The 57,671-nt window shown below is 52.2% G+C and carries 37 protein-coding genes, 1 tRNA gene and 2 pseudogenes; 31 read left to right on the top strand and 9 right to left on the bottom strand.

Features of this window, described 5'->3' with window-relative positions:
- Positions 1-2: 2 nt before the first annotated feature.
- Positions 3-1,463, bottom strand: a complete 1,461-nt coding sequence (pepD, locus tag ACIPUG_RS18885; protein ID WP_039511993.1) for a beta-Ala-His dipeptidase — start codon at positions 1,461-1,463, stop codon at positions 3-5.
- A gap of 330 nt (positions 1,464-1,793) precedes the next feature.
- On the opposite strand from pepD, the gene gpt reads away from it, so the two are divergent.
- The gene (gene gpt / locus ACIPUG_RS18880) at positions 1,794-2,252 is read left to right on the top strand and encodes a xanthine phosphoribosyltransferase (RefSeq protein WP_010282559.1); all 459 of its coding nucleotides are present in this window, start codon (positions 1,794-1,796) and stop codon (positions 2,250-2,252) included.
- Positions 2,253-2,515: 263 nt separating this feature from the next.
- Positions 2,516-3,763, top strand: coding sequence for an esterase FrsA (frsA, locus tag ACIPUG_RS18875; protein WP_039558596.1), 1,248 nt, complete (start codon positions 2,516-2,518; stop codon positions 3,761-3,763).
- 80 nt (positions 3,764-3,843) lie between these two features.
- On the opposite strand, the gene ACIPUG_RS18870 is transcribed toward frsA, so the two are convergent.
- The gene (locus tag ACIPUG_RS18870; RefSeq protein WP_014916398.1) at positions 3,844-4,179 is read right to left on the bottom strand and encodes a 5-carboxymethyl-2-hydroxymuconate Delta-isomerase; all 336 of its coding nucleotides are present in this window, start codon (positions 4,177-4,179) and stop codon (positions 3,844-3,846) included.
- Positions 4,180-4,302: 123 nt separating this feature from the next.
- On the opposite strand from ACIPUG_RS18870, the gene ACIPUG_RS18865 reads away from it, so the two are divergent.
- The 5 genes from ACIPUG_RS18865 (at position 4,303) to proA (ending at position 11,481) form a co-directional block, all read left to right on the top strand.
- On the top strand, positions 4,303-6,384 hold the full coding sequence (locus tag ACIPUG_RS18865) for an ankyrin repeat domain-containing protein (RefSeq protein WP_400339699.1): 2,082 nt from the start codon (positions 4,303-4,305) through the stop codon (positions 6,382-6,384).
- Positions 6,385-6,395: 11 nt separating this feature from the next.
- Complete coding sequence (locus ACIPUG_RS18860) at positions 6,396-8,501, top strand: ankyrin repeat domain-containing protein (RefSeq protein ID WP_400339697.1); 2,106 nt, start codon at positions 6,396-6,398, stop codon at positions 8,499-8,501.
- A gap of 114 nt (positions 8,502-8,615) precedes the next feature.
- Positions 8,616-8,990, top strand: coding sequence for a sigma factor-binding protein Crl (gene crl / locus ACIPUG_RS18855; RefSeq protein ID WP_014916395.1), 375 nt, complete (start codon positions 8,616-8,618; stop codon positions 8,988-8,990).
- Between the two features lie 123 nt (positions 8,991-9,113).
- Positions 9,114-10,217 (top strand): glutamate 5-kinase, encoded by a 1,104-nt coding sequence (gene proB, locus ACIPUG_RS18850; protein WP_014916394.1) that lies wholly within the window; start codon positions 9,114-9,116, stop codon positions 10,215-10,217.
- A 10-nt stretch (positions 10,218-10,227) separates the two neighbouring features.
- Positions 10,228-11,481, top strand: coding sequence for a glutamate-5-semialdehyde dehydrogenase (gene proA / locus ACIPUG_RS18845; protein ID WP_400339694.1), 1,254 nt, complete (start codon positions 10,228-10,230; stop codon positions 11,479-11,481).
- Positions 11,482-11,788: 307 nt separating this feature from the next.
- Here the strand turns inward: proA and ACIPUG_RS18840 are convergent, their stop codons facing one another.
- Entirely contained in the window at positions 11,789-12,208 is a 420-nt protein-coding gene (locus ACIPUG_RS18840) for a hypothetical protein (protein WP_039467479.1), read from the bottom strand.
- A gap of 525 nt (positions 12,209-12,733) precedes the next feature.
- Between ACIPUG_RS18840 and ACIPUG_RS18835 the strand changes: the two genes are divergently transcribed.
- Positions 12,734-12,809: transfer RNA gene (locus tag ACIPUG_RS18835), tRNA-Thr, on the top strand.
- An 18-nt stretch (positions 12,810-12,827) separates the two neighbouring features.
- Here ACIPUG_RS18835 and ACIPUG_RS18830 read toward each other — a convergent pair.
- The 6 genes and pseudogenes from ACIPUG_RS18830 to zorA1 all read right to left on the bottom strand — a co-directional run.
- Positions 12,828-13,077: pseudogene (locus tag ACIPUG_RS18830) on the bottom strand (tyrosine-type recombinase/integrase); the annotation flags it as partial.
- 74 nt (positions 13,078-13,151) lie between these two features.
- Positions 13,152-13,427 (bottom strand): YhfG family protein, encoded by a 276-nt coding sequence (locus ACIPUG_RS18825; RefSeq protein WP_400339690.1) that lies wholly within the window; start codon positions 13,425-13,427, stop codon positions 13,152-13,154.
- 340 nt (positions 13,428-13,767) lie between these two features.
- The gene (gene zorD / locus ACIPUG_RS18820) at positions 13,768-17,010 is read right to left on the bottom strand and encodes a type I Zorya anti-phage system protein ZorD (RefSeq protein WP_400339687.1); all 3,243 of its coding nucleotides are present in this window, start codon (positions 17,008-17,010) and stop codon (positions 13,768-13,770) included.
- On the bottom strand, positions 17,010-18,692 hold the full coding sequence (zorC, locus tag ACIPUG_RS18815; protein ID WP_014916368.1) for a type I Zorya anti-phage system protein ZorC: 1,683 nt from the start codon (positions 18,690-18,692) through the stop codon (positions 17,010-17,012). The genes zorD and zorC overlap by 1 nt, the downstream gene beginning before the upstream one ends.
- Positions 18,689-19,429: a type I Zorya anti-phage system protein ZorB1 gene (gene zorB1 / locus ACIPUG_RS18810; RefSeq protein WP_039523278.1), complete on the bottom strand. Its 741-nt coding sequence runs from the start codon at positions 19,427-19,429 to the stop codon at positions 18,689-18,691. Before zorB1 ends, zorC begins: the two co-directional genes overlap by 4 nt.
- Positions 19,430-19,442: 13 nt before the next feature.
- Positions 19,443-21,632: a type I Zorya anti-phage system protein ZorA1 gene (gene zorA1, locus ACIPUG_RS18805; protein ID WP_039523403.1), complete on the bottom strand. Its 2,190-nt coding sequence runs from the start codon at positions 21,630-21,632 to the stop codon at positions 19,443-19,445.
- Positions 21,633-21,992: 360 nt separating this feature from the next.
- On the opposite strand from zorA1, the gene ACIPUG_RS18800 reads away from it, so the two are divergent.
- The 23 genes and pseudogenes from ACIPUG_RS18800 (at position 21,993) to ACIPUG_RS18690 (ending at position 57,411) form a co-directional block, all read left to right on the top strand.
- On the top strand, positions 21,993-23,702 hold the full coding sequence (locus ACIPUG_RS18800; RefSeq protein ID WP_400339684.1) for a type I restriction-modification system subunit M: 1,710 nt from the start codon (positions 21,993-21,995) through the stop codon (positions 23,700-23,702).
- On the top strand, positions 23,692-25,140 hold the full coding sequence (locus tag ACIPUG_RS18795) for a restriction endonuclease subunit S (RefSeq protein ID WP_052238172.1): 1,449 nt from the start codon (positions 23,692-23,694) through the stop codon (positions 25,138-25,140). Before ACIPUG_RS18800 ends, ACIPUG_RS18795 begins: the two co-directional genes overlap by 11 nt.
- Positions 25,133-26,326 carry a DUF4268 domain-containing protein gene (locus tag ACIPUG_RS18790; protein ID WP_400339681.1) on the top strand — a complete coding sequence of 398 codons (1,194 nt, stop codon included), beginning with the start codon at positions 25,133-25,135 and terminating at the stop codon, positions 26,324-26,326. Before ACIPUG_RS18795 ends, ACIPUG_RS18790 begins: the two co-directional genes overlap by 8 nt.
- Positions 26,320-29,451, top strand: a complete 3,132-nt coding sequence (locus ACIPUG_RS18785; RefSeq protein ID WP_400339678.1) for a type I restriction endonuclease subunit R — start codon at positions 26,320-26,322, stop codon at positions 29,449-29,451. Before ACIPUG_RS18790 ends, ACIPUG_RS18785 begins: the two co-directional genes overlap by 7 nt.
- A 110-nt stretch (positions 29,452-29,561) precedes the next feature.
- Complete coding sequence (locus tag ACIPUG_RS18780; protein WP_400339676.1) at positions 29,562-32,594, top strand: UvrD-helicase domain-containing protein; 3,033 nt, start codon at positions 29,562-29,564, stop codon at positions 32,592-32,594.
- Positions 32,595-33,193: 599 nt separating this feature from the next.
- Positions 33,194-33,385 (top strand): annotated as a pseudogene (locus ACIPUG_RS18775) (MFS transporter); the annotation flags it as partial.
- A 1,288-nt stretch (positions 33,386-34,673) separates the two neighbouring features.
- Positions 34,674-35,177, top strand: a complete 504-nt coding sequence (tssB, locus tag ACIPUG_RS18770; RefSeq protein WP_010282535.1) for a type VI secretion system contractile sheath small subunit — start codon at positions 34,674-34,676, stop codon at positions 35,175-35,177.
- Positions 35,178-35,209: 32 nt separating this feature from the next.
- Positions 35,210-36,688, top strand: coding sequence for a type VI secretion system contractile sheath large subunit (tssC, locus tag ACIPUG_RS18765; protein ID WP_039276617.1), 1,479 nt, complete (start codon positions 35,210-35,212; stop codon positions 36,686-36,688).
- A gap of 5 nt (positions 36,689-36,693) precedes the next feature.
- Positions 36,694-37,125 carry a type VI secretion system baseplate subunit TssE gene (gene tssE, locus ACIPUG_RS18760; protein WP_005972060.1) on the top strand — a complete coding sequence of 144 codons (432 nt, stop codon included), beginning with the start codon at positions 36,694-36,696 and terminating at the stop codon, positions 37,123-37,125.
- 2 nt (positions 37,126-37,127) lie between these two features.
- The gene (gene tssF, locus ACIPUG_RS18755) at positions 37,128-38,894 is read left to right on the top strand and encodes a type VI secretion system baseplate subunit TssF (protein WP_039467471.1); all 1,767 of its coding nucleotides are present in this window, start codon (positions 37,128-37,130) and stop codon (positions 38,892-38,894) included.
- Positions 38,858-39,856 carry a type VI secretion system baseplate subunit TssG gene (tssG, locus tag ACIPUG_RS18750; RefSeq protein WP_014916355.1) on the top strand — a complete coding sequence of 333 codons (999 nt, stop codon included), beginning with the start codon at positions 38,858-38,860 and terminating at the stop codon, positions 39,854-39,856. Before tssF ends, tssG begins: the two co-directional genes overlap by 37 nt.
- A gap of 2 nt (positions 39,857-39,858) precedes the next feature.
- On the top strand, positions 39,859-41,079 hold the full coding sequence (gene tagH / locus ACIPUG_RS18745) for a type VI secretion system-associated FHA domain protein TagH (protein WP_039499940.1): 1,221 nt from the start codon (positions 39,859-39,861) through the stop codon (positions 41,077-41,079).
- A complete protein-coding gene (gene tssJ, locus ACIPUG_RS18740; protein WP_039499938.1) occupies positions 41,079-41,600 on the top strand; it encodes a type VI secretion system lipoprotein TssJ in 522 nt (173 codons plus the stop codon). The genes tagH and tssJ overlap by 1 nt, the downstream gene beginning before the upstream one ends.
- Positions 41,601-41,602: 2 nt before the next feature.
- Positions 41,603-42,940, top strand: a complete 1,338-nt coding sequence (gene tssK / locus ACIPUG_RS18735; RefSeq protein WP_010282513.1) for a type VI secretion system baseplate subunit TssK — start codon at positions 41,603-41,605, stop codon at positions 42,938-42,940.
- A 15-nt stretch (positions 42,941-42,955) separates the two neighbouring features.
- Complete coding sequence (icmH, locus tag ACIPUG_RS18730) at positions 42,956-43,732, top strand: type IVB secretion system protein IcmH/DotU (RefSeq protein WP_010282512.1); 777 nt, start codon at positions 42,956-42,958, stop codon at positions 43,730-43,732.
- 13 nt (positions 43,733-43,745) lie between these two features.
- Entirely contained in the window at positions 43,746-46,343 is a 2,598-nt protein-coding gene (tssH, locus tag ACIPUG_RS18725) for a type VI secretion system ATPase TssH (RefSeq protein WP_400339671.1), read from the top strand.
- A gap of 2 nt (positions 46,344-46,345) precedes the next feature.
- Complete coding sequence (locus ACIPUG_RS18720; protein ID WP_400339668.1) at positions 46,346-47,884, top strand: sigma-54 interaction domain-containing protein; 1,539 nt, start codon at positions 46,346-46,348, stop codon at positions 47,882-47,884.
- Positions 47,884-48,444, top strand: coding sequence for a type VI secretion system-associated protein VasI (gene vasI, locus ACIPUG_RS18715; RefSeq protein ID WP_039530140.1), 561 nt, complete (start codon positions 47,884-47,886; stop codon positions 48,442-48,444). The genes ACIPUG_RS18720 and vasI overlap by 1 nt, the downstream gene beginning before the upstream one ends.
- A gap of 11 nt (positions 48,445-48,455) precedes the next feature.
- Entirely contained in the window at positions 48,456-49,880 is a 1,425-nt protein-coding gene (tssA, locus tag ACIPUG_RS18710; RefSeq protein ID WP_400339665.1) for a type VI secretion system protein TssA, read from the top strand.
- A 24-nt stretch (positions 49,881-49,904) separates the two neighbouring features.
- The gene (tssM, locus tag ACIPUG_RS18705; protein WP_039288434.1) at positions 49,905-53,402 is read left to right on the top strand and encodes a type VI secretion system membrane subunit TssM; all 3,498 of its coding nucleotides are present in this window, start codon (positions 49,905-49,907) and stop codon (positions 53,400-53,402) included.
- 52 nt (positions 53,403-53,454) lie between these two features.
- Positions 53,455-54,891, top strand: coding sequence for a VasL domain-containing protein (locus tag ACIPUG_RS18700; protein WP_039467451.1), 1,437 nt, complete (start codon positions 53,455-53,457; stop codon positions 54,889-54,891).
- Positions 54,892-54,919: 28 nt separating this feature from the next.
- Complete coding sequence (locus tag ACIPUG_RS18695) at positions 54,920-56,275, top strand: tetratricopeptide repeat protein (protein ID WP_094369864.1); 1,356 nt, start codon at positions 54,920-54,922, stop codon at positions 56,273-56,275.
- Between the two features lie 617 nt (positions 56,276-56,892).
- Entirely contained in the window at positions 56,893-57,411 is a 519-nt protein-coding gene (locus ACIPUG_RS18690) for an Hcp family type VI secretion system effector (protein ID WP_014916345.1), read from the top strand.
- The last annotated feature ends 260 nt before the right edge of the window (positions 57,412-57,671 follow it).

Here is a 57,671-nt window from a genome sequence, read left to right as displayed (position 1 = left end):
GATTACGCGCGTGGCGGAATCGCTTTCAGCAGCGCTGTCAGCAATTTCCAGTACAGATCGACGCTACCGATATGCACCTGCTCATCCGGCGAGTGTGGCCCGGTGATAGTCGGCCCAATGGAAACCATATCCATGTCTGGGTAAGGTTTCTTGAACAGACCGCATTCCAGACCGGCGTGAATCACCATGATGTTCGGCGTTTTGTTGAACAGCTTCTGATACGTTTCGCGCACCAGTGCCATGACCGGGGAATGGGCATCTGGCTGCCAGCCTGGGTAGCCGCCTTTCGGTGACGTTTTCGCGCCAGCCAACTGACCCAGCGCTGTCAGCGTACCGACGACGGCGTCTTTACCGCTGTCGATCAGTGAACGAATCAGGCAGATAATTTCCGCGTGGTCGTCTTCCATCGTCACAACGCCGAGGTTCAGCGACGTTTCCACCACGCCTTTGACTTCGTCGCTCATGCGGATCACGCCGTTCGGCGTGGCGTTGAGCAGCGCCAGCAGGCGATCGCGGCTGTCTTGCGTCAGCGGATGCTCATTGCTGTCGCTGGCTTCCACCAGCACGGTCACGTTTTTCTCAACGGCGGACAATTCATTTTTCAGCACGGCCAGATAGTCCTGGCTCAGCGCTTTCAACTGCTCGACGTTAGCGGCAGGCAGTGACAGTGTGGCGAAAGCTTCACGCGGAATCGCGTTACGCAGCGTCCCGCCGTTCAGATCGAGAATGCGGAGATCCAGCGCTTTCGCCTGCTCGAACAGGAAACGTGCCAGCAGCTTGTTGGCGTTGCCCAGTCCCAGATGGATGTCGCAACCGGAATGGCCGCCTTTCAATCCTTTAATCGTCAGCTTCAGCGTGTGGTAACCGGCAGGTGGCAGTTCGCGCTCCAGCGGCAGGCGGGTAATGAAATCAATACCGCCGGCGCAACCCATGTAGATCTCGCCTTCTTCTTCTGAGTCGGTATTGATCAGGATTTCACCCTGAAGCCAGTTAGGTTGCAGACCAAACGCGCCATCCATACCAGCTTCTTCCGTCATGGTCAGCAGCACTTCCAGCGGGCCGTGTTCAACGTTCGGATCGGCCAGCACCGCCAGCGCAGAAGCCATACCGATGCCGTTATCCGCGCCCAGCGTGGTACCGCGTGCTTTCAGCCATTCGCCGTCAACATAAGGTTGGATCGGATCGGTAGTGAAATCGTGTACGGTGTCGTTGTTTTTCTGCGGCACCATGTCCAGATGCGCCTGCAACACGACAGGTTTGCGATTTTCCATACCTGCGGTTGCCGCTTTGCGCAGCAGAATGTTGCCGACCTGATCGCGCTCGGTATAGATGCCTTTCTCTTTAGCCCATTCCAGAATGTGCGCGGCCAAGGCTTCTTCATGATAAGACGGGTGCGGAATGGAACAGATCTTGGCGAAAATATCCCACAGCGGCTGGGGGGAAAGTTGAGACAATTCAGACACTATTTCAGTCTCCTTTTTAGCGGCCAGCCTTCGCGTTCTGGCGGGCAGGGCTATAGGTTAAAAGTTAATCGCTGTTAGCCATATAACATGGCGTGTCACAACAGAATATCATTTTCCATCAAAGCAGGGGAATTGCCGTCGGCTCTGCCTTATTTTTACTGCTGCAATATGAACCAATGGGCTTGTCAGGGCGCAGGTTGTCAGGAAAAACTCGATTCTCACGTTGAGAAAAACTGGTTTTTATGTTGTCGGCTATCTATAATCTCGCGCAACCTTTTTCCCCCCTCAGACTCAACTTAAGCCGTTTTTTATTCGGCTGGGATATATTTTATGAGCGAAAAGTACGTCGTAACCTGGGATATGTTGCAAATTCATGCCCGCAAACTGGCACAGCGTTTACTGCCTGCCGATCAATGGAAAGGCATCATTGCCGTTAGCCGCGGTGGTCTGGTGCCAAGCGCACTGCTGGCGCGTGAGCTGGGCATTCGTCACGTTGATACCGTTTGCATCTCCAGTTATGACCACGACAACCAGCGCGAAATGAAAGTGCTGAAACGTGCCGAGGGAGATGGCGAAGGGTTTATCGTGATTGACGATCTGGTTGACACGGGCGGTACGGCGAAAGCGATTCGTGATATGTACCCGAAAGCGCACTTTGTGACTATTTTCGCGAAACCTGCTGGTAAACCGCTGGTTGACGACTACGTGATCGATATCCCGCAGGACACCTGGATTGAACAGCCGTGGGATATGGGCGTGGTGTTTGTTCCGCCTTTGTCTGGCCGTTAATCGCCCGACCGATAAATATCGATTTCCAACAATGCCCGGTTTAGCCGGGCATTGTCGTTTTTGACGATGGGTATTTATGACGATTAGTGTTTATGGCGACGGTTGTTTCTGAACGGTCGTCATTTCTAGCGCAGGCTTTGATCCGATCGTGTGTTTCTGCCGTTGATATTTGTCTTCTCTGGCCTGAGTTCGTTACACTTTAGTGGGTGACGAAGAAGTCGTCTGATGTCCGCTAACAGCGGTTTACATTAACGGAGGCTGCTGTGGCGCAAGCTAATCTGTCTGAAACGCTATTCAAACCATCCTTTAAACATCCAGAAACCTCGACGTTGGTCAGACGTACGCGGAATAGTCAGGACGTGCAGGGGCTGCATTCTACGCTGGAAGGGGAGAAGACCCGCAGTTGGTATCGGATGATTAACCGACTGATGTGGATTTGGCGTGGCGTCGATCCGTGGGAAATCGAAGATGTGCTGTCGCGCATCGCTGCCAGCAAAGCTGACAGAAGCAACGAGCAACTGCTCGATACGGTGATCGGCTACCGAGGCGGCAACTGGATTTATGAATGGGCGAAGCAGGGAGCAGACTGGCAGCAGCGGGCGCTTGAGAGTAGCGATGAGTCGCAAACCGGGCAACTCTGGTTGAATGCCGCCAACCTCTACAGCATTGCTGCCTACCCGCATATTAAAGGCGATGAGCTGGCGGAGCAGGCGCAAACGCTGGCAAACCGCGCCTATGAAGAAGCGGCTAAATATCTGCCTTATGAACTCAAAGAATTAACCTTCCCGATTACGGGCGGCGGTACGCTGACTGGTTTTCTGCATATGCCATCGCAAGCGAAAGCGCCTTTCCCTACTGTTCTGATGTGTGGCAGTCTGGAAATGTTGCAGAGCGATTATCATCGCCTGTTTCAGGACTATTTTGCGCCAGCGGGCATGGCAATGCTGACAATTGATGTTCCCTCCGTTGGATTTTCTTCCCGCTGGAAGCTGACTCAGGATTCCAGCTTCCTGCATCAGCAGGTCTTGCGCGCATTACCGGATGTTCCGTGGGTCGATCATACTCGCGTTGCCGCGTTTGGTTTCCGTTTTGGTGCCAATATTGCCGTTCGGCTGGCGTATCTGGAGTCGCAGCGCTTACGTGGCGTGGCCTGTCTCGGCCCCGTGGTGCACCACCTGTTAAGCGATCCGACTCGCCAGCAGCAGGTGCCGGATATGTTTATGGATGTGCTGGCGAGCCGGCTGGGTATGCCGTTCTCGACGGATACTTCGCTGAAAACCGAACTGGGGCGCTATTCGCTGAAAACGCAAGGGCTGCTAGGACGCCGCTGCCCGACGCCGATGCTGGCAGGCTATTGGGATAACGATCCGCTCTGCCCGAAAGAAGAGGCCAGCCTGATTGTGAACTCATCCGCACAAGGGAAACTGCTGCCGGTTAATTTCTCGCCGGTGTACCAGAATTTCCACCGCGCACTACAGCAAATTAGCGGATGGTTGCAGGATAAAGTGTAGAAGAGCGGGCGCAACGCACGGTCTGTGCAGGCGACTCTTCGCTACACAGGCCGCTGTTCCTGCCAGACGATAACCGTCGATCACAGGATCTTTTTGGCATAGCAAAGCCTGTCCATATCAATCACTTCAACCGTCACTGACAGGTTCTTCAATCCCAGCGCTTCAATCTTCTGAAGTACCCGATTGGAGAGACTGCTTTTCTGCTCCTCCGTCCGCCCGGAAAGCACCTTGATTGCCACATGAATAAAGCTGGCTCGTTCGCCACCTGTCGTGTAGCTATCGTAAGCAAGAGATCTGACTTTGATGTCGCTGCCGTCGCTGGCAAACAAACCGGATTCAAGCGCACCGCGATAGATCGCAGGAAGTAGGGCATTTACATCAATGTCTGAGGAATGTTCGGCGATACAATGGGGCATGGGCGTCACTTCTCAATGAACGAAAACGAAGAGCGCTGAGTATTGAATACCCCGTGTCGAACGGCAATGCTTTTTCAGGAAAGTCTGTGCGGATAAGGGGAGAGATAGGGGCCGTCATGTCAGATGGTTCATAAACAATTTTTACCCGTTTTGGGATCGTTGAAGGATGCAATGATGTGGGGAATATTATCTCGTCAGCAGCAAAGCCTGCATGACATCTGCTGTTCAGACCTACCGCTGGAAAAGAAAAAACGACAAATCGACCGCTTTCTGGCACAGGGCGGCAGCATCAATGAAAGGCAACCTCATAATGCTAATGTACTCGGTTTGCTTACGGTAAGTACGGACGCACCGGATACGGAGCTGGTTCGTTACCTGCTGGATAAAGGGGCTTTTATTGAACAGCCAGGAGGATTCAGCGCATTGCATAATGCGATCGAGTTTTTCCATCTGGAGCTTGCCGAGCTTTATCTTCAGTACGGCGCTGATGTGCAATACCTCAATTTTTTCAGCAATTCGTGGCTGAACTACCTGTACTGTCCTCAGGATCGACATACCTACACCGACGATCAGCGTAAGCAAATGCTGGATCTGTTGTTACGCTACGGTTTGGATCTCAATCGTGAAACCATTTTCTGGACATCGCTGGAGACCAGCTTTCCGATTGAGATCGTGCTCTGTGAGAAAGATGTCAGTCTGCTGGAGCACATCTTTCAGCTCGATGTCCCGATTCATTTCGCCGAAACCGGCATTTTTGAGCGCATCTTTAACTATAAAAGCGAGTGGCTGCCGCTGCCGCTTTTTCAGCAGATCGTGAAACGGGCGGGGGGAGCGGCTTATCGTGAACCCGGCGTGATTCTTTCCGAAGACAAGAAGATTCGTACCGATGGTTCGCTATTGGAAATGGCCATTTTTTATTGTGCGGATGAGCGACTCTGTGAATGCTTGCTCGATACCTATCCTGATATCCGCTGTGATTTAAGCAATTACAGCTTCGTTCTGGACACGTTACTTAACCGCTATTCGCTTGAATTGGTGGAGCGAATTATTCAAAAAACGGCGGATATCGATCGTCCTTATTCCCTGTTCATTTCTTCTGGTCGGAAAAAACAGAGCGGGTGGGAAGCCGATGCTTACCCTGACGTCGGTAGCTCGGCCATGATGCAGTTTGTGGACAACCGTCTGATAAAGGCGCTGATCGAGCCTGACTATTACGCCTATTTTTACGATGCTATGGGCCTGTTGCTGCAATACGGCGCGTCGCCTCTGGTCGATAAAATGAGCGGAGGGCGTAGCTATGAAATGCGGAACTGGTCATTGCTTTACCTCGTCTGCGTTGAAATGGTGTCGCAGAATAACTTTCGCCCCGACCTGCTGGATTTACTGGTGGCACACGGTGCGAATTTCAACGTGAAGAAAAGTGCGGTCAGCGAACCACTCTGTATTACGCTGCTTCAGCGTGGCTACAGTTCGACACATGAAGATGTGCTGCTCCAGGTGATGAACTACCTGTACGAACACGGTATAGATTTGCAGGCGACCAATGCTTACCTGATCAACACGGCAGCGGCTGCGGGGATTGGCTCTCGACCACTGGTTTTACAGTGGCTTATTGCACATGGTGTGGATATTCACACCCTGAGCGGATTCGACAACTCCCCCGTTCTGCATAAAACCATCAGCTTGTATAGCGATGAAGCACTGACGCCGGAGCGGCGTGCTGAAACCGTCGCGGTACTGCTGGATAACGGCGCGAATATTGATGAGTTCTCGATTGATGAACAATTCACGCCGCTAATGTGCGCGGCGTACTATGGTGAAGCGAAGTGTGCCGAGGTGTTGTTGGCGCGGGGTGCCAACCCGCATGCCCGCAGTGCCAACGGCATGACGCCCCTGCGCTGTGCGTTACACCGCGCGGATGCGGCGGCGGCGCGAATTGTGACCCTGCTTCATCAGTATGGCGTGACGATAACGCGGGTGGACGAAGAGGGTAACGATCTGCTGGTCCGCTGTATTCGCAATAAACATGAAGCGGTGTTTAAAGCGCTACTGGAGATACTGTCCCCCACTCTGGATGATATGCATCGGCTGCTGGACTGGCTGGCGCAGGGCAACCGCTACTGCTATTTCTCCGATCAGCTACGCCAACAGATTGCGCGACTCAGCGCTGGCGAGCCGTCTTCCCATCATTCGTTGCCGCGATAAGGACGTCGTATATGTTTGGTTCATCTTCCAAAACGGATACGTTAGAGACGATTTGCTTCTCTGATATCCCTACCAGCAAGCAGCGGAAACTGATCGATCGCTATCTGGCGGCTCAGGGCGACATCAACGCGCTGAGCGACGGACAAACCGTTCTGCATCAGTTAAGTCAGGATCGCGACACGGAGATCGATCTTGTCCGCTATCTGCTGGAAAAAGGGGCGAGTATCGAAACGCCTGAGGGCGAAAGCGCGCTCTTCGCGGCTATCACGTCTTACTCTCCTGAGCTTGCTGCGCTGCTTTTACAGCACGGTACTCGGCTGGATTTTCATGATAATCAGGGGCGCGGCTGGCTACACTGTTTTTTTGATCTGCCCGAAAGCCCGGTCTATACCCATGCTCAGCGCAGTACGATGTTGGGGGTGTTGCTGGCAAACGGGCTGGATATCAATCAGCCCGTCCTGTTTCATCCCGAGGCTGAGAAACGCCATCCCGTCGATATTCTGCTGGAAAAGCAGGATCGCTTTTTGTTAATGCGGTTGTTCCAGGCGGATAGCCCGGTGCGCCTGACGGGGACGTCGATACTGGAAACGGTATTTCGGCACAGCGGAGCATGGATGACGCTGGAGGTGTTTCAGTCGATCGTTGCGCAGGCCGAGCGGGAAGGGATGCGGAAAGCGGGTTTTACGCTGTCATTGCATCATGATCCGAAACATCAGGAACAGAAAACCTCGGTGACCTGGCTGGAAATGGCGCTGCATTGCGGCCTGCCTGCGCCGTTGTGTGCGTTCTTGCTGGATACCTTCCCGGATATGCGCTGCGATGTGCCTGCGCACAGCATTCTGCTGGATGCGCTGGAAAGGTCGTTTCCTCCTGCGCTGGTACGGCGTATTGCGGAACGGACTACCGATCTCGATCGCCGTTATCCGCTGCGTTTTGAACAACATGAATCTGACGATGACGATGACGATGATGACGCAGAGTACGAACGCGATGCTGAGCGTGAAAATGATGTCAATCAGGGCACGGTGCTGGCGCAATATCTCATGTTGCGAGCCAAGGCCGCGGTAACGGATAGCCGCGTCCATCGCGTGTTTTCTTCCACCCTTCAGCATCTGCTGGAAGCGGGCGCTTCCCCCAATATCGGCTATACGATGTGGGAAGAGGAGGATGACACGCCGACGACGTGGCCAGCGCTTTATACGCTCTGTGAGGCGATGATCGCCACCGGACAATACCATGCTGATTTGATCGATCTGCTGATAGCGCACGGTGCGGATTTCAGTCAGCAGCAGATACTGCAAGAAAGCGGTGCGCTTCCGCTGGGGATGGCGCTGCTCCTGTATTCACCGTCCAGCCCGCATGAAAGCGTGCTGCTTGATATTTTCCGGCACCTGCATTCCTGCGGGATGAACCTGCATAGCACGGCACCGGACGGGATGAACATGGCTTATGCCGCTGCGGCAGGGTGTCGTCCGCAGGTGCTGAACTGGCTGATTCAACAAGGTGTTAGCCTTAATGCGGAAACCGCAAGCCACCTTGCTCCGCCGCTGCATCGCGTTATTTATAATGTAGTCGTGACGCCGGAAAGGCGTAAAGCGACGCTTGAGGCACTGCTGCAACAGGGGATAGAGAAAGACATCGCGTGGGGCGAACACGGGATGACGCCACTGATGCTGGCGGCGAAACAGGGTGCACAGCATTGTCTTGACGTGCTGCTGCACTATGGTGCGAACCCGAATGCGCGTGGCGCAGGTGGCGTGACGCCCGTGCTGTGTGCGATAACGAGCCGCCGCGCTATTGATTTCCCACCGCGCCCTGAGTCGGTGTCCGCCCGCATGCTGGCGATGCTGCATGCCTACGGTGCGGATCTCTGCCAAAGTAATGATGATGGAGTCACGCCACTGTCACTCAGCGTGCAGGAAGAGCGGAAAGAGATCTTCGAAGCGCTGCTCAGGCTGACGCCGTTTACGGAAGAACAGCTGCGAAGCGTGCTGGACGGCAAACGTCCGGTTCACGCTTATTTTGCTGAACGCCTGCAAACGCTGCTGGCATTGCCTGCGCCACACGCTGAAATGGGGCTTTCACGCTTTGCCGTGCAGCGTCAACCAACCGCATAGGAGCACGTCGGTGTAGAAGCAGAAAAGCCGGGCGTCGGGCAGTAACCTGACGCCAGGTGGTTGATAAATTGCCATTCTCTGCTAAAAAGAAGGTTCAACCAGAGGAGATCGTAAATGATGTTACCGAGTGGACACCCCAAAAGCCGACTCATGAAAAATTTTACGTCGTTGGGGCCTTATATCCGTGAAGCGCAGTGCGAGGATACCGCGTTCTTCTTTGATTGCCTGGCGGTTTGCGTCAACATCAAGCCTGCGCCAGAAAATCGTGAGTTCTGGGGCTGGTGGTTGAATTTGGAAGATACTGGCAAAGGCTTTACCTATGACTATCACTACGGTTTGTTCGATAAACAGGGCAACTGGCGTGAAGAAAAAATCAAGGACAAAGCCGTGATGGAACAGGTGGAAAATGCCAGAAAGGCTTTCCATGTCCGTCTGGAGAAACAGCTGCACTCGCTTGAACCCGTCTGTACCCTCGTCGCTCGACCGTGATACTTCCCTGACGATCCCCGATTTATTCGCAGGTTTTCGCGTTGTGCCTGTTGGCATAACGCGTCTGTCCTGCTACAACGTTTTCCTTATTCTTATTTTTTGACATTCAACGGCAGAGAAATTATGAGCGGCAGCCAGACTTTGGTTGTGAAACTGGGCACCAGCGTGCTAACCGGCGGTTCGCGCCGTCTTAACCGCGCCCACATTGTTGAACTGGTGCGCCAGTGTGCGCAGCAACATGCGGCAGGGCATCGGATTGTTATTGTCACCTCAGGGGCGATTGCCGCCGGGCGTGAACATTTGGGTTACCCCGAACTCCCCGCCACGATTGCGACCAAACAACTGCTGGCCGCCGTGGGCCAAAGCCGCCTGATTCAACTGTGGGAACAGCTGTTTTCCATTTATGGTATTCACGTCGGGCAGATGCTGCTGACGCGTGCGGATATGGAAGATCGCGAGCGTTTCCTCAACGCGCGCGACACCATGCGGGCGCTGCTGGACAACAATATCGTTCCGGTCATTAATGAAAACGACGCTGTTGCGACCGCCGAGATCAAGGTCGGTGACAACGACAACCTGTCTGCGCTGGCGGCGATTCTGGCCGATGCAGATAAGCTGCTGCTGCTGACCGATCAGGCTGGTCTGTTTACCGCCGATCCGCGCAATAATCCCGATGCGGAGCTGATCCGTGAAGTCACTGGCATCAACGATGCGCTGCGCAGCATTGCGGGTGATAGCGTGTCAGGCCTCGGAACGGGCGGTATGTCGACCAAATTACAGGCTGCCGATGTGGCCTGCCGTGCGGGTATCGACGTGGTGATTGCCGCTGGCAGCAAGCCGGGCGTGATTGGCGATGTGATTGCGGATATCTCCGTCGGAACACGTTTTCATGCGCTCGATGCGCCGCTGGAAAGCCGCAAACACTGGATTTTCGGCGCACCGCCGGCGGGAGAAATCACCGTCGACGACGGCGCGCTCTCGGCGATCCTCGAACGCGGCAGTTCGCTGCTGCCTAAAGGTATCCGCACCGTAGAAGGGAACTTCTCTCGTGGTGAAGTCATCCGCGTGCGTAGTCTGGCGGGCCGCGATGTGGCGCATGCCGTGACGCGCTATAATAGTGATGCACTGCGTATGATTGCCGGACACCATTCTCAACAGATTGCCGAGATTCTTGGCTACGAATATGGTCCGGTGGCTATCCATCGCGACGATATGATTATCAATTAAGGAGTTCGCGATGCTTGAACAAATGGGTAAAGCGGCAAAAGCGGCCTCTTATCAACTGGCGGTCTTGAGCACGGCGCAAAAAGATCGCGCGCTGCTGACGATTGCGGATTTGCTGGAAGCCGAGAGTGCGACGATTCTGGCGGCTAACGCGCTGGATTTAGCCGATGCGCGCCAAAATGGCATGAGTGACGCATTGCAGGATCGTTTGCTCTTAACGCAAGACAGGCTGAGCGCGATTGCCAGCGATGTGCGTCAGGTATGCCGCCTGACCGATCCTGTGGGGCAGGTGATTGACGGCAGCATGTTGGATAACGGGCTGAAGCTGGAGCGCCGCCGCGTGCCGCTGGGCGTGGTCGGTGTGATTTATGAAGCGCGCCCGAACGTCACCATTGATGTGGCGTCCCTGTGCCTGAAAACCGGTAACGCGGTGATTTTGCGCGGTGGAAAAGAGACGTACCGCACCAACGCGGCGACGGTTAAAGTGATTCAGCAGGCGCTGTCGCAGTGCGGTCTGCCAGCCGCTGCGGTGCAGGCGATTGAAAGCCCGGATCGTGAGCTGGTCAATCAACTGCTGAAGCTGGATCGCTACGTAGATATGCTGATTCCGCGCGGTGGCGCAGGCTTGCACAAGCTGTGTCGCGAACAATCGACGATCCCAGTCATCACTGGGGGTATCGGCGTTTGTCATATCTATGCTGACGACAGCATCGATTTCGACAAAGCGCTGACCGTCATTGAAAGCGCCAAAGTGCAGCGCCCTAGCGCCTGCAACAGCCTGGAAACGCTGCTGGTCAATCAACGTATTGCCGACCGTTTCCTGCCAGAGCTGAGCAAGAAAATGGCGGCGGCAGGTGTTACGCTCCACGCCAGCCCATCAGCGATGCCTTATCTGACCGGTGGCCCGGCAAGCGTCGTTGCGGTGGAAGAAGCCAACTATAACGATGAATGGCTCTCTAACGACCTGAACGTTACGCTGGTGGACGATTTGGATGCAGCGGTCGCCCATATTCGCGAACATGGTACACAGCACTCTGATGCGATTCTGACGCGCTCCTTGAGCAATGCGGAACGCTTCGTGCGTGAAGTGGATTCCTCTGCGGTGTATGTCAACGCCAGTACACGCTTCACCGACGGCGGTCAGTTTGGCTTGGGCGCGGAAGTGGCGGTCAGTACCCAGAAACTGCATGCGCGCGGCCCAATGGGGCTGGAAGCACTGACCACCTATAAGTGGATTGGTTATGGTGACGATTTGATTCGCGCTTAATCAATGCATAGCTGCGTATATCGAGAGATATGCGCAGCGTTATTTTCATTCTGTTTTATTACTTTTCTCTTTTGTCTAAATAAGACATCTCATTCCAACTGTGATTTTTTGCTGTGTTATATGTATTTAACGTAAAATGTAATACAGCAATAGAATTGCAATAAAATAACCGCATCAGAGAAATATCCTCCAATAGTAACAGGCTATGCTTTGTGCGGCGTATTCACAAATACATAACCTGTCTTGCTATCGGAGGATAAAGGGTAATAATGACTTATCCTCTATTACAATGATGCGTTATTTCATATTAACGCTGATGTTTCTCTGCGGCATTGTGGATGGAGTCGGCGGTTTCACGAGCATTCTTTTCCGCGCGGCTGTTAAAATTATCTGCTTTCGATTTGACGTCAGCCCAGCCTTTTTCGGCGTCTTTTCTGGCTTCGGATTCTCGGGATTTCACATCAGCTTTGACTTTGTCTGCCCGTTCTCTGGCTTCTGGCTCCCTTGATTTAAGATCAGCTTTGAAATCATTCGCTTTTTCCCGCGCCTGGACCTCATGCTCATGCACCTTAGTTCGTGCTTCTGACGCTTTTTCTCTCGCTTCAGTGCGATCGTGACTGAGGGCTGATTTTGCTGATGCCCGGGCGGAATCCAGATCATTTGCTGCCACCATGCCAATGTAACTGGTTCCCAGAATTAAGCCTAAAAACAGTGGTTTCATATTCATGGTCTATTTCCTCTTACAGCGCTCATGACTACGCTAACAATAACCTTGCCGTCGACAACGTATTATTGAAAGCTTCACGTTAAGACCGCCTCCTTGTCGTCTTGGTCATTTAAGTAGAGCAAAATAGAAAATAAAAAGAATAGGGAATTATCCTAAACAGTACACTTGGGTTTTGTTATGTATTGCATTTATATCGGAAAGGTAAAAAGATATTTTTATTGTAAATATCATGCTTTATAAAACAGGAATATGTATCTGCAAATAAAACGGTGTTTTCACATGATTAGGGACTGTCTTTCTGGTACTTCATCCGAAGAAGATGGTGACATAGGAAACATGCTCCGCATGCGCGTCCGTTAAGCCGAAAAGCTATAGCCTATAGCGTTATTAGCACGGAAAATTATCAGAACAGCGTGGATGCTGATAAAACCAGCAGACGATCGCCAAACGCTTGACTTGATGTACCATTATCACTAATTTGTCACCCCGTAGTTCACGTCTGGCTCTCGCCACGACGCTCCCAAAGCCGATATAGCTCAGTTGGTAGAGCAGCGCATTCGTAATGCGAAGGTCGTAGGTTCGACTCCTATTATCGGCACCATAAAAATCAATAAGTTATCTATATTTTGCGTAAACTACATTCTTCTTTTGTGCCATATTTGTGTCGTTTGCGTTCTAAAATTGCGTCGATTTTGCTCGCGTGTCCTGTTAGATGACCAGCGGATAAATGCGCATATCCCCGAACCATTTCGATGCTTTCCCAGCCTCCCATTTCTTGTAACACCGATATTGGCACTCTTCACCTGCACTAGCCAGCTTGCCTATGTATGTCTCAGGTCATGGAATCTAAAATCGTCTACCCAAGTGCGAAATAGCGAGGTAGATAGCAGAAACGACAAAACCGGCTCCGGCTAGTTTTTTACGTCAATGCCGAGCTTATTTATCAGGCATAACCACCCGCTTTATACATCGCAATTAGATTTTTTCTCAGTGCTTCCCTTTCCTGTTTGTCAGGGGGAAGCGGCGTATCCTCAACCTTGAATCCCTCAAGGCGCATACTGTCCCGATAGTTTTTGAGTTTCACCTGGTTGTAGTAATCACGCTTTTCTTCCAGCGTCACTATGAGTGAGGGGCGCGTGTTGTTTGGCAACGCTTTTGCGGTGATTTTACGATGTTGTTTAAATATCGACAGATCGATATTTTTCAGTTTCTCGATCAACCTTTCTCCGTTACCAAACACGCCCCATGACGAGATAGACAAGACTTGCCGTTTGCCATTTTTTACGCGTGTAATGCTGATATCCATCGTTGACTGGAGCGTGTTTAACACTTCCTGTACTTTTCTTTCAGAGACACCTGTAGCGGTGACGATAGATTGCGTTAATCTGAAGGCCTGATACGAACAGGCACTATCTTGCACCTCAATATATGAAGGTGAGTCAGGTGCTGAAAGAGAATGAAAACGATGGCATTGTTATCCATCCGCGTAAGAGGGATCACGATGTAACGGTATAAATATTAATGCGTTAGTGCCAAATGTAATAGCTGATATACCTTGTTCATGCTCCTTTGAACACACCTTCGAAATCTACCCCGCTTAAATCCGGGGAAGTGCAAAGCATATCTCTTGCAAGCGCACGCCTGCGGTTGAGCAACACATCTAAAGTTTCCTCAAATGTCGTAATATCGCCGTCCCTTACGGTCGGGTAATACACATACACATCTTTTGTCTGACCGATACGGTAGGCGCGATCAGTTGCCTGATCTTCTTTTGCCGGGTTCCAGCAGCGGGTGAAATGAATAACGTGGTTGGCTTTCTGAACGTTAACCCCAAAACCAACCGCTACCGTGGAAAGAATAATCACACCAAAGCTGGGTTGGTCCTGGAAATCATCAATCAATCGCTGACGGCTGTTCTGGCTCTGACTTTTAGTGCTGGTATCACCATTAATTATCACCGGGCGGAAGCCAAACCGCTGCTGAATCGCATGCTGTATCTCGCGCTGTAGATCACGCAGCTCAGTGAAGATAATCACCTTGTCTTTACTGCTGTGTTTAATTTCATCCAGCGTTTTCAGCATCCAGTTAAGTTTTGGCGAGCCTTCCCGATAGCGAGGCCCCGGGCTAACCACTGCCGGATGCGCGCAAATGAGTTTGAGTCGATGTAACAACCCTAACATCCCAACGCCCGACTGCTGCATTCCTTCGCTTAGCGCCTGTTGTTGTTGCCAGTTGGCAATAGAGGAAAGATACAGTTGCTTTTGAACTCCTGAAAACGACAGTTGCTTACAACTGGTGACTTCGATTTTTTGCGGCAGATCGCGCGCTACCTCTTCTTTAGTTCGGCGTAATGTTTGTGGTTCAATCAACGCTCGTAAACTTTCAAGTCGCCCCGTATCACGACCCGTTTCATTTTCTATAGGGCGAACATAGTGCTTGCCAAATTCATTGAGCGCCCCTAATAGACCCGGCTGAGCGAAATCAAATAGGCTCCAAAGGTCTACAAGCGTATTTTCCACCGGTGTGCCGGTGCAGGCTACTTTGAACCTGGCTTGTACGGCATTCGCTGCATGGGTGATTAATGCTGCTGGATTTTTTATTTTTTGAGCTTCGTCGCACACCATAATGGACCAATGCTGACGCGCCAGTGAGAACTCCTGATCGCGAAGGGTTTCGTAAGTTGTCAGAATAATTTTCGCCTCACTCTGCCAGCCGGGTTTGAGTAAATTCTTGATCCCTTGAGACTGTAGATGAGCTGGAATGGCTTGTTTCGGGTATTTCACCGCTTTAATGGTCTCACCATACAATTTCAATACCGGAATACCTGCGGTGTAGAAGAAATTATCCAGCTCACGTTCCCAGTTATCTAAAAGAGAGACCGGGGCGACAATGAGACTTGGTGGTTCGTCTGGGAATTTTTCAATGAACCAGACCAGAAAACTCAGAATTTGCAGCGTTTTCCCTAGTCCCATGTCATCCGCCAGCAGGCAGCCTGCCGTTTCCTGAGGTGAACGAAGGAAAAGTTGCTGAAGCCAGGCCACGCCTTCACGCTGATGGTCTTTGAGTCGGATATGCTCTTTCAGACTCAGAGGAATTTCAGGTTCAGCATGACGTGCATTGAGGAGTGAATCGCGGCGCTGTTTGATGTAGGCCACATCTTCAATGTTCTGTTCAATTTTGAGGACAGCCCGGACTGTTTTATCAACAGCATTGCCCTCAGATTCATTTGCTGTATTTTTCTGTTTTTCCCAGTTCCTACTGAACGTTTTAGCTGCATCCAGCGGCAATTCAGTATCATTCCAGGGGGAGATGATATGCGTTTCGCCAGTAGCTTCTGCCTGGGTGATTCTCTCCTGCAGTTCATCGAAATGCTGCAGGTTATCAGGTTGCCAGCCATCCAGCGTTTCGACCGAAAATGCGGAGAAATCGATATCGTCAGGGAGCCAGTCTTCGCTTTGCGCTTTGCTCAGCCAGCGAGATGATATTTTTTCAAATTCACCGATACCAATAACGCGATCGCCATATTTGTTGATATCCAGAACATCGGTGAACTCTTTACCTTCGACTTCCTGTTGCCAGCGCGTCAGCAGTGACTGGCAATCATGCCACTGCAGTTCGGTGAATTGGCTCAATTCCAGTTCGTAACCCTGCCAGGAACCTGCTGGCATTTGTGCGGCAACGCTGATACCCAGAGCCTGAACAAATTTATCCAACTCCCATGGGGCAGAGAAGAGGAATGACACTTCCGGTTGTGGTACCGGTGAGATTGGCTCCAGAACCAACGCAATATCCTCTATTTTGTTCTCATCATTTACGCGAGGCTGAAGCTTGAAGTGATGGAAGAAAATATGGGCATCAAACAGTGCCTGTTCATGTTCTTCGGGGGCAATAACACTGGCGGCATCTTCACCCAGGAAGGTATAGGGGTTGCGAACAAAGGAAAGCGCTTCACTACCGGCCACCCGACGGCCTGGGATTGAGTGTATTGAATTCAGGACTTCTTTCACTTCGGGAGGGATGATGACATGGCTGAGTTCGCCATTCTCTCCGGGTATACGGTAGCTATCATGAACCTGCAAGTTTTTGTCAAAACTACCGAGCCAGTTAGCTGGCTGGTCCTCGAAGTGGGGCTCAATTTCGATAACGGCAGTATCAGCAACTGTCGCCTTACGCAGGCGTAACGACAATGAAGTTGGTTTGATGACATGCGTTTTTTCTAAATAATCATCAAATTTTGCGGCGGCCTGTTTCGCACATTTGCGAATTACAGCCCATCCCAGTTGATTGGTGGTTTCGCCGGGAGCCTGAGTTTGCTGCATGCTGAGCTGCTCGGTTGCCTGCAAGAGTGCCCAGTTTTCTCGTGACAACAGATGCTGCTGATTTTCATGAGTAAAAATAGCTCCGGTACGGCTAAAGCGGATAGGTTGACGCGCGGGAAGTGTAGCCCATTCAGCAATCCAGACGCGGAAATCACTATCGCTTAGAGCTCCTCGCGAACTCAAACTTGCACGTAGGGGCAAAATCTCAGGCACGCCAATCAAAGGCAGGCTGCTGGCATGTTCCTCGTCTTCCAATAGACGATACAATGCATCCCAACTCAACAACCAGCGGTCTGTTAGTGATATCAGATAGTCTTCTTCAGCCAGTTGTTCAAGCCAGGATGCCAGAGCCCAAAGTTCCAGGTCATCAACCAGCGATTGCTGAAAATTGAGTCCGTTTTCCTCAATTTGGTACTGATTCTTCAGGTGGCGTTCTATCTGCTGACGGTTTCCCGTCAGTTTGTTTAACAAACGTTTCAGCATTATTTGATCCAGTAGCGATGAGGTTCTTTAGTCACAGGGGCGAAACCCAGTCGTAGCAACTCTCTTTCCGTTGTGTCATCCGGAGATTTGAGCTGAACGGAGAGCACACCACCTTTTTGTCGGTTATCGCTGACTATGCATGAGGTGTTTTCAACCAAGCGCTGTATTGCCGTATCCCGCAATGGATTGATGATTTTGATATCAGATACCGAGGCGGGTGAGGGGGCTTTTTTATCAACAAATTTGATGGGCTCTTCAGCCATCCAGCGGATACCCAGTTTGCGCAGTTCATCATCATATTTCAGCATCCAGCCAGTGAGTCGGGCTTTGGTGTAGCCTTCGGCTCGTGGAGTATGTGGAAGACGAAGAACATTACGGTATTTGTCTTTTAATTGGATATTAATATCCAATGAGTGTGACTCTGGGTTAAATGGAGCCTGACCCACTCGGTAGGCATACATCGCGTTCCCCGTCCCTGAAAACTCAACGAAAATGTAATCGTTAATCTGCATGATCATGGCGTTATCGAAACTACGTCCACCGCGCAGATGACTCAGTCGTCCACGATTCTCCTCGCGGAATCTCATAAAATCGCTGCCACGATCTTGCCAGGCATCGGGCCCCATAACAATACGGGTAAATCCCATCTGGTTCGCGAAGCGTAGCCAGTAGTGCAATCGTGCCTGATCAACATCGTCATTCCCGCGTAATAGCTCAAAGAAGTGCATCAGATCTTGCTTTGCCAGCCAGCCCCGTACCATTGCTGCGACGGGTTCAGAAACATACTGATGCCATTTGTTCTGTTGGCTTTTCAGTTGCGGGTTATCCCAATATTCCAGGGCGGCCTGTTTCAGAGCGGAATGTGCTTGATCACGATAAGTAGAATGGTAATAGCGGGTCAGCGTCGCCGTTATGATGTCATCGCGAAAACGTATCCACTGCGCCGCCAGGCCTAATAGCCAACTGATTTTGTCCAGATAATGAGGATCATCCAGAGTATCAAGCTGCGCCAGCAATACGGTGAAAATACGTTTCCACAACCAGCTGCTGTCGGGGATTTGCGCTATTTTTTCTAATGATGATAAAGAGTTGCTCTCGCCGGAAAGTAGCTGATGGGATATCACTCCGCCAGCCTGGGGCGTAAAAATGTCGTGGTAAAACTCAATAGTTTTCATCCATGACTTTTCTCTGCGAATTGCGGTTTTCACTACGAAGTAACCCTGGGCGATATGCCCACGCAGCACACACCAGTGTGGATTGTTCTCCGGATATTCGTGCCTGTAGGCAAAATAGCTTGAACAGAGTGCTGCCCAGTCCCGGCGTTTCAACGTTTTGGTTTCGAGCCGTCTTTTGATAGCGCTGTTTACCTTCGGGAAAAAATGCTCATCCTCCAGCAATACCGGCTGGTCGGGGGATAGAGGGTCATTATCGGCAAGGCCATAAAACACCATCCGCCACTCACGTTCAGTCAGTTCTTCCGCAAGGCGAAAACGACGCAGGGCTGCCAGTCGCATTTCATGCGGCGGTGTGGGTATCTTCTCTGCTTTATCAAAACGTTTTTCTATATCGAGGGCTGCAGAGGCCAACGCGTGAAAATCATTGCGTAGATAATTATCATCCTGCTGGCAGGAAGACATCTTCGCTGCAATACGCTGCGATAGAGAATTCAGTGCGGGTGTCATTGCGGCATTACCAACTGGCAAACTTCTTTATTCACGACCGGAGGGAAATCCACTTCTTCGGCCCCACCACGTTTATCCTTAAGCCCGAAAAACTGCATGCGCAACTCGACGCGGCGGCTGGCTTCTTTGCTCTCTTTCGCATTATTAAACGAGACACCACCAGCAAGGAAAAGCTTACGAATTTGGATCTGCTGTTCTGCAGAAATACTTTTTTGCAGAGGACTACGACTATCCAGCAAACTGCACATGACCCATTCAGAGCGCTGAAGGGAGAGATGTAGGTTGTAAAGGTACGAACCATCGGTGTCGGTAAATCCTTCAATGACGATTTGTTTAAACCACTTTTTGCCTTCATCACTGTCAGATGCCTCCAGTACAAGTGGAACGACATCCTGTAATGCTTTTTGCCCTTCGGCGTTCAGGAAAAAACGATTGTGGTCGAAACGACCTGCCTCACCAAAGCTGATGCGGTTATCGTGGCAATCCACCACGATGGTTTTGTTCACATTACGTGCATGCAGCTCCAGGCGCTCACATAATCTGGTGATATCCTGCCCTCTGACTTTTTCCCCTTGCTCCGCGCGTTGAATACGTTGTGTAACGGAGCTTAGCGACGCGACCATCACCACCAGAAATAGCACCATCATGGCGGTCATCAGATCGGCATAGGAGATCCAGAAGGGTTTCTCTGCTTCATCACCGCGGCGTTTTCTAACACCAAATGCATTTCCAAACATCAGCCGTCACTCCTCAGGCACGAACGCGTGACAGAACATCGTCAAGCTCACTGACGCTTTCTCCGATCTGTTCGACAGAACCTGCAAGCAGATTAGAGGCTTTGGCCATCTCAACGTCCAGTTTGCCCAGCGTTTTATCCAGGCTGCGCGAAACACCTTCTGAGAAGTCTTCAAAACCTTTTCCGAGCACGTCACTGACATTCTCCATAAAGGTCTGCGCTTCACGGTTATAGCTCTGCAAGCGCTCACCATGCTGCTTGAGGTCGGTAATGAATTGGCTGCGGGTAGTCTGTTCAGACTGAGTATTGGCTGCAAGCAACTCCAGCATGGCAATGGATTTGCTGACGGCTTCCCGATTGTTACGATAATCCGCGACAACGGAAGTGAGTTCGCTGGTGGCAAGGGCGAGCGATGAACCTGCCGATTGTGCTTTATTCAGTACGTCAGCCGTGAGGTGATTGGCTTCCGACACCTTTTCTCCTGCATGCTCAAAGCGCTCGGCCGCAACACGCATCTTGTCCGCGCCGTTTTGCATATCCTGAATCTGTCGGTTGGTTTGTTCTGCGAGTTTATTCAGTGTTTCCGTCGTCCCTTGATGTTGGCTGGCAACGGTTTCAATCAGCTGTTTAATCTGATCGTCTACTTCACTCATCACCCGCTGCGTCTGTTCGTGCAGGGACTGCTGGTTAGCCTGCTGGTTCGCTGATATCTGTTGCTGACCCTTATCTATCTGCCCAAACAGACTGCTCAACTGCTCCCCGAGTGCTTCGACAGAAGCCGCCATTTTTTCCATTGTGGCACTTTGCCCCTGCTGCACGGAATTCTGAATGGCTTCAATAAAGGCGGACATATGTTCTGCCTGGGCTTTTTCTCGCGCTTCGCTGTCGGCGAACATTTTCTCCAGTTGGCGTGCCATACGTTCACCAGCACCTTCGCCTTCAGCGCCAATTTTGGCGACAGAGGACTGTAAGCTGGTGAGCATGTCATTCATGCCCGCCTGCATGGCCTGTTGGCCCGATTTCATTTCAGAGAGCAGTTGTTCAATTAACTGCGCGCTGCCCTGACGGGAATCGTCGCTGACCTGACGCATGTCCTGTAGCAGGGCGGAGAAGCCGCTTTGCATCGTCTGAATCGCACCGACGGTTTGCCCCATCATTTCGTTGAGATTCGTAAACTGCTGACCAAAGGTAGTGTCGAGCTTCGCCATAAATGCAGTCAGTACATCCTGCAGCATGTTCTGTACCATGCCGCTTTGATCGCCGCTGGCGGTCTGAACTGCACCCGCAATTTTATCCAGCGGTGACTTCAGGCTATTTTCGATTGCGCCACTCACCTGGTCGGCAAACTGTGCGCTTGATTCGCGGTAGGTGTTGCTTAATGTATTCGCGAGCCGTTCATTTTCAACTTTCTGGCTTTCGGCGAGATGGAGCAGCATGTCACGAAGATCGGTGACCAGGCTCTCTTTCAGCTGGCGCGCCTGAGTGGCGCTTTCGTTGCTGGACTTCACCAGTGAGGCGAGATATTCCTCTCCCACCCCGCTGATATAAAGCTTGTCGATGGAAGCGGTAAATTTTTCCAGATATTTATAGCATTTCGCCAGAGAGAATTTCTCCAGCCATGTGACAACGATGGACGCAAATATAGCAACTGCAGAGCCAAGGAAAGCGTAAAGCACATCGTGCAGCAGATTATTGACGCTGCTGGCCACTTGCTCCGGTGTGCTGGGGTCAAAATGGTTCAGGCCAATCATCAACCCATAGAACGTGCCGATAATCCCCACCCCAGTCAGTATTCCGGGGAGATGCTTAAAGAATTCAGTATTAAGTGGAATATCTACCAGTTGCTGTTCTGAGAAAAAGTTGGCGCTCGGTGCGGTGGCGCGAATTTTCACAATTTTCTCTTCACTGCCAACCAGTTCGCGCTGCGGATGCAAGGAGTCTGCAAATTCATTCCAGGCATGCTTTAGCTCTGGTTGAACAAACAAATTCTTCAGATGTTCTAGTTGATTATCTGGCTCATCATTTTCAATATTATTAATTGACTGTGTATATTTTTTCAGTTGGTTAACAATTTTAACCGACCTGTAGAGATAAAAGAAAATAAAACAGAGAAATGCAACACTGACGAGGCCAATAACGGTTGCTGGCACCATATAGGGTTGCACAGACGTAAGCGCCAATAAAATGGAATTAAGCCAGGGCATAGTTTTACCTGTTTCATATAAAAAAAAGCCAAAGAATAACCATCGACAACATTCTGATTACCTTTAATCAAAATTTATGCGCAATTACTCACTTTTAACACTTTGTAAATTTATCGTTTCGATGCTGCGGGACTGCTCTTACAGTTCAAAGGATGAGCTGCGTATCTGGTAAAAGCGCTGAAGTTGCAAACGGAACGGCGGTTTAGTTTCCTATTATTCACCTCTCAAATGCAAATTTCTTTACGCAGTGGCGTTTGTAATCATTACCGTTCCGGGTATCATTTTGCGAACTGCATTCCAAAAATGAATTTGCAATAGGGCATGTTTGCTCTTTCTTTGCGATTTACCCCGAGGATTTTCATGAACAACGCCGAACAACAGTTCCTGAACGAGCTGGATAACAAATTCTGGAAGGCCGCTGACAAGCTGCGCGCCAATATGGATGCCGCCAACTACAAGCATGTCGTGCTGGGGCTTATCTTCCTGAAGTATGTGTCCGACGCCTTTGAGGCCCGTCAGCAGGAATTGATCAACCTGTTCCGCGATGTCGGTAACCCGGACAACATCTACGCCATGTCACGCGACGGCTATGACTCTGATGAAGATTTTGCACAGGCAATCGTTGATGAACTGGAAGTGGAAGATTACTACACCGAGAAGAATATCTTCTGGGTCCCTAAAGCGGCTCGCTGGGAAACGCTGAAAAACAAAGCCATGCTGCCGACCGGTACTGTGCTGTGGGTGGACGAAACTACCGGGCAGGACGTCAAGCTGCGCTCGGTTTCCTGGCTGGTGGATAACGCGCTGGATGAAATCGAAAAAACCAACCCGAAGCTCAAAGGTATCCTGAACCGAATTAGTCAGTATCAGTTAGGCAACGAGGTACTAACCGGGCTGATTAATACCTTCTCTGATGCAAACTTCAGCAACCCGGAATATAACGGCGAGAAGCTCAACTTAAAAAGCAAAGATATTCTCGGCCACGTTTACGAATATTTCCTGGGGCAGTTCGCACTCGCAGAAGGCAAGCAGGGTGGCCAGTACTACACGCCAAAAAGCATCGTGACCCTGATTGTCGAAATGCTCCAGCCTTATAACGGCCGCGTGTATGACCCGGCGATGGGTTCCGGTGGGTTCTTCGTTTCCAGCGACCGCTTTATTGAAGAGCACGCGGGCGAGAAGCAGTACAACGCCGCCGAGCAGAAGCAGAAAATCTCCGTCTACGGCCAGGAATCCAACCCGACCACCTGGAAACTGGCGGCGATGAACATGGCGATCCGTGGCATCGACTTCAACTTCGGCACGAAAAACGCCGATACCCTGTTGGATGACCAGCATCCGGATCTGCGCGCCGACTTCGTGATGGCTAACCCGCCGTTCAACATGAAGGAGTGGTGGAACGCGAAGCTGGAAAATGACGTGCGCTGGAAATACGGCACGCCGCCGCAGGGCAATGCCAACTTCGCGTGGATGCAGCACATGGTCCATCACCTGGCACCAAAAGGTTCGATGGCGCTGTTGCTGGCTAACGGCTCGATGAGCTCCAATACCAACAACGAAGGCGAAATTCGCCGAAACTTGATCGAGGCCGATCTAGTGGAGTGCATGGTCGCGCTGCCAGGTCAGTTGTTTACCAACACCCAAATCCCGGCCTGTATTTGGTTCCTGACCAAAGACAAATCCAGCGGCAACGGCAAAGCGCACCGCAAAGGCGAAGTCCTGTTCATTGATGCCCGTAAGATTGGCTATATGAAAGACCGCGTGCTGCGTGATTTCACCAATGAAGATATCGCCAAAATAGCCGACATCTTCCACGCCTGGCAGGCGGATAAAGACTACGAAGACGAAGCTGGATTCTGCTTCTCTGCAACGTTGGAAGATATTCAAAAAAATGACTTTGTGCTGACCCCTGGGCGCTATGTCGGTGCTGCCGAGCAGGAAGAAGATGATGAACCCTTTGCCGAGAAGATGGCACGACTGACGGCGCAGCTGAAAGATCAGCTGGAAGACAGCTCGAAGCTTGAAGCGCAGATTAAGGCGAATCTGGGGGGACTGGGTTATGAGTTTTGAATTATCAAGAGCAAACTTAAGTCGTTTAATAACACACAAAAAAGGTTTCGCTTTTAAATCAGAGGACTACCTTTCTTCTGGTGTTCCAGTTGTACGTGTAAGCAATTTCACTTGGGACTCTATTTCCAATAATGATCTACGATATGTTTCTCATAAAGTAGCTATTAGTAACAAAGTGGTACAGCTCAACGAAGATGATGTAATTGTTGCCACCGTTGGTTCATGGCCTCAGAACCCTGCTTCAATAGTAGGTAAGGTTGTAAGAGTTCCTCGTGAACTGTCAGACGCGTTATTGAATCAAAATACCGTTAGACTTAGAGTTATTGATGAAAAACCAGTTAATCAGAAATATTTATATATTGCTCTTAAAACTAAGGAGTTCTCTGACCATCTAATATCCAAAGCTCAAGGAAGTGCAAATCAAGCAAGCATTACTTTATCAGATATTTTCTCCTATGATATTCCATGGGGGACTTACCCGCAGAGAAAATATATTGTTAATGTTATAGATAGTATTAATTCTAAAATAGCCATTGCTAACCAAATCAACCAAACCCTAGAACAAATGGCTCAAGCCCTGTTCAAAAGCTGGTTTGTCGATTTTGAACCGGTAAAAGCCAAAGTTGCGGTGCTGGAAGCGGGCGGTTCGCAGGACGACGCGACCCTTGCAGCAATGACGGCGATTTCCGGGAAAGATGCTGATGCATTGGCTGCTTTTATGCGTGAACACCCTGAGCAATATGCTGAGTTAAAAGCCACTGCAGAGCTGTTTCCGTCTGCGATGCAGGATAGTGGACTGGGAGATATTCCGGAAGGGTGGCTCGTTAGTGATTTATCAGAAGTAGCACTATTGAATGCAGAATCATGGTCGAAAAAAAATACTCCTGAATCTGTCAGTTATGTGGATTTGGCAAATACCAAATGGGGGGTTATTAACTCTATAGAAACGTATCAATTTTCAGATTCACCAAGCAGAGCAAGAAGAATATTAAAACCGCATGATACAATCGTTGGTACAGTTCGGCCGGGAAATAGATCCTATTCCTACATAAATAAAACCGGATTAACCGGAAGTACTGGGTTTGCTGTACTAACTCCTAAGGCTCGAATTTTTAGTGAGTATATTTATCTCTGCGTAACCTCAAATGAAAGCATTGAGCGTTTAGCTCATTTAGCCGATGGTGGCGCTTATCCTGCTGTGAATGCCGATGTTGTACTTTCTACACAATGTGTATTGCCTATTGAACGAGAGATACGAGAGGCTTTACTCAAGATCTTTAGTTCAAAAACTGACATATTTTTCTCATACAGAGCTAATAGTTTGAGTCAAAATGAAATGCTCTCGAGCATACGCGACACCCTTCTCCCCAAACTTCTCTCCGGCGAAATCACCCTACCGGAAGCCGAGCTGGCAGTAAGCGAGGCGGAAAATGTATAAAGTCGACAGACATAAAAAATGCCTAGACTCCTTACAGGAAGTCTCTTTCAGCAGTCTCGGCTTTACTGAACGCGGTGATCTTCAGGAGTGGCTAGCAAAAAACCCCCAGGCGTTGACTCGTGATAATGACGACGAACTACTGATTATCCAGAAAGAGTTCGCCGGTTTTGACGATACCAAGGAGCGTCTCGACCTGCTGGCGATCGATAAACAGCGTAATCTGGTGATTATCGAAAACAAGCTTGATGACTCAGGGCGCGATGTAGTGTGGCAGGCGCTGAAATATGCCGGTTACTGCGCCAACCTGCGCAAAGATCAGATCCTCGACATCTTCCAGCTCTATCTCGACAAATACGAACCAGAAGAAATTCGTCCGGCGGCGGAAGTGATGGCGGAGTTTCTGGAGTGCGAAAGCCTGGATGAAGTGCAAATCAACCAGAGCCGCACGCAGCGAGTGATGATGGTCGCGGCCAGCTTCCGTAAAGAAGTGACCAATACCGCTCTGTGGCTGATGCAGTTTGGCCTGCGGGTGCAGTGTTTTAAGGTTAAGCCGTATAAATTCAACGACGATGTGTTTGTCGATATTCGCCAGGTGATCCCGACGCCAGAAGCGGAATCCTTCATGATCGGTATGGCACAGAAAGAAGCCGAAGAACAGTCCACCAGCGGCGGGGTCAAAGCGATCCTGATGATCCGCAAGGCATTCTGGACCAAAGCGCTGGAACGTCTGAAGGCCAGCCCTTGCACACTGTATAACAATATCAGCCCCTCGACCGACCATTGGCTCAGTGCTGGCTCCGGTATCAGCGCCGTCTCATGGAACCTGATTTTCAGCAAAAAAGAGAGCCGCGTTGAGCTGTGGATTGCCAAATCATCGGCGGAGAGCAACACCTTTGCATTTAATTGGCTGTATGAGCGTAAAGATACGATTGAAAACACTTTTGGCCATGCGCTGAAGTGGGAGCCGTTGCCGGGCAAAAAATCGTGCCGAATCTCTTTCGCCACGCCCGCCACCAGTCTGGATGAGAGCAACTGGCCAGCGATGATTGACTGGCTGTTGGTAAACCTGACGGCGTTTGAAAAAGCGCTCGACCCTTTTATCGCTCCATTGAATATGGCGCTGAAAGAGATTTCTAACGCGCCGGAAGAAACGGAAGAACCTGAGACAGAGGAAGCCCGATGTTGAGCGAAGACGATTTAGAACAACAATGCCTGCAATGGTTTGCTGAACAGGGTTGGGAAGTGCTGCACGGGCCAGATATCGCGCCGGATGGCGATAATCCGCTACGTGCCTCATTCCATGATGTGTTTCTGCGCCCGGTGATGCTGGAACAGTTGCAAACCATTAATCCTCATCTCCCTGTTTCCGTGCTGGAAGAGGTGATACTCCGTATTGCCTATGCCCAAAGCCCGGATCTGGTCGTCAGCAATAAAAGCTTCCACCACCTGTTGCTGGACGGTGTGCCCGTCGAGTACAAGCGTGAAGACAAGACGGTTCACGATAAAGCGTTGCTGATGGATTTTAACCACACAGACAATAACCGCTTTATGGTAGTGAATCAGGTCGCCATTCAGGGCACAAAACAGGTTCGTCGCCCGGATGTGATTGGCTATATCAATGGCCTGCCGGTGGTTGTGATTGAATTGAAAAGCCCGATTGATGCGAATGCCGATATCTGGGCTGCGTTTAACCAGTTACAGACCTATAAAAACGAGCTTAGCGACCTGTTTATCTGCAACGAAGCGCTGGTGGTGAGCGACGGGCAAAATGCCCGTATTGGCTCTCTGACTGCGGACGAAGAACGCTTCCTGCCGTGGAAAACCGTCGCTAATGAAGACGACAAACCGCAGTTTGACTGGCAGCTTAAAACCGTGGTGCAGGGCTTCTTTAACCGCGAACTTCTGCTCGATTACATTCGCTACTTTGTTCTGTTTGAGTATGACGGTAAACGGATGATCAAGAAGATTGCCGCCTATCATCAGTTCCACGCTGTGCGCGAAGCCGTCGCGGCAACGATTGTGGCGTCTACCGGTAAACACCTGCCGCTGCGTAGCAACATTACCCCCGGCAGTAAAAAAGCAGGTGTGGTATGGCATACCCAGGGCTCAGGCAAAAGCATTTCAATGTGCTGTTACGCTGGAAAGCTGCTGCAACAGGCGGAGATGAACAACCCGACCATCGTGGTGGTGACCGACCGTAACGATCTTGACGGGCAGCTCTACGCCACATTCTGCCAGGCGCAGGGCTTGCTGAAGCAAACGCCTTTACAGGCTAACGACCGCGACGAATTGCGCGAGCTGCTCAATGCCCGTGAATCCGGCGGCATCATATTTACCACTGTGCAGAAGTTTGCGCCTCTGGACAGTGAGCAGAGCCATCCAGCACTCAACCTGCGCAGCAATATCGTGGTGATTTCCGATGAAGCCCACCGCAGCCAGTATGGCCTGAGTGCGACCCTAGACCGCGAAACCGGGGTTTATAAATACGGCTACGCAAAACACATGCGCGATGCGCTGCCAAATGCGTCGTTTATGGGATTCACCGGGACGCCGATTGCGTCTGAAGATAAAGACACCCGTGCCGTGTTCGGTGATTATGTCTCTATCTACGATATTCAGGATGCGGTGGATGACGGCGCGACGGTGCCTATCTACTACGAATCCCGGCTGGCAAAACTCGACCTGAACCATGAGGAGTTAGAAACACTCTCAGATCAGGTGGATGAGCTGGTGGAAGATGAAGAGACAAGTCAGCAAGAGAAGACCAAAGGCGACTGGAGCCGTCTGGAAAAGCTGGTAGGTTCAGAGCCGCGTATCAAACAGGTAGCCGCCGATCTGGTTCAACATTTTGAAACGCGCAATGCAGCCATGAATGGCAAAGCGATGATTGTCGCCATGAGCCGCGATATCTGCGTGAAGCTCTACAACGCCATCGTAGCGATCCGCCCGGACTGGCACAGCACGGATGTCGAACAAGGCGCAATCAAAGTCATTATGACGGGCTCAGCATCAGATAAAGACCATCTCCAGGCTCATATCTACAACAAGCAGACCAAAAAGCGTCTTGAAACTCGTTTTAAGGATTTGAACGATCCGCTGAAGCTGGTGATCGTCCGTGATATGTGGCTGACTGGGTTTGATGCGCCATGCTGCCATACTATGTATATCGACAAACCGATGCGCGGCCATAATCTGATGCAGGCCATTGCGCGCGTTAACCGCGTGTTCCGGGATAAGCCCGGCGGGCTGGTGGTGGATTATATCGGCATTGCGAACGAGCTGAAGCAGGCGCTGAAAACCTATACCGACTCAAAAGGGAAGGGGCAGACCACGGTGGATGCCCGGGAAGCTTTTGCCGTCCTGCTTGAAAAAATCGACATCATTCATGGGATGTTCGCGCCCTTAGCAGGAAAATCAGGCTTTAGCTACGAAGGCTTTTCTCGCGATCCTTTGGCGTTCTTGCGCGATGCCGTTAACTACATTCTGGGTCTGGATGACGGTAAAAAGCGTTACCTCGACGTCTCGTTGGCGATGAGTAAAGCTTGGTCATTGTGTAATACCCTTGATGAGGCCGAACCTTTACAAGAGGAGTTCGCGTTTCTTTCGGCGGTTAGGGTGGGACTGATTAAGCTTGATCCGAAGGCAAAATTTGGCCAGTCAGAGAAAAATTCCCTGTTAAGCAAGATTCTCGATAACGCCGTTGTTGCGACTGGTGTCGAGGATGTGTTTGCCCTGGCTGGGTTAGATAAACCTAATATCGGTCTGCTGTCTGATGAGTTCCTGGAAGAAGTACGGGAAATGCCTCAGCGTAACTTGGCCGTAGAACTGCTGGAAAAACTGCTCAATGATGGCATTCATGCTCGTTCCGGCAACAACGTCGTACAGCAGAAGAAGTATTCCGACCGTCTGAAAGCCGTATTGCTTAAATACAATAACCGCGCCATTGAAACCGCGCAGGTGATTGAAGAGTTGATCCAGATGGCTAAAGCGTTCCAGGAAGCGATGGCGCGCGATGATGTACTGGGCTTAAACCCAGATGAAATCGCTTTCTATGATGCGCTAGCAGAAAATGAAAGTGCGGTGCGTGAGCTAGGAGATGAAACACTCAGAAAGCTGGCTATTGAAGTCACGCGGCAGCTGCGTAAATCCACCACTGTAGACTGGCAGGTACGTGAAAGTGTTCGTGCGCGGCTCCGTATTCTGGTGCGCCAGACGCTGCGTAAATACAAATATCCGCCGGATAAAACCGCGGGTGCGGTAGAGCTGATTCTGAAGCAGGCTGAAGTGGTGTCTAACAGCTGGACGGTATAGCGCCTTCACTTAGATTGAGAGGGCTAAATATCACTCTCCGGCAACGTTGAATGTTCCAATTCATTCGGTCATCTTTTTAAATTTCTATATTTGTGATTTTTCAATAAAGAATGGACACATTAAATCCACAGTTGCAAAGTGAATATAACCTCGGCACACACCCACTTTACGATCTGTGGGGCATCTGGCGTCGGCGGTCAAAAAAAATATCACTGTCTCCAGGCCAATTGGTATTCAAATATCATGGCGTAAGTGAGAAATTGCCTATTGGCGATATTAAAAATATTAAGTTAAAGCAAAGATGGTTATATGCTGAGATTGTAATTGGGACAGAACGTGAATCATATCGTTTAAATGGTTTCAACTTTCAGCAGCTTGAAACGCTTATCCAAAAGATACAGTGTGCAGCTCTGGATATTTTTCAGCATAGCGTCGAGTGGCGGGAGTTACTTGGGGTAGTCAAACGCTATCAAAAAGGGCATCACTATTTCTCTTCATGGGAATGGCGCTCTTTGTCACAGTTAGTTCTGGTAAAACAACGTTTGCAGGACCTTGCCATTGACGCCGATTTTATTGCTCGTGAAGGCAGCAACCCAATTGCACAACTGGCACTGAAGTTATCCGTGGCTGATGTTTCAGAATCAGGAAGAAATCACTTTAACGAGCTGGTCATCCCACAACTCTTGTCGTCTTATCAAACTTTCTTTGATCACATCGAATCACAGCCACTGAGTGCTCCTCAGCGTAAAGCATGTGTAACTAATGATGATCATACTTTGGTTATTGCTGGTGCCGGTACAGGTAAAACGTCGACATTAATCGGTAAGGCGGGGTATCTATTGAAGGCTGGTTTAGCTCAGCCTGAAAACATCTTAATGCTGGCTTTCGGTAACAAAGCCGCGCGGGAAATGGCTGAACGTATTTCTGAGCGGTTGCCAGAGAGTGGTGACAAGCTAAAAGCGACAACCTTCCATGCTTTCGGTAATCGTATCGTTGCTCAAAGTATTGGCGTCAAGCGTTCGCTTACACGTTTTGCTGAGCAAAATAATGAATTACGCCAATTTATTGAATCAACATTAGAAGCAGAAGTCAGCCTCCGTGATGATTATAAAACAAATTTAGTTAAATATTTTGTTTGTTATAGCACGCCAGGTCGTTGTGAATACGATTTCAATACCATTGAAGAATATCATGAGTTTCTACAAAGTTGTCGTCTGATTACCCTGACTGGGCAATGGGTTAAAAGTGTAGGCGAATTGCGGGTTGCCAACTATTTGTATTTGTATTCTGTACCCTTCGAGTACGAAGCGAATTATGAGATCAGCACAGCAACCATTGAACGCCGCCAGTATAAGCCTGACTTCTATTTGCCGGGAAGTAAGACCTATATTGAATACCTTGGCGTCGATCGGGAAATGAGAACGGCCCCTTTTGTCGATCAGGCCACATATCTCGAAGGATTAGCCTGGAAGCGGAAATTGCATAAACAGCACAATACCCGCCTAGAAGAGTTGTATAGCTATCAATTGAGCGAAGGGACGCTGGAAGAAAATATCCTCGATTTACTTAATCGGGTTGAGGAGCCACAGCATTTACGTGACACAGATACACTCCTAGATGAGCTTAAAAGCTCTGGTTCATCGCCGTGGCAGGGCTTTATAGATTTGATGCTCCGTTTTCTTAGCCTTTTCAAAGAGGGGCAATTTTCGTTTCCAGACCTCCTAGCGTCACCTCAACGTATAGATATGGGGCGTACCCAGGCATTTATCGAGTTATTTAAACCCGTTTATGATGCCTACGAAGCTCATCTCAAAGAGCAGCAAGAAATGGACTTCAGCGATATGATCGCGGAAGCGACAACGGCACTTCAGGAAGGACTGTTTCATCATCGTTATGACTATGTTTTGGTCGATGAGTTTCAGGATCTTTCTGGTGGGCGAGGGAAGCTATTAAAAGCATTACTGGGAACCCGGGATAACATGCGGCTGTTTGCAGTAGGGGATGACTGGCAAGCCATTTACCGCTTCAATGGCTCGGATCTCCGCTTTTTTACCCGCTTTGATCATCAGTTTTCGCCCGCGAGAATGTTACCTCTGGACAAGAGTTATCGTTTTAACAATCGCATACATGAGCTTAGTTCTACCTTTGTTACTCGAAATCCGGCGCAGTTGAAGAAAGAGATTACTACCCACGTACAGGTGGAACATGCGGCAGTACAACTGCTCGATATTCAGGAAAAAATACCCGGTATTGACCTTGCCGATCATAACCAAAAGAAAGCTGAGGCTTATCGTCAGCAAATCAAGAGAGCACTTACTCGTTGCCAAAATCGGGAATTGAGACTTAACAGTACCCGTCAAGCACCAGTAATGCTTATTGGCCGCTATCGTCTGGAAAATATGCGAGACCTTAAGGAACTGGACGTAAAAGCGCTAATGGTCGAATTTCCACTCCTGGATATCCAATACCAGACGGCGCATGCCAGTAAAGGCCTGGAAGCAAATTACGTGCTCCTGCTGGGACTCGAAAAGGGGAGTTTTCCATCAGCAAAAGAAAATGATGAGCTGATAGACCTTCTTCTCCCAGAGCAAGAGCCATACCTGTTTGCCGAAGAGCGTCGGTTATTTTATGTCGCCGTTACCCGTGCCCGTCACTATGTATTTATGATCTTTGATAGTCAGAACACCTCAGTTTTTGTTGAGGAAATTGCAAAAATGGGTAAACAGCTTATTACGAAAAGTGATTCTCTTGAGGTCGGTCAATGGCGTTGTCCAGATTGTGAATCCGGCTCCTTAACGGGCAAAGTGAGTCGCTATGATAAAAAATTCTATGTCTGCTCTCACTCCCCTGCCTGTGATTATATGGCTAGTGCCTGCAAGCAATGTAGCTCACCGATGGTGATGTACAATGGTATGCAAAGGATATGCGCGAATCCGGAATGTAAGGAGATTGAAATTGTCTGTCGACGCTGTGGTCTTGGCACAATGGTTAAGCGTAAGAACAAAGATGGTGGCGTTTTTTATGGCTGTAACCGCTATCGTAGGGATGAAGCAGACTGCTGTTATGAAAACATTACGAGCGAAGAGTACGATCGGAGAGTAGACATCGCAAAACAACATGCAGCGATCATGCAAGAGAGATGATGAAATCAACATTTGAGTGGATACGTAAAGCACAACGATGTCTGCGGATGCCATCGTCTTGGTTACCAACAACTTCGTGGTACGTCTTATTTTACTGCTCTGTGATTCAGATTCGCGATCGCCACGTGAGACTATTTTGCCGACAATGGGATTGTGATTCCGGTTGGTAAACTTACAGACAACCTGGTTGTGATCAGTGGTGCGGGCCACTTATCGGAACTCATTGGTTTTCTTGAACAGGGCGACATGTTCCAACCGTGTGGTGGGGAAGAGAGCCCTACTGGGCAGAAGCCCTATATGAAGTTTCACAAGTAATGCAGGATGGTGGCCGCTTGGTCACTATTGACGTTAAGAAAATCTGTAAATATCTCGGAAAAATGAACCATTCAATTTTAGATATCTTCCGACATACTGATTATCTCCCTTCAGTTATCTACTCTTTCGGCTCCGCTATTCAGCATAATAAGAGGCAGACGATTCACTATATTTGCAAATCCTCTGAGGTCGTATTGCAGCACGGATAGGAATGTTAGAAACCTAACTTCTACCCCTCCATACCACGAACCACTTTTCACGTAATGCATCCACCAGCAGCGAAAATGCTGGGGCTGACGCTGTTGATAGCGATCTCTGGCGCGCTCATCGCGTTGGCACCCAACTATATGATCTACATGGCAGGTCGTGCACTGATAGGGATCGCTATTGGGGGATTCTGGTCGATGTCGGCGGCGAGCGCGATTCGTCTGGTCCCTGCGCATCAGGTGTTGCGTGCACTGGTTATTTTTAACGGCCGGTTCGCGTTTGACCATAGCTGCTACCAAAGCTCTTTCACTATCAGCGGCATGTTCTTAGTGATAGACGCCACTCTGGCTTTATTGACGTCCGTAAAGGTCTCCACCCAACCCACTGAGGATGATTCTCCAATGAGAACGTTTCCCAGGCGCATTCAAAGGCGTTTAGCGAAGACGCGTACAAACGTGTAGGTCAGCCGAAAGAGCTGTACATCGTTCTTCAAAGATAACCTGAAGTAATGCAAAGAAGGGCGTCCTGTCAGGGCGCCCTTCTTCCACGATATTGCGGATAATCCGCTTCACGATATCTTTTGATGGCTTAATGCTTTTTCCCTCGTCGCATGCCGAGAATCACGTTCAGCCTGGAATCGTCTTCTACCGAATAACTGCCATTTTTTAACCTAAAAATGACGTCAAAAAGATCATTTCACTACATCTCACAGTGGTTTTTGTTATGAAATAACGAAAAAACACCATGGTAAGTCATTAGTTCTTTGTTTGTTGTTTTTTATAGTATAAAAACCCATTAATTTTCATTAAAAAATCAATGATTGCTAAACTATCTAATATTTATTTCTTAACAGGGAAATAGTTTATTAAGGTAATGGAGATATTTGTTCTGTCAAAAGTAAAAAATAGAGGGGAAATATTTTCACTAAATTAAAATTAATGAGCTTTTTGTTATTGGTGATTTTTATTAGCGCATTAAGTATTTCGTTTTTAACGAAATTAAAAGGCATAAAATATATGCCTTTTCCGTTAATTGAAAATCAGCGGTATATTATTTTTTCTTCTGTTTATTTTTACTTAAGGTTAAGTTAATTTATTGTTTTTAATGTGTTTTGTGTTTTAGTGATTCCGTTTAGTTGCTCTGCTATATAAGCATTGACCGTGCGTTTATGTTGTGTGTATGATCTAAACTCAAAATATAAATGTATTTAATTCCTTCTTGGTGTGATTCTTTTTACGCCGATATAAACCGTAACATTACGGTTTTATTATGCTTTTTAATTCGGTTTTTAATTTATTTCATCTCGCTGGTCGAAAAACAAATACGCTATACCCTAAATAATTCGAGTTTCAGGAAGGCGGCAAGAGAAGGAATCCCGATGAGCTTACTCAGGTAAGTGATTCGGGTGACCGAATGCAGCCAACGTACATGCAACTTGAAGTATGACGGGGATATTTGTTTGCCGAATTGCTGCCGTTCTTATGGATTATGGCGGGCTTTTGGTAGGAATCGACTTTACTTCTCCGGGCCCGAGTGCCCTTACGTTGGTATAGACACATGGCAAAAGGAACTGATGGTGCATCTGTCGCACCAAAGGAACGTATTAATATCAAATATGTTCCGGCCACTGGTGGTCAGCAGGCGGAAATAGAATTGCCGTTGACGCTGATGATCGTGGGAAATATGAAAGGGCGCACAGAGGAAACGCCGATCGAAGAACGTCAGACCGTATCGATCGATAAGAACAACTTTACCTCAGTGATGAAAGAAGCAAATCTGGAATTGAATTTCAGTGTGCCAAACCGCCTTGAAGAAGAAAGTCAGGACGACCTGCCAGTGAAACTGAGCATCGGCGGTCTGAATGATTTCTCCCCTGACCGCATTGCCCAACAGGTGCCTGAATTACGTAAGTTGCTTGATTTACGTGAAGCACTGGTGGCGCTGAAAGGCCCCCTCGGCAATATTCCCTCATTCCGTAATCGTTTGCAGGATCTGTTGTCCAGCGAAGAAGCCAGAGAGCAGCTTCTGAAAGAGCTCGATCTGGTCAAACCCGCCGAATAATTGATGTTTATTGACGAAATAGGGAAACGAATATGTCAATAGTTGAAGAACAGGTTCAGGCAGGAGCCGCCAATGCTTCTGGATCGCTGCTTGATGACATCATGGCTCAAGCGCGTATCAGCCCGGTTGATGAAGGCTACAGCGTTGCTAAACAGGGCATTGCCGCGCTGGTTGCTAACATTCTTGATAGCGGTAATGCAGCAGAACCCGTGAACAAAGCGCTGGTCGATAGCATGATTGTCGAACTGGACAAAAAGCTCAGCAAGCAGATTGACGTTATTCTGCATGCGAAAGAATTACAGGAACTGGAATCTTCCTGGCGTTCGATGAAACTGCTGGTTGATCGCACCGATTTCCGCGAAAACATCAAACTGTTGGTGTTGCATGCGACGAAAGAAGAGCTGTTGGAAGATTTCGAATTCGCCCCTGAAATCTCACAGTCTGGCTTCTATAAGCACGTGTATTCCAGCGGCTACGGCCAGTTTGGTGGTCAACCTATCGGTGGCGTAATCGGTGACTATGCGCTGACGCAAAGTTCACCAGATATCAAGCTGATGCAGTATGTCAGCGCCGTGGGTGCGATGGCGCATGCGCCGTTCATCTCTTCCGTTGCACCGACCTTCTTTGGCGTGGATCGCTTCACCGATCTGCCTTCCATCAAAGATCTGAAATCCGTTTTCGAAGGCCCGGCCTACACGAAATGGCGTTCGCTGCGTGAGTCCGAAGACGGTCGCTATCTGGGGCTGACGGCACCGCGCTTCCTGGCTCGCCTGCCTTATGACCCGGTAGAGAACCCGATTAAGGGCTTCAACTACAAGGAAGATATCAGCACCGATCACGAACACTATCTGTGGGGCAACACCGCCTATCTGATGGGAACGGCGTTGACGGACAGCTTCGCGAAATACCGCTGGTGTCCGAACATCATTGGCCCGCAGAGCGGCGGTGCGATTACCGACCTGCCCGTGCATGTGTATGAAGCCATGGGCCAACTTCAGGCCAAGATCCCGACTGAAGTCCTGATCACCGATCGTCGCGAATATGAAATGGCCGAAGAAGGCTTTATCACACTGACGATGCGTAAAGACAGTGACAACGCGGCGTTCTTCTCGGCTAACTCGGTGCAGAAGCCGAAGGTGTTCCCAAACACCAAAGAAGGTAAAGAAGCGGAAACCAACTACAAGCTGGGTACGCAACTGCCGTACATGTTCATCATCAACCGTCTGGCGCACTACATCAAAGTGCTGCAGCGTGAACAGATTGGCTCATGGAAAGAGCGTCAGGATCTTGAGCGTGAGTTGAATACCTGGATTAAACAGTACATCGCCGATCAGGAAAACCCGCCGGCAGATGTTCGTAGCCGTCGTCCTCTGCGTGCCGCACAAATCAAAGTGCTGGATGTAGAAGGAGAACCAGGTTGGTATCAGGTCACCATGTCTGTGCGCCCGCACTTCAAGTACATGGGGGCGAACTTTGAGCTGTCGCTGGTAGGGCGTTTGGATAAGGAATAAGACTTATGCCGTCTCTTTCTGCCTGGGAAAGGGGAAACGCGGCAAGTCTGTTTGATCGTATCCGTGGGGAGGAGCGTCGCTCCTCCCCTGAAACGGAAGTTGAAGCACTGATCGAGTCCGTTAAGCGTCAATTGGACAATGTGCTCAACACTCGGCCCGGAAATTGCCGCAGCGCACCTGAGCTTGGCGTGATTGATTTTAATGACGCGACGCAGGGTGGGGCGGACATTCGAGGGAAAATCCGGGAGGCGATCCGACAGTGTATCTGTCGCTTTGAACCGCGAATTGTTCATGTGGATGTCGACACATCGGACTATTTATCGAATCCGATGGAGATGTCGTTTCAGGTTACCGCCCGGGTCAGATTGGAAGATCTGGAGCAGGTTGCCTCTTTCAATATCCATATGGATAGCCACCGCCACTACAGAATGATCTGATTATGTCACTGGAACATTTTTTCAGGGATGAGCTGACCTACTTGCGCCTGCAAGGGCGTGAATTCGCCAAGGCGCACCCTGAGCTTACCCGATTTTTGTCAGAACAAACCACGGATCCAGACGTCGAGCGTCTGCTGGAAGGGTTCGCCTTTTTGACAGGGAGCCTGCGGGCGAAGATCGAGGATGAATTTCCGGAACTGACACACGGTCTGCTGGGCATGCTGTGGCCTAATTATCTGCGCCCCGTACCGAGCATGACGATTATGCAGTTTTCGGTACTCCCCGGCGCGATTGCCCAGCCCGCGTTTGTTGAGCGCGGCTGTGAGCTTGATAGTCTGCCGATTGATGATGTGGTTTGCCATTTTCAGACCTGCCACGATGCCTGGATTTATCCAGCGGATATCCGTGAGATCAAGGTACAGAGCGGCAACGATCTGTCCACCATTACGCTGGATATTGGGCTGCATGGCCCGCTATCGCTAAGCGATCTACAACTCGACAAGCTGCGCTTTTATCTGGGCGGTGATACCTATACGGCCTACGAACTCTATTTCTGGATTGCCAGCCAACTGTCGCACATTGAGCTGGAAGTCGATGGTCAGCGCTTCCGTCAGGAAGCCAGCGTGCTGAAAACGGTCGGCTTTGAGCGGGAAGATGCGCTATTGCCGTATCCCGGCAACGTCTATTCTGGCTACCGTATCCTGCAGGAATACTTTTGTTTTCCTGAAAGTTTTCTCTTTTTCCAACTCGCGGACGCGGTATGGCCGGAGCTTCCGCTGACGGTAACGGAATTCCGTCTGCATTTTTGCTTTGACCGCCCGCTGCCGGCGGAGCTGAAGATCCGTCCTGATTCGTTCATGCTCAACTGCGTGCCGGCAATCAATCTCTTCCAGCATGATAGCGAGCCGATCAACCTCAGCGGACGCCAGACGGATTACCCGCTGAAAGCCAGCTACCGCAACGCCGATAGCTTTGAAATCTTCTCTGTGGATAAGGTTGAAGGCTGGGTTGAAGGGAATTCAGGTCGTGCTCGGGGGATTCCACGCACCTATCAGCCTTTTGAGAGCTTTCAGCACCAAATCGAACGTGCCAAAGGACGGCTCGCGCTCTATTACCGTATTCGGGTAAGGGAAGCGGTGAACGGCAACGGGTTTGATCACATGCTCTCTTTTGTGCGTGGTGATGAGCAGGAAGTGATTGATTTAGATGAATCCATCTCGGTCACGCTGACCTGTACCAACCGATCGCGTGCGGCGAAACTGCCTGTTGGGTCGATCTGTGTGCCAACCGGCAATTCGCCGTCTTTCGCGACGTTTCGCAATCTGGTGCGGCCGACGCGACCGCTGCGGCCTGCCATGGATGGCAGCCTGCACTGGACGCTGATCTCCAACCTGTCTCTAAACTATGTGTCGCTGCTGCGGCGCGATGCGCTGGTGCAAATTCTGCGTACTTATGATTTCCCTGCACTGCACGACAAGCAGGCGGAACAAGCCTCGCGTAAGCGTCTGGCAGGGATCGAATCTATCGAAACCACACCGATCGACCGTCTGGTGCAGGGGATGCCGGTTCGCGGCTTGAAATCCATCCTGTCAGTACGGCAATCCGCGTTTTCCAGTGAAGGAGAACTCTATCTGTTTAGTACGGTGCTGGCGCACTTCTTCTCGCTATACGCCAGCGTCAACGCTTTCCACCTGTTGGAAGTGGTCAACATCGATAACAAGGAGCGCTACCGATGGCCGGTACAGATAGGTCAACACTCAATGATGTGACGTTCCGTCAGGATGTCTCACGCTTTAATTTTTTCCAACTGGTGGAGTTACTTAACCAGCTGGAAGGCGTGGATCTGGAACAAGAGCTGGATTTCCGCCCTGAACAGGAACGCCTGCGCTTTCGCTCTACGGCCTCCATCGGTTTTCACCCGAGCGATATCTTGCAGGTGGGACGTGATGAAGATGGCCGTCAGGAGCTGGAAGTCGCGTTTCTTGGCCTGCACGGCAGTCAGTCACCGATGCCCGGTTATTACCTCGAAGAGCTGGCCTGGGAATACGCGCAGGGCGAACAGAAGCTGGGCGTGTTTCTCGACTTTTTTCATCACCGCTTACTCACGCTGCTGCACCGCGCATGGCGCAAATACCGCTATCACGTCCGCTTTCAGAATGAGGGGGAGGATGGATTCTCCCGCCTGATGTTTGCGCTGGTGGGGTTAGGGAATGACGCCGTACGCGACAGCCTGCCGGTTAACCGCGCCAAGATGCTGTCCTACGCCGGGGTGCTCGCCAGCCCCAGCCGCTCCCCGGAAGTGGTCGCGGGCTTAGTTATTCACTGTTTTGACCTGGATGACGTGGCTGTCCTGGCCTGGCAGCACCGTCGCGTGCCCATTCACGAAGGGCAGCAGAACCGCCTGGGCAAAGGAAACATGATGTTGGGCGGTGATTTTGTTATCGGCGACAAAGTGAATGACTGCGCCGGCAAGTTTTTGCTCAAGGTCGGCAATCTCAGCTTTAGCCGCTTTCTCAGCTTCTTGCCCAACGGCGAGCATTTTCAGCCGCTGGTGCGTTTTGTCTCTTTCATTCTTCGCGATCAGTTGGCCTGGGATCTGCGTCTGGGTTTTGCGGAAGGCGAAGCTAAGGGCTTAAGTCTGGGCAGTGAGCAAAGCAGCCGGTTGGGATGGAGCAGCTTTCTCGGGCAGCCGCCCGCGGATCCCTATGTGACGATTTGTGTGCAGGAGTAAATGTGAACGTAACCCATCCACTCACGTTGGTTGTGCTCAACAGTGAGCAGCTCGATATCAATTCTCAGGTGCAGCACCAGTTCGATCACCGTGGTGGCACGCTGGGCGCGTCGGAAAAAGACCAGTGGCAACTGCGGGATCGCCTTGGCTCCGTGGTGCCGGAGCACGCCCGTATCGACATGACCGACGGCTATTTCAGCCTGTGCGATCTGAGCGGTCAGTCTTTTATTAACGGATCGCTGTCGCCGATTGGGCGCGATCGCAAAGTCATTTTGTCGCACGGCGATGAGCTGGTTATCGGGCCTTTCCGGCTGGGCGTTTATATCGGCGATCCCACCACGGAACAGGATATCGATCAGGTATTAGGGCAGGGCACGGTCGATGTGCTGGGCGGCTGGTTAACGGAAGATAAAAAAAAGCGCTCAACGGATCTGGCCGATCCCACGGTGGTGCTGAATGACCCGCTGTGGGCACTACAAAAAGAGCAGAGCCAGCCACTCTTGCCATCAGACAGTGAGACGGCCGGCGCATCGCTCACGACCTCTCTTTCTTCTTTTTCTTCTGCTGAGGACACTATGGATCAGAAATTTGTGGAATTACCGACCATCAACACACCGTACGCGGGAGAAGGGTTGGAGGGCTACAACGATGGCACCTCACTGGCACCGCTGATGCGCGGGCTGGGGCTGTCGCTTCAGCCGGGTGATGATGCACGACTGCGCGAAATGCTGGAAGAAATGGGGAAAAGCCTGCGCGCGATGGTGGAAGGCCTGCTGGCATTGCAGACGGAACAGGCGGCCATGGCGGACACGCATTTACGCCCGATTGAAGATAACCCGTTGCGTCTGGGGCTGGGCTATGCGGATACGCTGTCGGTGCTGTTTGCCGAAGGGAAGAGCCCGGTTCACCTGTCTGCGCCTGCCGCCGTGGAAGAGGTGTTGAACAATGTGCGGGTGCATCACATCGCGAACCAGCAAGCGATTGCCGTAGCGTTGGAAAATATTCTTCAGGCCTTCTCGCCTGCCGCGCTGCTCAGCCGCTTTGAGCACTATCGCCGCAGTGGCGAACCACTGGCGGCCGATGACGGCTGGGCGTGGCAGATGTATCAACACTACTACCGTGAATTAACGTCGCCGCGCCAGCAGGGCTTCCAGAAACTGTTCCATCAGGTGTATGCGCAAGCGTATGACCGTTCCGTGCGTCAACAGCAGGAGCAAAAATAATGCTGCGGGCTCTGTGCTTATGTTCCCTGATGTTCCTGCTGTCGGGGTGTACCACGCTGGGCAAGATGGCGCAGGTGGCGGCGAATCCCGACATTCAGGTAGGCAGTAATAATCATCAGCCTTCTACCGTGGGATTTAGCCTGCTGGCGGAACCGGACGTTAACCCGAATGATAGCGGTGAAGCCGCACCTATCGAATTCCAACTGGTGCTGTTGGCGGAAGATTCGCGTCTGTTAGCCACCGATTACGACCAAATCACGACGGATATCGAAAAAGCGTTAGCCAAGAATTACATCAATCATCAGGACTACACGCTGCTGCCGGGGCAGTTCAAATATCTGCCGCCCGAAGCGCTGGATGAAAAAGTGCACTACCTCGGCGTGGTGGCGCGCTATGCCGATGCGGAAAGCGCAGAGTGGCGCAAAGTCATCAAGCTAAAGAATACCGGGCAGACGTATCAGATCCTCGTGCACCTGCGCAGGGATGAAGTCGAAATCAAAAAAGACCAAGAAGAAGAATAACTATGTCGAGTCGCAATCGCATTATCTGGCGGGAAGGTCTGTTCATTAAACCGCAGCATTTTCAACAACAGCAAAGACACACTGATTACGCACTGCACGCGCGTCTCAGCGCCCTCAGTGACTATTTCTATGGCTTGCAGTCGCTGGCGATTAATGAGGAATACCTCAATTTTGGCCGCATCGCGCTGGTTAATGCCAGCGGGGTGATGCCTGACGGCACCGTGTTCAATATTCCAGGCGACGACGCGCTGCCGCTGCCGCTGGAGATTACCGACGTCGCGCTGGCAAACCAGAAAGTGTATCTGGCGCTGCCGCTGGCGGTGAATGGCGTCAGCGAAGTCGGTCAGCCGGGGCAGGGGATCGCCAGCCGCCTGCAATCGCACCGGCATGACGTGCGCGACCTGCACAGCGACGGCGGCGATATCGTTTCTCTGGAAGTCGGTAAGGTCAGCCTGCGCCTGATGCTCGATCGTGACGATCGCAGCGCCTATGCCTCGCTGGCGATTGCCAACATTCTGGATAAACGCCCTGACGGCGGCTTGATTCTGGATCCGAATTTTATGCCGTGCAGTATCAGCGTCACCGCGATCCCCACCTTAAAACGCTTTTTGGGGGAATCCGCAGGCCTAGTCGCGGAACGCGCGCGCAGTCTGGCACAGCGTATTGCCGCACCGGGACAGCAGGGCGTCGCGGACGTGGCCGAATTTATGATGCTGCAATTGCTTAACCGCGCGCAGCCCAAGCTGTCGCATCTGGCGCGCCTTGGCACGTTGCACCCTGAACGCCTGCACGAAACGCTGGTTGAGCTGTGTGGCGAGCTGATGACGTTTACCGATGAGTCGCGTCTGCCGCCTGAATTCCCCGCCTATCGTCACGAACACCAGCAGGCCAGCTTTGAGCCGCTGATGATGGCGCTGCGTCAGGCGCTGAGTACCGTGCTGTCGCCGCGCGCCGTCTCCATCCAACTGAAGAAGCAGCCGTATGGCGTGATGGTGGCGATGGTTGGCGATGCGGAATTGATGGCCAGCGCCGAGTTTGTCCTGGCGGTGCGTGCGCGTATGCCGCAGGAGCATCTGCGTAAACAGCTGCTGCAACAAACGAAGATCGCCTCCAGCGAGAAGATCCGCGAACTGATCAGCCTGCAATTGCCAGGTATCCCGCTACTGCCGCTGCCGGTTGCGCCGCGCCAACTGCCTTATCACGCGGGTTACAGCTATTTCCAACTGGATAGACAAAGCCCCGCCTGGCAGGTGCTGGTGTCTGGCAACACGCTGGCGTTCCACATTGCCGGCGAATTCCCGGAACTGGATATGCAGCTTTGGGCTATCCGTGGGCAGTAGTAAGGAGAGGAAAAGATGAGCATAGAGGTTATTAAAAACGATCAATTGGGCGATCTGCTTTTTGACCATGCCCGCCAGCTGGATATGGACTCCGATTACTGGTTCCGCCTGCGTGGACAAAGCATTAATCCGATGGTGGATGCGGTCACGCCGCTGCTGGGCATGGTAGAGCGGGTGCGCCAGCTCTCTGCCTATGAGGGTGTGGAAGATCTGTATCAGCGCGTGGTATCTGAAATTCAGGCTATCGAGCAGGAATTACACTCTCATGGCTACGAAAACGGCGTGATCTTGTCGTTCCGCTACATCCTCTGCACCTTCATTGATGAAGCCGTGATGGGACGGGAGTGGGGCGGTCAAAGCATGTGGTCGGCCCATTCTCTGCTGACCCGTTTTCACAATGAGACCTGGGGAGGCGAAAAGGTGTTTGTCCTGCTGGAGAAGCTGCTGGACGACCCTACCCGCTATCGCGACATTCTGGAGTTTATCTACCTCTGCCTCTGTCTGGGTTTTGAAGGGCGCTATCGGGTGATGACGCAAGGGCGTGAAGAACTGAACCGCGTCGTGAACAAGCTACATGACACCCTGCGTCCTGAACCCGCGAATTCGCCGACGGTCTTCCACCTGAATCTGGGGCAGCAAGCCTCGCGCTACCAACTACGCAGACAGGTGTCATTACGCACACTATTTGTCGGCGTGTGTGTGGTCTTGGTGGCCGCCTTCGGCCTGTACCGCTATCAGCTAACTCATCAAACCCAGGACGTACTGCGTCAGCTGGGAGAATTATTACAATAACAGGAGCTACACCGTGATTCGAATTGAACTGCCGACACTGGTTGAACGACTCAACCCCGTGTGCCGTCATATGCTGGAAGAAGCGGCGGCACTCTGTATTCAACATCAGGGTGCGGAAATCCGTATTGAGCACCTGTTGCTGAAAATGCTGGAAACGCCACTGTGCGATGTACGCCAGATCCTTAAGCGTGCGGGCGTGGATGCGGATGAGCTGTCTTCGCTGCTGTTGCCTTCCTCCATGGATAAAGAATTTGATGCGGGTTATCCCTCATTCTCCCCGCTGTTGGTGGAGTGGTTGCAGGATAGCTGGCTGCTGGCCTCGGCTGAATTCCAACATTCACGCCTGCGTAGCGGCATCTTGCTGCTGGTCCTGCTGATGACGCCCAATCGCTATGTGGCTGGCGCAGTATCCCGCCCGCTGGCGCAGATTAACCGTGAGCTTTTACGCCAGCAGTTTGATGAGTGGGTGAAGGATTCGGTGGAAACGGAAGTCGCGGTGCAGTCTGCCACGGCCGAACAGGCTGCTGCGGCGAACACGCAGCTCTCTCGCTATACCCAAAACGTGACGGAATCCGCCCGGCAGGGGCAACTGGATCCGGTGCTGTGCCGCGACCATGAAATCGATCTGATGATCGACATTCTCTCTCGTCGTCGTAAAAACAACCCGATTGTGGTCGGGGAAGCAGGCGTCGGTAAAAGTGCGCTGATCGAAGGATTGGCGCTGCGCATCGTGGCCGGTGCCGTGCCGGAAAGACTGCGGGATGTGGAACTGCTCACGCTCGATTTGGGAGCGATGCAGGCCGGTGCCTCGGTGAAAGGCGAATTTGAGAAACGCTTCAAAGGCGTGATGCAGGAAGTGAAAGATTCACCGCGCCCTATCATTCTGTTTATTGATGAAGCGCATACGCTCATCGGGGCAGGCAATCAGGCGGGTGGGCTGGACGTTTCCAACCTGCTCAAGCCTGCACTGGCGCGCGGTGAACTGCGCACTATCGCGGCCACGACCTGGAGCGAATACAAAAAATACGTCGAGAAGGACGCCGCGCTTTCCCGCCGTTTCCAGCTCGTCAAAGTCGGTGAACCGAATGCGGAAGAAGCCACGGTTATCCTGCGTGGGCTGCGCGGCATCTATGAAAAGGCGCACGGTGTTCTGATTGATGAAGATGCGCTTCAGGCGGCGGCACAGCTGTCGGCCCGCTATATCTCCGGTCGCCAACTGCCCGATAAAGCCATCGACGTGCTGGATACGGCCAGCGCGCGCGTGGCGATTAACCTGACGACGCCACCGCGTGCGGTCAGCCAGCTACAAACCCGCCTGCATCAGCAGGAGATGGAAATTACCCAGCTTGAGCGTCAGGCGCGTATTGGTCTGGGCAATACCGAAGAACGATTAGCTGAACTGCGTGATGCACGCGAAGCCGGTACGGTACAGCTGGCACAGCTGGAAGCCGACTGGCAGCAGCAGAAAACACAGGTTCAGCGTGTGATTGAACTGCGTACGGCGCTGCTGGATGAAGAGCAGTCTGTCGATTTTGATGCGGTGTCAGCCGCGGCGGAACTGGCAGCCTGTGAACAGGCGCTGGAAGCGCTGCAACAGTCCTCGGTACTGGTCTCTCCTCACGTTGATAAAACGCAGATTGCGGCCGTTATTGCCGAGTGGACGGGCGTGCCGCTGAACCGCATCTCACAGAGTGAAATGGATGTCGTCACGCGCCTGCCTGAATTCCTGGGGGATTTAATTAAAGGGCAGCAGTTGGCGATTGCTCAATTGCATAAACACCTGCTGACTGCGCGTGCGGATCTTCGACGTCCGGGGCGTCCGCTGGGGGCTTTCCTGCTGGTAGGGCCGAGCGGCGTGGGTAAAACGGAAACCGTGCTCCAGATTGCCGACTTGATGTTTGGCGGACGCAACTATCTGACCACCATCAATATGTCGGAATATCAGGAAAAACATACGGTTTCACGCCTGATCGGTTCACCGCCGGGCTATGTCGGGTTTGGTGAAGGCGGCGTGTTAACCGAAGCCATCCGCCAGAAACCGTATTCCGTGGTGCTGCTGGATGAAGTGGAGAAGGCGCACCCGGATGTCCTGAACCTGTTCTATCAGGCGTTTGATAAAGGTGAACTCGCCGATGGTGAAGGCCGGGTGATCGACTGCCGCAACGTAGTGTTCTTCCTGACGTCCAACCTCGGGTTCCAGACGATTGTGAACTACGCCGAGCAGTCGGATGTGTTGCTGGATGCGCTTTACCCTGAGCTGGCGGCCTTCTTCAAACCCGCACTTTTGGCGCGTATGGAAGTCATTCCTTACCTGCCGCTGGCGCATGACACCATGGTTGAGATCGTACAAGGCAAACTGTCGCGTCTGGTGTCCCTGCTGCAACAGCGCTTTGGGGCGGAAGTCATCATTGAGAACGAGGTGCCGGAAGAGATTCTGCGGTTGGCGAATCGCAGTGAAAACGGCGCGCGTATGCTCGAATCGGTGATTGATGGCGCCTTGCTGCCACCTGTTTCGCTACAGCTGCTGCAACGCATGTCTGCGGGTGAGCCTGTCAGCCGTATTCATTTCCGCGTCGAAGCCGGCCAGTTCCAGACTGAGGTTGAGGGCTGAGTATGCAACATGCCCTCGAAGTGGCGCTTGCACTCACCCGACAGCATGACGAGGCCGGTCTGTGCGACTGGCTGCTGGAGACGATGCAGGACGCCTGGCAGCCTCAAGGGATGCTACTGGGTATGGTGGATGTCAGCGGCAGGCAACTGACCTGCCAGGGGCGAGTGCATGAAACGCCGGTGGCGCTGAGTCTGGGCGTGGATGACTTTAGCCACCCACTGGCTTATGCGCTGCATAAGAATCAGGCGCGCACCTGGGATTCTCTCTATGGTGGTGCCCGCATTGAGCACCGTGAATTTCGGCAGATGCTGGTTTCTGTCGGGACGAACTGCGGGCTGCATGCGTTACCGCTGCTGTCGGAGAGCGGTAAACCGCTGGCAGTGCTGGCGCTGCTGGATACGCCGACGCGCCTGCAAACGCTGCATCAGCGCGGCGAGTGCGAGCGGCTGGCGCAGGTGTTTTGCCGTCAGCTTATGCTGCTGCGTGAGCTGGCGCATACCCGACGGGAGCAGGTCGCGCTGAGAGATTCACTTCGCCAGATTAAGGATGAGGGGCAAAGCCGTCGCGAGCAGGAAACGCGAGTGGAAGCCACGCTGATTGGTCGATCTGTCGTCATTAAAGAGCTGCATCAGCAGATTTATCAGGCGGCAAAACACCGTCTTTCGGTGCTGATTCAGGGCGAAACCGGTTCAGGGAAAGATGTGGTCGCGCGTCTGCTGCATCAGTGTTCCGAACGCGCCGGCAAGCCCTTTATTGCCATCAACTGCGCGGCGATCCCGGAAAACCTGATTGAAAGCGAGCTGTTTGGCTACCAAAAAGGCGCGTTCTCCGGCGCACAAAGCAACAAGATTGGTCTGGTCGAGCAGGCTAACGGCGGAACTCTGTTTTTGGATGAAGTCGGCGATATGCCGCAGTCCATGCAGGCCAAGCTGTTAAGAGTGCTGGAAACGCATAGCTTCCGTCCCCTCGGTGCGGAGAAAGAAGTGCATTCCGATTTCCGCCTGATTGCCGCGACCCATCAGCCGCTGGAACAGCAGGTGTCTGACGGCGTATTTCGGCAGGATCTCTATCATCGTCTTTGCCAGTGCCTGTTGCAGGTCGCCCCGCTGCGCGAGCGGCCGGACGATATTCGTCTGCTGTGCGAGCACTTCATCGGTCAATTTGCAGATAAACAGCAAAAGCACGTTGGGCCGTTGAACCGTGCTTTCCTGCGCCAACTGGTGGCGTACGACTTTCCCGGCAATGTGCGGGAACTGCGCAATCTGCTGGAAGTCGCCTGCGCGCATACGCCGGACGGTGAGGCGCTGTCTCTGTCATCGCTGCCGCCGGAACTGCGCGAGCGGCTGACGAGCAGCCCGCCTGAAGAGCAGGATCGCTATCAGCACATCCACGATTTGCGTATTGCCACACAGCGCTATGAAGCGGCTGTCATTGAGGCACGCTTGCGCCAGTTTCAGGGCAACCGCCTGCTGGTGGCCGATAGCCTCAATATCCCTAAACGCACTCTCGACCACAAATGCCAGAAGCTGGAGGTAAATTGATGTTTCTGACGATGGCACCCCTATTGTTGGCAACCGCTGCGACGCCCGATCCCGCCTGGCAGTCGTTATGGGAGCAGTGCCGCAATGAGACGGCTGCTGAGCTCCGGCTGGCCTGTTATGACGCGCTGGGGCGGGAAGCGGAACGCAGCGGCACGCTGTCCCCACAGCGTGATAACGCCGCGACGGGCGGAACGTTTCAACTGGGACGTGAAGCCGACAGCGGCGATATGACGCTCACCCGCGTGCTGGCCGATGGCAATACGCTGGTGATCAGCTGCGCCAGCAATATTACGCATTTGCGCTTAACGCTCAGCGAACCCTGGGCAGGTGAGTCCGTCACATCCCAGCTCGATGGTGTGACGGTGTCCGATAGCTGGTTTATCCGCAATCGCGGACTGCTGCTGGAGTCGGGACGCGGCCTGCCCGCGATTGATGCGTTAAAGCGCTGGATTGGGCATCGCGAACTGGTGCTTAACGGTGCAGACGGTCACGCGCTGCGTATCGAACTCGCCGGGCTGGGCGACGCATTAGCGCCGCTGCGCCAGCAGTGTCACTGGTAAAGGAGGCGTTCATGCATGCACACCCCTGGTGTAAACGCCTGCAAACCTCGTTGCCGGATGAGATGTTGCGCGCGGCGGTATTGCCGGACGACCCGCTCTGGGAAAAGGTCGAAACGGAGCTGGTCAAGCTCGGATCGCTGGCGCATAACCAGGTCGATCTTAACGTGGTGGCGGGTTACTGCCTGACCTTGCTGGAAAGCAAAACCAAAGACATGCGGGTACTGGTGCAGCTATTGCGCTGCTTGCAGCACCCGGCCAAAGCGACACCATTTTCTACTGCCCTAATGCTGCTGGACAGCTGGCTGGAAAGTTACTGGGTGCCCGCGTGGCCTGCCAGTCCGGTTCAGAAACAGAAGTTGATGATCCAGATTGTTCGGCGTTTTGAGAGCGCGCTGCCCCGTATTGCAGAAAGTGCATCCAGCGCAGAGCTGGAGCAATTGCAGCAGTTAACGGAGCAGGTGGCGACCCGCTGGGGCGAACTGGCCAGTGACAAAGCGGCGCTGATGGATGAACTGGTGCAGGGCGTTAAGCGTGCCAGACAGCGGCAGCAGGTGCAGGAACAGGCGAATCAGACGGCAAAACCGACTCCGGCAGCCAGCAGCAGTGGAGGCGTGGGCGGGAGTGAAACCAGCGCCAGCGCGGCCTCGACGCCCGTCAGTTCGGTGGAAATTAATTCATCCGATGAACGCGGCTGGCGGCAAACGCAGCTGAACGTCGCAGCGCTGCTGGTTGAGCGTCATCCCGATTCACCGATGGGCTACCGTCTGCGCCGCCACGCTATCTGGTCTGGCATTGCCACACCGCCGATGTCGTCCAAAGGAAATAAAACCCAGCTGGCACCCGTCTCGTCAGACCGCGTGGATGAATACCAAAGTGCGCTGGCGCAGGCTGATTTGGCGCTGTGGGAACGCATAGAACAAAGTCTGGTGCTGGCTCCTTACTGGTTTGATGGCCACATGCTGTCCGCCTCGGTGGCCTCACGGTTGGGACATGCTTCTGTCGCGACGGCGATTGCCGAGGAGCTTTCTGCGTTTATTCAGCGCTTGCCGGAGCTGCGTGAACTGGCGTTCAGCGATGGCGCGCCCTTTTTGACTGGGAAGTGTAGCCAGTGGTTGCAGTCCAGCCAGCCCGTTCGCGGCGGCGGTGGGGCGCGGCAGGACGATCTGGCAACGGAGGCAGCGGCCTGTCGGGATGAGAAAGGGATTGGGGCGGCGATGCAGCTATTGGATGAACGCATGCGTCGCCTGAAAGAACCACGCGACCGCTTTTATGCCGAGTTGGTACTGGCGGATTTACTCGCCGAAGAAGGGATGAAATCACTGGCAGCACAGCACTATCAGCACATGTGGCAGGAAAGCCAACAATTGGGCCTGATGCAATGGGAACCGGGAATGGTCAGCCGCGTGGAGCGGTTGGCGGCATCCCGCAAAAAATAAGACATTCGGAGTGAATGGTCACTTATGTTTAAAACAATCATAACCTTTCTACGCAAGCAGTTGCCTAAACTTAAACCCTCCTGGTTACTTTTGGGCGTGCTGCTGTGGGTCGTCGTGTTGGTTCTGGCCTGGTGGCTGGGGCCGCGTTTGACGGTGGGCGAGTCGCGTCCGTTGCAGGGAATCTGGGGCCGCGTGGTGTTCACGCTGGTTTGGCTGTGGCTGGCGTTCTCCTACAGCGCCTGGCTGGTCTGGCGTCGTGTGCAGCAGATGCGGGCGGAGCGTCATGAGCAGCAGGTGATTGAACAGGATCCCTTGCAGGTGTATGTCGACAGTCAGCAAACGTTTCTCGATCGCTGGCTGGAGGCGTTTCAGACCCAATTGGGTAAACGCGCGCTGTACGCGATGCCCTGGTATCTGACGATTGGTCTGGCTGGCAGCGGGAAAAGTAGCCTGATCCATCGCGCTAATCCGGCAAACAAAATGAATCCGAAGCTGGATGCGGAGCTGCGAGACGTGGCGGCAGGCCAGCAGGTGAGCAGTTGGGTCGGCGAATCCGCGGTGATTTGGGACCCAAGCGGACAGCTACTTGCCCAGCCTGAGCTGGAAGGCGATTCGCTCGGACAACGCCATGCTCGACTGTGGCAGCACCTGTTGCAGTGGCTCAGTGAAAATCGCCGCCGCCAGCCGCTCAACGGTCTGGTGCTTACGCTGGATATCTCCTGGCTGGCGCAGGCTGGCGTCGCCGATCGCAAAGCCTACGCGCAGGTGATGCGCGCCCGCTTGCAGGAAATTTCCGTCAACATTAATACGCGCTTACCGGTGTATATCGCGCTGACCCGGCTGGATATGCTGAGCGGCTTCGATAAGGTCTATCGCCAGTTGAACCGCGAGGCGCGTCAGGCCGTATTAGGGGTGACGTTTACGCCGCAGGCGAGCAACAGCAAAGGCTGGTTAGAAGAGCTGGAGCGCTTCTGGGACGAGTGGGTCACGCACCTGAATGACAACCTGCCGGATATGCTGCTGACGCAATCCGACAGAAGCGTGCGCAATTCGCTGTTCTCGTTCGTTCGCCAGTTGGCTGGGGTGAAAGACTACGTGATGGAAGTGCTGACGGAAACGTTAGCGACGGGCGAGGATCGGGCGTTCCTGATCCGCGGCGTCTACGTCAGTTCGGTCTACCAACAAGGGGTGCCGTTCGATGCCTTTGCGCAATCGGCTTCCCGCCGTTATCAACTGCCAGAGCCGATTAACCCTGCGCTGCGCGGTGAATCCAATACGTTCTTTGTGCAGCGTCTCTTCCCTGACGTCATTTTCCCTGAGGCCAGTCTGGCGGGGGAAAACCGGCTGCATAGCCTCTATCGTCGGCGTCGGCTGAGTATCGGCGTGGGCTGCATGCTGCTCGCCAGTCTGGCGCTGATTGGCAGCTGGCACCATTTCTATCGGGTCAATGAAGAGGCGGGACGTAACGTCCTGACGAAAGCGCAGGCCTTTATCGGCACCAATGAGCTGGAAGGCCAGCAGGGCTACGGCTATCAGCAGTTGCCGCGTCTGAATTTGATTCGCGATGCGACCTTATCGTTTGGTAATTACCACGAGCGCACGCCGCTGCTGGCCGATCTTGGCCTGTATCAGGGCGACAAGATTGGGCCTCATGTTGAAGGCACCTATCTGCAAATGCTGAATCAGCGCTTTCTCCCGGCGGTGATGCAAGGGTTGCTGGAAGATCTGAATCAGGCTCCGGCCAATAGTGAGCAAAAGCTGACGATTCTGCGCGTGATGCGGATGCTGGATGATGCGTCAGGGCGCAATAAAGCGCTGGTCGAACAGTTTATGGCGCAGCGTTGGCAGAAGGCATTTCCCGGACAGGGCAACGTGCAGGAACAGCTGATGCAGCATCTGGATTACGCCCTTGAGCACACCGATTGGCACAAGGCACGTGAGCAGAAAGACGCGGTAGCGATCAGCACGTTCGCGCCATTTAATGGGCCGATTACGCTGGCCCAGCAGGAACTGAGCAAGCTGCCGATGTATCAGCGCGTTTACCAGAGTCTGGTGATGAAGGCGACGCAGGTGCTGCCGCCGGATTTAGCGATTCGTGACGAAGTCGGGCCGACCTTTGACCCGGTGTTTTCTCTGCGTAATGACAAAGCGGGAAGCGTGCCTCGGCTGCTGACGTATCCCGGTTTTAGTGATTATTACCTCAAGCAGGACAAAGCGCTGTTAGAGCTGACGGCACTGGACGCCTGGGTGCTGGGACAGCGTGAGCGCGCGCAGTTCAGCGAGGCCGATCGGCGGGAAATTCTGCGTCAGGTGAATGACCGCTACATTACGGATTACATCAACCAGTGGCAGAAAGTGCTGGCGAACATTGATGTGCAGACGCTCGATACGCCGGAGCAGGCGCTCGATATCCTCACGGATATTACCGGCAACGATCAGCCTTTCCAGCGTGTGCTGACTACGGTCAGTGACAACACCCGTATCCGTAAACTGTCCGATGATGATAACGATACCGCGCAGAGTATTAACACGCGTACTGGTCGTCCGTTTATGACTATCAATGCGGCGCTGAGCGGACGCGGTGAGCAGGGGCCGCTGGTGCAAGAGGTCAATCAGAAGTTGACGGATCTCTATCACTATCTCGATCAGATCGTTAACGCGACCGATCCGGGACAGGCGGCGTTGAAAGCGGTGCAGGCGCGGCAGGGAAATAAATTTGCCGATCCGGTATTCGCCTTACAGCAATACGCCCGCAGCCTTCCCGCGCCGCTGGATCGCTGGGTAGGACAATTAGCCGGAGAGAGCGCGAGTCTGGTGACCGGGCTGGCGATGTCGTCGCTGAATCAGGAATGGCTGGATAAGGTCGTCACGCCATTCAATGAGAAGCTGGCGGATCGTTACCCCTTCGACCCGTCATCGAACAAGGATGTGCCGCTATCGGAAATGGAAATGTTCTTCATGACTGGCGGGACGCTGGACAGCTTCTATCAAACCAACCTCAAGGCGATGATGGAGAGCGGCATGCTGGAGGAAGGCATGGCATCACCTCTGCAGGCAGAGCTGGTGAAACAGCTTGAACGCGCTACCCGCATCCGCCAGACCCTGTTTAATGCGCAGGGCAGCCTGGAAGTGCATTTCGTTCTGGAACCGCTGGAACTGACGGCGAACAAGCGCCGCAGCGTACTCAATTTGGATGGACAACTGCTGGAATACAGCCACGGCCGTCGCCAGAAAACGCCGCTGGTGTGGCCAAACAGTATGCGCGACGGTGCCGAAAGCAAGCTGACGCTGGTGCCGGACGATCGTGAGCGTTCACCGCGCAGCCTGAGCTTTAGCGGGCCGTGGGCGATGTTCCGCTTAATCAATAGCGATCAGTTGACTCAGGTGAATGAGAACACCTTTGACGTGCGCTTCTCGCTGGAAAACGGCGCGATGACGTATCGCGTGTATACCGATGCCAGCCATAACCCGTTTGCCGGTGGTCTGTTCAGCCAGTTCACGCTGCCTGACTCGCTTTATTAATTTAACTCTCGGGAGCCTGCTGCTCAGGCTCCCTATTGCTGGATGATGTGATATGCAAGATGCACAACAGGCCCTGAAAGTCGGCCGCGATCCACGGATGCTGCCGGAGTTTGACGCACTTCGGGCGGAAATTAACAAGTTGAGTCACGCGTCTCGCCCTGACGTGGACTGGATGCTGGTGCACGATATGGCCACCACCATCTTTGAAAAGCAGGGCGTGGATCTCCAGACCGCGATTTACTTTACGCTGGCACGTTCACGGCTGGCGGGATTGACCGGCTTCACGGAAAGCTGTGAGTTTCTGGCGAATTTGATCGTGACGCAGTGGGATAACTTCTGGCCGCCGGTGCATCAGGAACGGGCGCGTATCGAGATGCTGGACTGGTTTATTGCTCGCATCAGCGAAGTGGTGCGGCAGTACGCCATCAGCCATGAACACAAGCGGCTGGTTTACCGTTGCGAACGCGCGCTGCAATTGATGAGTGAAAAGCTGCACAACTCGGGGCTGAGCCGCATACCTCGCGTCGAGAATTTGCTGCACTTCGTCGAAGGCTATACCCATTTGTTTGATGAAACCGAGATTGTCATTGTGTCGGACGATCAGGAACTGAAAAAGCAGGATATGCAGATTCCACCCATGGTGTTCTTTCATTCAGACATGGAGCCGGGTGCGACGGTGCAAAGCAGTGGTTCATCAGGCTCGGGTCAGGCTGCTCTGCCTGCGGGCAGCATTCTCATCGGACGGGAGAAAGGGCAAATGAAACCGACGGTATTGAAGATTGAGGCGCATAAAAAGCAGAAGCCCGCGTGGTTTTGGTTTGTCTCCGGGCTGCTGACCTGTGCGCTGCCTGTCGCGGCCATTACAGGCTGGCAGTATTGGCAGGAACAGAAAGCTGATGCGCTGGCGCTATTGCAACAGCCGGCGTATGCGTTGCCTGCTGCCCCCGACCATAATGACATTCGCCGGGTGCGTATTGCGCTGGGCGAGCAGAAATTGCAAGGCATGGAAGGTGAGCTGATTAACCGCTATCAGGCACAGCTGGAACAGGTAAAAAATGCGTCGCCGTTCTATCTGTATGAATACGGAAATGGCTTGAAAAACGTGATGCAGCAGCTCTATCCCGACTCGCTGGCGGTGAAAGAGATGGAACGCCAGTGGCAGATTGCGCTTGAACGTCAGCAGGGCGATGAACCAAAAACACGCGGGTACGAACAGGCCCGTGCCAGAGTCAACGACACGTTGCAGCAACTGCTGGAACTGGAGCGGCAGCGGCGGACGGTGACGATTTCCTACCTGAAATCAAAGCTCTACGATATGCAAAAAGACCTGATATCGGACGTTCCCTTTGGGATACGGCTGCGGGAGCTTGAGGCGCGTAAAACCAGGAACCAGTCGCTGACGCCTGCGGAGCTACGTGCGATGGAAGACGAACTGCGCGCCTTCAACGTTCGCTTGTACCGTTTGCAGCAGGGTAATTCTGCCAGCTGATTATCGCGAAGGGAAAAACGCTGAGCACATGATGAAATACAAAAAATTAGTGATAGTCCTGTCGGCCTGTTGGCTGGCGTCATGTCAGATGCCGGTCACATCGCTGTCTGAAACGGAACTCGCGACGTCGGCGAATCGGGGAAACGGTGAGGCGCAATATCAGTTGGCAAAGACGCTAGCCGCGCGCTCGCAGTACACCGAGGCGATGCAGTGGATGCAGAAGGCATCTGGCCTGTCTGAACTTCCCGCTAATGCGGAAATGCGCGCGGCCGCCGCACTTCAGGTTGGCGACTGGTATCAGGCCGGGCTGGGCGCGCCCAAGAACAGCCCGTCAGCCCGCCAGTGGTGGACAACGTCCTCACGTCTGGGAAATGGCGAAGCGGGACATCGGCTCGGTATGGACTGTCAGGTTCAGCATCAGGGAAAGCTGGTTGCGGCCTGCCTGAACGCATTTGAATCCTCTGCGGCAAATGGTTATCCCCCCGCGCAACTGATTGTTGCCCAGTGGCACGCGACGCATGCGGGGGGCGAAAAAGAGGCCGTGTCGTGGCTGCTGAAAGCCTCTGAGCTCGGCAATCGGGATGCGCAGTATCAGCTGGCGCAGCGCTATGAGCAGGGTAAAGGTGTGGTTATCCGTCGCGATCTGGCTGAGCGCTGGTATTTCCGTGCGGCGACGCTGGGTCAGGCACAGGCGCAGCTGTGGATGGCGCGGCACGAAGACGGCGAAAATGCGCTGAACTGGTATCAAAAGTCCGCGTCATCAGGTGATGCCGAAGCACAGCTTTGGTTGGGCAAGGCATACCGTGAAGGTAAGCGCTTACCTTGGGATGAGCAAAAAGCGCGTTATTGGCTGGAGCGTGCTGCGTCTGGCGGATCGGGTGAGGCCGATTATTTACTCAGCCAGAGCCAGACAACCCATGAAAAGCGCGAACAGTATCTGGTTCAGGCTTCCTCTGCGGGCTATATTCGGGCGCAACGTGAGCTGGGTGAGCGATTATTTACAGCGAACGAGTTCGTGCGTGCGCGTGAAGAATATGCCAAAGCGGCATCAGCAGGAGACACGGAATCCCGTCTGGCCTATGGCGAGATGCTACGGCTGGGACAAGGCGGCAAAGAGGATTATGTCGAGGCGATGAAACAGTACCGTCTGGCGGCGAATGACGGTAACCGCATGGCGCAGTACCGTATGGGGATGATGCGTCAGGATGGGCTGGGTGCCTCCCGCAATCGTATTCATGCTTACGCCTGGTATGCGATGGCAGCGACGGAGGGGATGAGCGAAGCCATTCATGCGCGTAACGATCTGGAAGCGACTATGCAGCCGGATGAAATCAAAGCCGGACAGCGGTTGGCGATGCACTGGTCATCGGGAAAAACAGAGTAATGCGTGGTGGTTGTTCGTTAGTGCTCACTTGCGGATAGGCAACCGCTGAGAGTAAATCGTTAAAGCAGAGCCGACAGCGCGTTGCGATCTGACTGGAACGTCGTCGCATAAATAAGTCGTGGCAATAAACAGGCGGGTGTTGCGTGATAGCAACACCCGTTTTTTGTTTTTATGACTCTTTTCATTACTCTTTTATTACGGGATGTCCTGACTTTGCCATTCCTGTTTTTCATAAAAAACGTAAGTGACCGCTTACTATTATTGTTATGACAATGAGTGATTTATCGCCAAACATAGTTTTTTGCTATTAATAAGCACGGTTTCTATCGGTTATTCATTTCATTAATTCATCGCTAACGCAAACTTTCAGAATAACTGCGCATTCTGCGCAACTTCTTGCTCACTTTCTGGTGTAAATCACTTTTTGCGCAATGTCTGCAAACGATTCGCGAGGTCTGCGCAACTTCTTGCTCAAATTTTACTTAGGGGAAATTTTAGTTAGGTGAATTTCTTTATAAAACATGAAGATAAATTTTGGCATGTGAATTGCTATACAGACGGTGAAGTTACTCATTCTGTTCAATAACTCATTCCGTTCAACAACAAGGAGCAAGACTATGCCAACTCCATGCTATATCAGCATCGAAGGTAAAACTCAGGGCAACATTACTGCAGGTGCTTTCACTTCTGATTCTGTCGGCAACATCTATGTGGAAGGCCACGAAGACGAAATGCTGGTTCAGGAATTCAAACACATCGTCACCGTACCGACCGACCCACAGTCTGGTCAGCCGTCTGGCCAACGTGTGCACAAGCCGTTCAAATTCACCGTCGCGCTGAACAAAGCGGTTCCGCTGATGTACAACGCCCTGGCGTCTGGCGAAATGCTGCCGACCGTGACCCTGAAATGGTACCGCACGTCGGTTGAAGGTAAGCAAGAACACTTCTTCTCTACCGTGTTGACTGACTCCACCATCGTGGACATCGACTGCAAAATGCCACACTGCCAGGACCCATCAAAACTGGACTACACCCAGTTGATCGAAGTGTCGCTGGCCTACCGCAAAATCGATTGGGAGCACACCGTTGCCGGGACTTCCGGCTCCGATGACTGGCGTGCACCGGTCGAAGCGTAATTCCCTCCGAACCCGGGCTTGTCCCGGGTTTTCTGCGTTTTTCTCAACGCGATGCTTTATCAACATGAACTGTGGTGTGAGCAGACTCAGACCACAGCGCAGGTTTTTATTTTAATCAGGATAGCGACGTGCCGCTCCGGGAAAACCCGAGGCGTGCGGTAGCCATGGCAACGGCGAAGGAAGAAGGAGAGGACGGGTGGCAAACAGTACAGGATTACAGTTCACCGTAAAGGTCGGTGCCCTGGAAGCAGGCACTTTCG

It is taken from the genome of Pectobacterium sp. CHL-2024, from assembly GCF_044751765.1.
GTDB lineage: Bacteria > Pseudomonadota > Gammaproteobacteria > Enterobacterales > Enterobacteriaceae > Pectobacterium > Pectobacterium brasiliense.
The sequence above is the reverse complement of the archived record's forward strand: the minus strand, read 5'-3'. Positions and strand labels throughout refer to the sequence as shown.

Excerpts from the sequence above, each read along its gene's own strand:
- tssC (WP_039276617.1), top strand. The coding sequence starts at position 35,210 with ATGTCAATAGTTGAAGAACAGGTTCAGGCAGGAGCCGCCAATGCTTCT.
- tssA (WP_400339665.1), top strand. The coding sequence starts at position 48,456 with ATGCATGCACACCCCTGGTGTAAACGCCTGCAAACCTCGTTGCCGGAT.
- ACIPUG_RS18865 (WP_400339699.1), top strand. The coding sequence starts at position 4,303 with ATGGTTCATAAACAATTTTTACCCGTTTTGGGATCGTTGAAGGATGCA.
- ACIPUG_RS18690 (WP_014916345.1), top strand. The coding sequence starts at position 56,893 with ATGCCAACTCCATGCTATATCAGCATCGAAGGTAAAACTCAGGGCAAC.
- ACIPUG_RS18870 (WP_014916398.1), bottom strand. The coding sequence starts at position 4,179 with ATGCCCCATTGTATCGCCGAACATTCCTCAGACATTGATGTAAATGCC.
- ACIPUG_RS18790 (WP_400339681.1), top strand. The coding sequence starts at position 25,133 with ATGTATAAAGTCGACAGACATAAAAAATGCCTAGACTCCTTACAGGAA.
- icmH (WP_010282512.1), top strand. The coding sequence starts at position 42,956 with ATGAGCATAGAGGTTATTAAAAACGATCAATTGGGCGATCTGCTTTTT.
- gpt (WP_010282559.1), top strand. The coding sequence starts at position 1,794 with ATGAGCGAAAAGTACGTCGTAACCTGGGATATGTTGCAAATTCATGCC.
- ACIPUG_RS18700 (WP_039467451.1), top strand. The coding sequence starts at position 53,455 with ATGCAAGATGCACAACAGGCCCTGAAAGTCGGCCGCGATCCACGGATG.
- ACIPUG_RS18795 (WP_052238172.1), top strand. The coding sequence starts at position 23,692 with ATGAGTTTTGAATTATCAAGAGCAAACTTAAGTCGTTTAATAACACAC.
- ACIPUG_RS18720 (WP_400339668.1), top strand. The coding sequence starts at position 46,346 with ATGCAACATGCCCTCGAAGTGGCGCTTGCACTCACCCGACAGCATGAC.
- zorA1 (WP_039523403.1), bottom strand. The coding sequence starts at position 21,632 with ATGCCCTGGCTTAATTCCATTTTATTGGCGCTTACGTCTGTGCAACCC.
- tssK (WP_010282513.1), top strand. The coding sequence starts at position 41,603 with ATGTCGAGTCGCAATCGCATTATCTGGCGGGAAGGTCTGTTCATTAAA.
- vasI (WP_039530140.1), top strand. The coding sequence starts at position 47,884 with ATGTTTCTGACGATGGCACCCCTATTGTTGGCAACCGCTGCGACGCCC.
- tssE (WP_005972060.1), top strand. The coding sequence starts at position 36,694 with ATGCCGTCTCTTTCTGCCTGGGAAAGGGGAAACGCGGCAAGTCTGTTT.
- zorD (WP_400339687.1), bottom strand. The coding sequence starts at position 17,010 with ATGCTGAAACGTTTGTTAAACAAACTGACGGGAAACCGTCAGCAGATA.
- ACIPUG_RS18695 (WP_094369864.1), top strand. The coding sequence starts at position 54,920 with ATGATGAAATACAAAAAATTAGTGATAGTCCTGTCGGCCTGTTGGCTG.
- zorB1 (WP_039523278.1), bottom strand. The coding sequence starts at position 19,429 with ATGTTTGGAAATGCATTTGGTGTTAGAAAACGCCGCGGTGATGAAGCA.
- proB (WP_014916394.1), top strand. The coding sequence starts at position 9,114 with ATGAGCGGCAGCCAGACTTTGGTTGTGAAACTGGGCACCAGCGTGCTA.
- ACIPUG_RS18785 (WP_400339678.1), top strand. The coding sequence starts at position 26,320 with ATGTTGAGCGAAGACGATTTAGAACAACAATGCCTGCAATGGTTTGCT.
- zorC (WP_014916368.1), bottom strand. The coding sequence starts at position 18,692 with ATGACACCCGCACTGAATTCTCTATCGCAGCGTATTGCAGCGAAGATG.
- ACIPUG_RS18780 (WP_400339676.1), top strand. The coding sequence starts at position 29,562 with ATGGACACATTAAATCCACAGTTGCAAAGTGAATATAACCTCGGCACA.
- tssB (WP_010282535.1), top strand. The coding sequence starts at position 34,674 with ATGGCAAAAGGAACTGATGGTGCATCTGTCGCACCAAAGGAACGTATT.
- crl (WP_014916395.1), top strand. The coding sequence starts at position 8,616 with ATGATGTTACCGAGTGGACACCCCAAAAGCCGACTCATGAAAAATTTT.
- tssF (WP_039467471.1), top strand. The coding sequence starts at position 37,128 with ATGTCACTGGAACATTTTTTCAGGGATGAGCTGACCTACTTGCGCCTG.
- tssG (WP_014916355.1), top strand. The coding sequence starts at position 38,858 with ATGGCCGGTACAGATAGGTCAACACTCAATGATGTGACGTTCCGTCAG.
- ACIPUG_RS18860 (WP_400339697.1), top strand. The coding sequence starts at position 6,396 with ATGTTTGGTTCATCTTCCAAAACGGATACGTTAGAGACGATTTGCTTC.
- ACIPUG_RS18840 (WP_039467479.1), bottom strand. The coding sequence starts at position 12,208 with ATGAATATGAAACCACTGTTTTTAGGCTTAATTCTGGGAACCAGTTAC.
- tssJ (WP_039499938.1), top strand. The coding sequence starts at position 41,079 with ATGCTGCGGGCTCTGTGCTTATGTTCCCTGATGTTCCTGCTGTCGGGG.
- ACIPUG_RS18800 (WP_400339684.1), top strand. The coding sequence starts at position 21,993 with ATGAACAACGCCGAACAACAGTTCCTGAACGAGCTGGATAACAAATTC.
- proA (WP_400339694.1), top strand. The coding sequence starts at position 10,228 with ATGCTTGAACAAATGGGTAAAGCGGCAAAAGCGGCCTCTTATCAACTG.
- tssM (WP_039288434.1), top strand. The coding sequence starts at position 49,905 with ATGTTTAAAACAATCATAACCTTTCTACGCAAGCAGTTGCCTAAACTT.